The sequence below is a fragment of the Pseudomonas sp. TSO6 genome, from assembly GCF_056098905.1.
Window position 1 is genome coordinate 171,975 of record NZ_JBLZWV010000069.1, and the last position, 57,377, is coordinate 229,351.

Annotated in this window: 50 protein-coding genes and 4 pseudogenes (2 of these 54 cut by a window edge); 30 read left to right on the forward strand and 24 right to left on the reverse strand. The window is 62.7% G+C overall.

Annotated elements, in window-relative coordinates; translation table 11 throughout:
- The 12 genes and pseudogenes from ACN6NG_RS27655 to ACN6NG_RS27710 all read left to right on the forward strand — a co-directional run.
- Positions 1–501, forward strand: partial view of a YqgE/AlgH family protein gene (locus ACN6NG_RS27655; RefSeq protein WP_132845165.1) — the 3' portion only. The gene continues 69 nt to the left of window position 1, outside the view; 501 of the gene's 570 nt are visible here — the last part of the coding sequence; the start codon falls outside the window, past its left edge; the stop codon is at positions 499–501.
- The gene (ruvX, locus tag ACN6NG_RS27660) at positions 501–926 is read left to right on the forward strand and encodes a Holliday junction resolvase RuvX (protein WP_016489546.1); all 426 of its coding nucleotides are present in this window, start codon (positions 501–503) and stop codon (positions 924–926) included. Before ACN6NG_RS27655 ends, ruvX begins: the two co-directional genes overlap by 1 nt.
- Positions 927–975: 49 nt before the next feature.
- Positions 976–1,494, forward strand: coding sequence for a bifunctional pyr operon transcriptional regulator/uracil phosphoribosyltransferase PyrR (gene pyrR, locus ACN6NG_RS27665; protein ID WP_403008447.1), 519 nt, complete (start codon positions 976–978; stop codon positions 1,492–1,494).
- A 12-nt stretch (positions 1,495–1,506) separates the two neighbouring features.
- A complete protein-coding gene (locus ACN6NG_RS27670) occupies positions 1,507–2,511 on the forward strand; it encodes an aspartate carbamoyltransferase catalytic subunit (RefSeq protein WP_016395343.1) in 1,005 nt (334 codons plus the stop codon).
- A pseudogene (locus ACN6NG_RS27675) lies at positions 2,508–3,710 on the forward strand (dihydroorotase); the annotation flags it as partial. The gene ACN6NG_RS27670 and the pseudogene ACN6NG_RS27675, both read left to right, overlap by 4 nt.
- A gap of 80 nt (positions 3,711–3,790) precedes the next feature.
- Positions 3,791–4,321: an ATP-dependent protease subunit HslV gene (gene hslV / locus ACN6NG_RS27680; RefSeq protein ID WP_003249309.1), complete on the forward strand. Its 531-nt coding sequence runs from the start codon at positions 3,791–3,793 to the stop codon at positions 4,319–4,321.
- Between the two features lie 76 nt (positions 4,322–4,397).
- Positions 4,398–5,741, forward strand: coding sequence for an ATP-dependent protease ATPase subunit HslU (gene hslU, locus ACN6NG_RS27685; protein ID WP_063423347.1), 1,344 nt, complete (start codon positions 4,398–4,400; stop codon positions 5,739–5,741).
- Positions 5,742–6,009: 268 nt separating this feature from the next.
- Positions 6,010–6,387 carry a gamma-butyrobetaine hydroxylase family protein gene (locus ACN6NG_RS27690; protein ID WP_049275547.1) on the forward strand — a complete coding sequence of 126 codons (378 nt, stop codon included), beginning with the start codon at positions 6,010–6,012 and terminating at the stop codon, positions 6,385–6,387.
- A 268-nt stretch (positions 6,388–6,655) separates the two neighbouring features.
- Entirely contained in the window at positions 6,656–8,335 is a 1,680-nt protein-coding gene (gene phaC, locus ACN6NG_RS27695) for a class II poly(R)-hydroxyalkanoic acid synthase (RefSeq protein ID WP_016501981.1), read from the forward strand.
- 60 nt (positions 8,336–8,395) lie between these two features.
- Positions 8,396–9,247 (forward strand): poly(3-hydroxyalkanoate) depolymerase, encoded by an 852-nt coding sequence (gene phaZ, locus ACN6NG_RS27700; RefSeq protein ID WP_019471568.1) that lies wholly within the window; start codon positions 8,396–8,398, stop codon positions 9,245–9,247.
- A gap of 42 nt (positions 9,248–9,289) precedes the next feature.
- Positions 9,290–10,972 (forward strand): class II poly(R)-hydroxyalkanoic acid synthase, encoded by a 1,683-nt coding sequence (gene phaC / locus ACN6NG_RS27705; RefSeq protein WP_474317225.1) that lies wholly within the window; start codon positions 9,290–9,292, stop codon positions 10,970–10,972.
- 13 nt (positions 10,973–10,985) lie between these two features.
- Complete coding sequence (locus tag ACN6NG_RS27710; RefSeq protein WP_063423345.1) at positions 10,986–11,600, forward strand: TetR/AcrR family transcriptional regulator; 615 nt, start codon at positions 10,986–10,988, stop codon at positions 11,598–11,600.
- Positions 11,601–11,721: 121 nt separating this feature from the next.
- Here ACN6NG_RS27710 and ACN6NG_RS27715 read toward each other — a convergent pair whose 3' ends face one another.
- Both ACN6NG_RS27715 and ACN6NG_RS27720 read right to left on the reverse strand, forming a co-directional pair.
- Complete coding sequence (locus ACN6NG_RS27715) at positions 11,722–12,522, reverse strand: phasin family protein (protein WP_474317229.1); 801 nt, start codon at positions 12,520–12,522, stop codon at positions 11,722–11,724.
- Between the two features lie 10 nt (positions 12,523–12,532).
- Positions 12,533–12,952: a phasin family protein gene (locus tag ACN6NG_RS27720; RefSeq protein ID WP_063423343.1), complete on the reverse strand. Its 420-nt coding sequence runs from the start codon at positions 12,950–12,952 to the stop codon at positions 12,533–12,535.
- Positions 12,953–13,128: 176 nt separating this feature from the next.
- On the opposite strand from ACN6NG_RS27720, the gene ACN6NG_RS27725 reads away from it, so the two are divergent.
- Positions 13,129–17,826, forward strand: coding sequence for a dermonecrotic toxin domain-containing protein (locus tag ACN6NG_RS27725; protein WP_474317232.1), 4,698 nt, complete (start codon positions 13,129–13,131; stop codon positions 17,824–17,826).
- A gap of 12 nt (positions 17,827–17,838) precedes the next feature.
- Here the strand turns inward: ACN6NG_RS27725 and ACN6NG_RS27730 are convergent, their stop codons facing one another.
- Entirely contained in the window at positions 17,839–18,114 is a 276-nt protein-coding gene (locus ACN6NG_RS27730; protein ID WP_033701930.1) for a polyhydroxyalkanoic acid system family protein, read from the reverse strand.
- Positions 18,115–18,238: 124 nt separating this feature from the next.
- On the opposite strand from ACN6NG_RS27730, the gene ubiE reads away from it, so the two are divergent.
- The 13 genes and pseudogenes from ubiE to ACN6NG_RS27795 all read left to right on the forward strand — a co-directional run bounded on the left by ubiE (position 18,239) and on the right by ACN6NG_RS27795 (position 29,628).
- Positions 18,239–19,009, forward strand: coding sequence for a bifunctional demethylmenaquinone methyltransferase/2-methoxy-6-polyprenyl-1,4-benzoquinol methylase UbiE (gene ubiE / locus ACN6NG_RS27735; RefSeq protein ID WP_063423341.1), 771 nt, complete (start codon positions 18,239–18,241; stop codon positions 19,007–19,009).
- Positions 19,009–19,632 (forward strand): ubiquinone biosynthesis accessory factor UbiJ, encoded by a 624-nt coding sequence (locus tag ACN6NG_RS27740; RefSeq protein WP_019472590.1) that lies wholly within the window; start codon positions 19,009–19,011, stop codon positions 19,630–19,632. The genes ubiE and ACN6NG_RS27740 overlap by 1 nt, the downstream gene beginning before the upstream one ends.
- Positions 19,629–21,251, forward strand: coding sequence for a ubiquinone biosynthesis regulatory protein kinase UbiB (ubiB, locus tag ACN6NG_RS27745; protein ID WP_063423340.1), 1,623 nt, complete (start codon positions 19,629–19,631; stop codon positions 21,249–21,251). Before ACN6NG_RS27740 ends, ubiB begins: the two co-directional genes overlap by 4 nt.
- A 72-nt stretch (positions 21,252–21,323) precedes the next feature.
- Positions 21,324–21,716 carry a phosphoribosyl-AMP cyclohydrolase gene (gene hisI / locus ACN6NG_RS27750; protein ID WP_019472588.1) on the forward strand — a complete coding sequence of 131 codons (393 nt, stop codon included), beginning with the start codon at positions 21,324–21,326 and terminating at the stop codon, positions 21,714–21,716.
- 1 nt (position 21,717) lies between these two features.
- A complete protein-coding gene (locus ACN6NG_RS27755) occupies positions 21,718–22,053 on the forward strand; it encodes a phosphoribosyl-ATP diphosphatase (protein WP_016489563.1) in 336 nt (111 codons plus the stop codon).
- Positions 22,054–22,217: 164 nt separating this feature from the next.
- Entirely contained in the window at positions 22,218–22,490 is a 273-nt protein-coding gene (locus ACN6NG_RS27760) for a twin-arginine translocase TatA/TatE family subunit (protein ID WP_016489564.1), read from the forward strand.
- Positions 22,491–22,493: 3 nt separating this feature from the next.
- On the forward strand, positions 22,494–22,871 hold the full coding sequence (gene tatB, locus ACN6NG_RS27765; RefSeq protein WP_016501992.1) for a Sec-independent protein translocase protein TatB: 378 nt from the start codon (positions 22,494–22,496) through the stop codon (positions 22,869–22,871).
- Positions 22,868–23,656: a twin-arginine translocase subunit TatC gene (gene tatC / locus ACN6NG_RS27770; RefSeq protein WP_474317241.1), complete on the forward strand. Its 789-nt coding sequence runs from the start codon at positions 22,868–22,870 to the stop codon at positions 23,654–23,656. Before tatB ends, tatC begins: the two co-directional genes overlap by 4 nt.
- Positions 23,653–24,360, forward strand: a complete 708-nt coding sequence (locus ACN6NG_RS27775) for a 16S rRNA (uracil(1498)-N(3))-methyltransferase (RefSeq protein WP_063423339.1) — start codon at positions 23,653–23,655, stop codon at positions 24,358–24,360. Before tatC ends, ACN6NG_RS27775 begins: the two co-directional genes overlap by 4 nt.
- 218 nt (positions 24,361–24,578) lie before the next feature.
- Positions 24,579–25,523 (forward strand): annotated as a pseudogene (locus tag ACN6NG_RS27780) (methyl-accepting chemotaxis protein); the annotation flags it as partial.
- Between the two features lie 141 nt (positions 25,524–25,664).
- Positions 25,665–26,378, forward strand: coding sequence for a methyl-accepting chemotaxis protein (locus ACN6NG_RS27785; RefSeq protein ID WP_371321170.1), 714 nt, complete (start codon positions 25,665–25,667; stop codon positions 26,376–26,378).
- A 263-nt stretch (positions 26,379–26,641) separates the two neighbouring features.
- Positions 26,642–28,585: a methyl-accepting chemotaxis protein gene (locus ACN6NG_RS27790; protein WP_353456424.1), complete on the forward strand. Its 1,944-nt coding sequence runs from the start codon at positions 26,642–26,644 to the stop codon at positions 28,583–28,585.
- 74 nt (positions 28,586–28,659) lie between these two features.
- A complete protein-coding gene (locus ACN6NG_RS27795) occupies positions 28,660–29,628 on the forward strand; it encodes an RHS repeat-associated core domain-containing protein (RefSeq protein ID WP_474317245.1) in 969 nt (322 codons plus the stop codon).
- Here the strand turns inward: ACN6NG_RS27795 and ACN6NG_RS27800 are convergent.
- Positions 29,603–30,005 (reverse strand): annotated as a pseudogene (locus tag ACN6NG_RS27800) (DDE-type integrase/transposase/recombinase); the annotation flags it as partial. The gene ACN6NG_RS27795 and the pseudogene ACN6NG_RS27800 sit on opposite strands and share 26 nt — an antisense overlap.
- 1 nt (position 30,006) lies before the next feature.
- Between ACN6NG_RS27800 and ACN6NG_RS27805 the strand changes: the two are divergent.
- Positions 30,007–30,468: pseudogene (locus tag ACN6NG_RS27805) on the forward strand (methyl-accepting chemotaxis protein); the annotation flags it as partial.
- A gap of 153 nt (positions 30,469–30,621) precedes the next feature.
- Entirely contained in the window at positions 30,622–31,572 is a 951-nt protein-coding gene (locus tag ACN6NG_RS27810; protein WP_169725168.1) for an RHS repeat-associated core domain-containing protein, read from the forward strand.
- 118 nt (positions 31,573–31,690) lie between these two features.
- Here ACN6NG_RS27810 and ACN6NG_RS27815 read toward each other — a convergent pair whose 3' ends face one another.
- The 14 genes from ACN6NG_RS27815 to hutC all read right to left on the reverse strand — a co-directional run bounded on the left by ACN6NG_RS27815 (position 31,691) and on the right by hutC (position 49,210).
- Positions 31,691–32,425 (reverse strand): amino acid ABC transporter ATP-binding protein, encoded by a 735-nt coding sequence (locus tag ACN6NG_RS27815; RefSeq protein ID WP_063423440.1) that lies wholly within the window; start codon positions 32,423–32,425, stop codon positions 31,691–31,693.
- Complete coding sequence (locus tag ACN6NG_RS27820) at positions 32,418–33,380, reverse strand: amino acid ABC transporter permease (protein WP_016501998.1); 963 nt, start codon at positions 33,378–33,380, stop codon at positions 32,418–32,420. Before ACN6NG_RS27820 ends, ACN6NG_RS27815 begins: the two co-directional genes overlap by 8 nt.
- A gap of 77 nt (positions 33,381–33,457) precedes the next feature.
- On the reverse strand, positions 33,458–34,255 hold the full coding sequence (locus tag ACN6NG_RS27825) for a transporter substrate-binding domain-containing protein (protein ID WP_024717349.1): 798 nt from the start codon (positions 34,253–34,255) through the stop codon (positions 33,458–33,460).
- A 280-nt stretch (positions 34,256–34,535) separates the two neighbouring features.
- A complete protein-coding gene (gene mdoH / locus ACN6NG_RS27830) occupies positions 34,536–37,109 on the reverse strand; it encodes a glucans biosynthesis glucosyltransferase MdoH (RefSeq protein ID WP_063423334.1) in 2,574 nt (857 codons plus the stop codon).
- Positions 37,102–38,841, reverse strand: coding sequence for a glucan biosynthesis protein G (locus ACN6NG_RS27835; RefSeq protein ID WP_205896226.1), 1,740 nt, complete (start codon positions 38,839–38,841; stop codon positions 37,102–37,104). The genes mdoH and ACN6NG_RS27835 overlap by 8 nt, the downstream gene beginning before the upstream one ends.
- Before the next feature lie 263 nt (positions 38,842–39,104).
- Positions 39,105–39,542 (reverse strand): D-aminoacyl-tRNA deacylase, encoded by a 438-nt coding sequence (gene dtd / locus ACN6NG_RS27840; protein WP_049275031.1) that lies wholly within the window; start codon positions 39,540–39,542, stop codon positions 39,105–39,107.
- Positions 39,539–40,510, reverse strand: coding sequence for a prolyl aminopeptidase (gene pip / locus ACN6NG_RS27845; protein ID WP_474317251.1), 972 nt, complete (start codon positions 40,508–40,510; stop codon positions 39,539–39,541). Before pip ends, dtd begins: the two co-directional genes overlap by 4 nt.
- 78 nt (positions 40,511–40,588) lie before the next feature.
- Positions 40,589–41,392, reverse strand: a complete 804-nt coding sequence (hutG, locus tag ACN6NG_RS27850; RefSeq protein ID WP_474317253.1) for an N-formylglutamate deformylase — start codon at positions 41,390–41,392, stop codon at positions 40,589–40,591.
- Between the two features lie 10 nt (positions 41,393–41,402).
- The gene (gene hutI, locus ACN6NG_RS27855; RefSeq protein WP_084966651.1) at positions 41,403–42,608 is read right to left on the reverse strand and encodes an imidazolonepropionase; all 1,206 of its coding nucleotides are present in this window, start codon (positions 42,606–42,608) and stop codon (positions 41,403–41,405) included.
- 15 nt (positions 42,609–42,623) lie between these two features.
- The gene (locus tag ACN6NG_RS27860; protein WP_306379750.1) at positions 42,624–44,027 is read right to left on the reverse strand and encodes an amino acid permease; all 1,404 of its coding nucleotides are present in this window, start codon (positions 44,025–44,027) and stop codon (positions 42,624–42,626) included.
- Between the two features lie 151 nt (positions 44,028–44,178).
- On the reverse strand, positions 44,179–45,711 hold the full coding sequence (gene hutH / locus ACN6NG_RS27865) for a histidine ammonia-lyase (RefSeq protein ID WP_016502005.1): 1,533 nt from the start codon (positions 45,709–45,711) through the stop codon (positions 44,179–44,181).
- A 108-nt stretch (positions 45,712–45,819) separates the two neighbouring features.
- Entirely contained in the window at positions 45,820–47,493 is a 1,674-nt protein-coding gene (gene hutU, locus ACN6NG_RS27870) for a urocanate hydratase (RefSeq protein ID WP_474317257.1), read from the reverse strand.
- A gap of 437 nt (positions 47,494–47,930) precedes the next feature.
- On the reverse strand, positions 47,931–48,503 hold the full coding sequence (locus tag ACN6NG_RS27875; protein ID WP_063423328.1) for a HutD/Ves family protein: 573 nt from the start codon (positions 48,501–48,503) through the stop codon (positions 47,931–47,933).
- Positions 48,500–49,210 carry a histidine utilization repressor gene (gene hutC / locus ACN6NG_RS27880; protein WP_169725194.1) on the reverse strand — a complete coding sequence of 237 codons (711 nt, stop codon included), beginning with the start codon at positions 49,208–49,210 and terminating at the stop codon, positions 48,500–48,502. Before hutC ends, ACN6NG_RS27875 begins: the two co-directional genes overlap by 4 nt.
- Positions 49,211–49,354: 144 nt before the next feature.
- On the opposite strand from hutC, the gene ACN6NG_RS27885 reads away from it, so the two are divergent.
- Positions 49,355–50,719 carry a formimidoylglutamate deiminase gene (locus ACN6NG_RS27885; protein WP_474317260.1) on the forward strand — a complete coding sequence of 455 codons (1,365 nt, stop codon included), beginning with the start codon at positions 49,355–49,357 and terminating at the stop codon, positions 50,717–50,719.
- A 122-nt stretch (positions 50,720–50,841) separates the two neighbouring features.
- Here ACN6NG_RS27885 and ACN6NG_RS27890 read toward each other — a convergent pair whose 3' ends face one another.
- The 5 genes from ACN6NG_RS27890 to ACN6NG_RS27910 form a co-directional block, all read right to left on the reverse strand.
- A complete protein-coding gene (locus ACN6NG_RS27890) occupies positions 50,842–51,414 on the reverse strand; it encodes a lipocalin family protein (RefSeq protein WP_016489586.1) in 573 nt (190 codons plus the stop codon).
- A complete protein-coding gene (gene bamE / locus ACN6NG_RS27895) occupies positions 51,411–51,665 on the reverse strand; it encodes an outer membrane protein assembly factor BamE domain-containing protein (protein WP_003249234.1) in 255 nt (84 codons plus the stop codon). The genes ACN6NG_RS27890 and bamE overlap by 4 nt, the downstream gene beginning before the upstream one ends.
- Before the next feature lie 227 nt (positions 51,666–51,892).
- Complete coding sequence (locus ACN6NG_RS27900; RefSeq protein ID WP_016502011.1) at positions 51,893–52,489, reverse strand: DUF924 family protein; 597 nt, start codon at positions 52,487–52,489, stop codon at positions 51,893–51,895.
- Between the two features lie 3 nt (positions 52,490–52,492).
- Positions 52,493–53,503, reverse strand: coding sequence for a class 1 fructose-bisphosphatase (locus tag ACN6NG_RS27905; protein ID WP_012274595.1), 1,011 nt, complete (start codon positions 53,501–53,503; stop codon positions 52,493–52,495).
- A 311-nt stretch (positions 53,504–53,814) separates the two neighbouring features.
- On the reverse strand, positions 53,815–56,265 hold the full coding sequence (locus ACN6NG_RS27910; RefSeq protein WP_063423326.1) for a glycogen/starch/alpha-glucan phosphorylase: 2,451 nt from the start codon (positions 56,263–56,265) through the stop codon (positions 53,815–53,817).
- A 184-nt stretch (positions 56,266–56,449) separates the two neighbouring features.
- Between ACN6NG_RS27910 and ACN6NG_RS27915 the strand changes: the two genes are divergently transcribed.
- Positions 56,450–56,854 carry a YkgJ family cysteine cluster protein gene (locus tag ACN6NG_RS27915; RefSeq protein WP_003249225.1) on the forward strand — a complete coding sequence of 135 codons (405 nt, stop codon included), beginning with the start codon at positions 56,450–56,452 and terminating at the stop codon, positions 56,852–56,854.
- A 184-nt stretch (positions 56,855–57,038) separates the two neighbouring features.
- Here ACN6NG_RS27915 and typA read toward each other — a convergent pair whose 3' ends face one another.
- Positions 57,039–57,377, reverse strand: partial view of a translational GTPase TypA gene (gene typA, locus ACN6NG_RS27920; RefSeq protein ID WP_016502013.1) — the final stretch only. The gene runs 1,485 nt beyond the window's last position; 339 of the gene's 1,824 nt are visible here — the last part of the coding sequence; its start codon lies off the right edge, out of view; its stop codon occupies positions 57,039–57,041.

Sequence of the window (57,377 nt, forward strand, 5' to 3'; positions counted from 1 at the left end):
AACTTCGCCCAGACCCTCACGTACATTGTCGAACACAATGAGCATGGCGCCATGGGCCTGGTGGTCAACCGGCCGCAGGAATTGAGCCTGGCCGACATCCTCGAGCAGTTGCGCCCGGACGAAACGCCGCCGGCCAGCACCTTGCAGGTGCCGATCTACCAGGGTGGCCCGGTGCAGACCGACCGAGGCTTCGTGCTGCACAGCAGCGAATGCAGCTTCCAGGCCACCGTGGCCCTGGAAGGGCTGTCCCTGAGCACATCGCAGGATGTGTTGCTGGCGATTGCCGCCGGGGTAGGCCCGAAACAGAGCCTGATCACACTGGGTTATGCCGGTTGGGAAGCGGGCCAACTGGAAGCGGAGCTGGCCGACAACGCCTGGCTCAACTGCCCGTTCGACCCGGAAATCATCTTTGACCGGGCCAGCGACCTGCGCCTGGAAGCAGCGGCCGCCAGCCTGGGCATCAACCTGCACCTGCTGACCAGCCAGGCGGGCCACGCCTGATGGCTGAACTACGCCTCTTGCTGGGTTTCGACTACGGCAGCAAACAGATCGGCGTGGCCGTCGGCCAGGTAATCACCGGCCAGGCCCGCGAACTGTGCACCCTGAAGGCGCAGAACGGCGTGCCGGACTGGGCTCAGGTGGAAAAGCTCATCAATGAGTGGAAACCCGATGCCATTGTCGTTGGCCTGCCGTTGAACATGGACGGCACCCCCAGCGAAATGAGCGCCCGCGCCGAAAAATTCGCCCGCCGCCTGAACGGCCGCTTCAACCTGCCCGTGCACACCCACGACGAACGCCTGACCACCTTCGAAGCCAAAGGCGAGCGCATGGCCCGTGGCGGCCAGCGTGGCAGCTACCGCGACAACCCGGTGGATGCCATCGCCGCCGCCCTGTTGCTGCAAGGCTGGCTGGAGGCCAATACCTGATCATCTTTGCCGCCGGGCCCGCCCGGCGCACCCTTCCGAGGAGCCCGCAATGAGCCTACCCAATCCCGCCGACCTGATTCGGCAGATGGCTGTCGACCTTCGTGCCCACCTGGCGCGCCGGGCAATCACCGAGCCCCGTTACATCGGTATCCGCACCGGTGGTGTCTGGGTTGCCCAGGCCCTGCAGGAAGCCATGGGCGACGCCAGCCCCATGGGTACCCTGGACGTCTCGTTCTACCGCGACGACTTCAGCCAGAACGGCCTGCACCCACAAGTGCGCCCCTCCGAGCTGCCGTTCGAGGTCGAGGGCCAGCACCTGGTGCTGGTAGATGACGTGCTGATGAGCGGTCGCACCATTCGCGCGGCGCTCAACGAACTGTTCGATTACGGCCGCCCGGCCAGCGTCACCCTGGTCTGCTTGCTGGACCTGGATGCCGGCGAATTGCCGATCCGTCCGAATGTGCTCGGTGCCACCCTGTCGCTGGCTGCCCATGAACGGGTAAAATTGACCGGACCCGCACCGCTCGCCCTCGAGCGCCAGGACCTCGCCTCCGCTTCCGCCCTTTAAGAGTCCCCCGCGATGACGCCAATCGACGCCAAGCGCCCGCTGCAGCTCAATGATCAGGGCCAGCTGCGCCACTTCCTCTCGCTCGACGGTTTGCCCCGCGAACTGCTCACCGAGATCCTCGACACCGCCGACTCCTTCCTGGAAGTCGGTGCCCGGGCCGTGAAGAAAGTCCCGTTGCTGCGCGGCAAGACCGTGTGCAACGTGTTCTTCGAGAACTCGACCCGCACCCGCACCACCTTCGAACTGGCGGCCCAGCGCCTGTCGGCCGACGTGATCAGCCTGAACGTGTCGACCTCCTCGACCAGCAAGGGCGAGACGCTGTTCGACACCCTGCGCAACCTCGAGGCCATGGCGGCCGACATGTTCGTGGTGCGCCATTCCGACTCCGGCGCCGCGCACTTCATCGCCGAGCACGTGTGCCCGGACGTCGCCGTGATCAACGGCGGTGACGGCCGCCACGCGCACCCGACCCAAGGCATGCTCGACATGCTCACCATTCGCCGCCACAAGGGCAGCTTCGAGAACCTCTCGGTGGCCATCGTCGGCGACATCCTGCACTCACGCGTGGCCCGCTCCGACATGCTGGCGCTCAAAGCGCTGGGCTGCCCGGACATCCGCGTGATCGGCCCGAAAACCCTGATCCCGATCGGCATCGAGCAGTACGGCGTGAAGGTCTACACCGACCTGGCCGAAGGCCTGAAGGATGTCGACGTAGTGATAATGCTACGCCTGCAGCGTGAGCGCATGGCCGGCGGCCTGTTGCCCAGCGAAGGCGAGTTCTACCGCCTGTTCGGCCTGACCACCGCGCGCCTGGCCGGGGCCAAGCCTGACGCCATCGTCATGCACCCGGGCCCGATCAACCGTGGTGTGGAAATCGAGTCGGCGGTGGCCGACGGTAAGCACTCGGTGATCCTCAACCAGGTCACCTACGGCATCGCCGTGCGCATGGCCGTGCTGTCCATGGCCATGAGCGGGCAAAACGCGCAACGTCAACTCGACCAGGAGAACGCCCAGTGACCATCAGTATTCTTGGCGCCCGGGTCATCGATCCCAAAACCGGCCTGGACCAGGTCACCGACCTGCACCTGGACGGTGGCCGCATTGCCGCCATCGGCGCCGCGCCAGCCGGCTTCAGCGCCAGCCGCACGATCCAGGCCGATGGCCTGGTTGCCGCACCGGGCCTGGTCGACCTGGGCGTGTCCCTGCGCGAGCCGGGTTACAGCCGCAAAGGCAACATCGCCAGTGAAACCCGCGCAGCCGTGGCCGGCGGTGTCACCAGCCTGTGCTGCCCGCCGCAGACCAAGCCGGTGCTGGACACCTCGGCGGTGGCCGAGTTGATCCTGGACCGCGCCCGCGAGGCCGCCAACAGCAAGGTGTACCCGATCGGCGCCCTGACCAAAGGCCTTGAAGGCGAGCAACTGGCCGAGCTGGTGGCCTTGCGCGACACCGGTTGCGTGGCCTTCGGCAACGGCCTGAAACAAATCCCCAACAACCGTACCCTGGCCCGCGCCCTGGAATACGCCGCCACCTTCGACCTGACCGTGGTGTTCCACTCCCAGGACCGCGACCTGGCCGAGGGCGGCCTGGCCCACGAAGGTGCCATGGCCAGTTTCCTCGGCCTGTCGGGCATCCCGGAAAGCGCCGAAACCGTGGCACTGGCGCGCAACCTGCTGCTGGTGGAACAAAGCGGCGTGCGTGCGCACTTCAGCCAGATCACCAGCGCCCGTGGCGCACAGCTGATTGCCCAGGCGCAGGAACTCGGCCTGCCGGTGACGGCCGATGTGGCGCTGTACCAGCTGATACTCACCGATGAGTCGCTGCGCGAGTTTTCCAGCCTGTACCACGTGCAGCCACCGCTGCGCACTGCCAAAGACCGGGATGGCCTGCGCGCCGCGGTCAAATCGGGCGTGATCCAGGCGATTTCCAGCCATCACCAGCCCCATGAGCGCGACGCCAAGCTGGCCCCGTTCGGCGCCACCGAGCCGGGCATCAGCAGCGTCGAGTTGCTGCTGCCACTGGCCATGACCCTGGTGCAGGACGGCCTGCTCGACCTGCCGACCTTGCTCGCCCGCCTGAGCAGCGGCCCGGCTGCCGCCCTGCGCCTGCCGGCCGGTGAGCTGAAAGTGGGTGGTGCGGCCGACCTGGTGCTGTTCGACCCGCAAGCCTCCACCGTTGCCGGCGATGAGGCCTGTGCAGGAGAGCACCAACCATTCATCCCCCCGGTTGAAATCTTTTCCCCCACCCCCATATGAGTCTGCATCAGGCACTTTCGCCCCGCTGCGTGGAGACTCTCCCCTTGACCACCATCGTTTCTGTCCGCCGTAACGGCAAAGTCGTCATGGGCGGCGACGGCCAGGTTTCCCTCGGCAACACCGTGATGAAAGGCAACGCCAAGAAAGTGCGCCGCCTGTACCACGGCCAGGTCATCGCCGGCTTCGCGGGTGCCACCGCCGATGCCTTCACCCTGTTCGAGCGCTTTGAAGGCCAGCTGGAGAAACACCAGGGCCACCTGGTTCGCGCCGCCGTCGAGCTGGCCAAGGAATGGCGTACCGACCGTTCCCTGAGCCGCCTGGAAGCCATGCTGGCCGTGGCCAACAAGGATGCCTCGCTGATCATCACCGGCAACGGTGACGTGGTCGAACCCGAAGACGGCCTGATCGCCATGGGTTCCGGTGGCGCCTACGCCCAGGCCGCAGCCCGCGCCCTGCTGAACAAGACCGACCTGTCGGCCCGTGAAATCGCTGAAACTGCCCTGAACATCGCCGGCGACATCTGCGTGTTTACCAACCACAACCTGACCATCGAGGAGCAGGACCTGGCCGACTGATTCAGTTGCTTTGGCGCCTCTTCCCGGTGAAGGGGCTTTTCCACGCTGACTCACCTGCCCAAGGACCCTATTGATCATGTCCATGACCCCCCGCGAGATCGTCCACGAACTCAACCGCCACATCATCGGCCAGGACGACGCCAAGCGCGCCGTGGCCATTGCCCTGCGCAACCGCTGGCGCCGGATGCAGCTGCCTGCCGAGCTGCGTGCCGAAGTGACCCCGAAGAACATCCTGATGATCGGCCCTACCGGCGTCGGCAAGACCGAAATCGCCCGTCGCCTGGCCAAGCTGGCCAACGCGCCGTTCCTCAAGGTCGAAGCCACCAAGTTCACCGAAGTGGGCTACGTGGGCCGCGACGTCGAGTCGATCATCCGTGACCTGGCCGACGCCGCGCTGAAGATGCTGCGCGAGCAGGAGATCATCCGCGTGCGCCACCGCGCCGAGGACGCCGCTGAAGACCGTATCCTAGATGCCCTGCTGCCGCAGGCGCGGGTCAGCAGCTTCTCGGAAGAAGCCGCGCAGACCAGCAGCGATTCCAACACCCGCCAGCTGTTCCGCAAGCGCCTGCGTGAAGGCCAGCTGGACGACAAGGAAATCGAAATCGAAGTGGCCGATGCCGTGGGCGTCGAAATTGCCGCGCCGCCTGGCATGGAAGAGATGACCAACCAGCTGCAGAGCCTGTTTGCCAACATGGGCAAAGGCAAGCGCAAGGCGCGCAAGCTGAAGGTGAAAGAAGCGCTGAAGATGGTTCGCGACGAAGAAGCGGGCCGCCTGGTCAACGAGGAAGAGCTCAAGGCCAAGGCCCTGGAAGCGGTCGAGCAGCACGGCATCGTGTTCATCGACGAAATCGACAAGGTTGCCAAGCGTGGCAACGTTGGCGGTGCCGATGTGTCCCGTGAAGGCGTGCAGCGCGACCTGCTGCCGCTGATCGAAGGCTGCACCGTCAACACCAAGCTGGGCATGGTCAAGACCGACCACATCCTGTTCATTGCCTCGGGTGCGTTCCACCTGAGCAAGCCAAGCGACCTGGTACCCGAGCTACAAGGCCGCCTGCCGATCCGTGTCGAGCTGAAGGCACTGACCCCGGAAGACTTCGAGCGCATCCTGCAAGAGCCGCACGCTTCGCTGACCGAGCAGTACCAGGCCCTGCTGAAGACCGAAGGCCTGAACATCGAGTTCATCGGCGATGGCATCAAGCGCCTGGCCGAGATTGCCTACCAGGTCAACGAAAAGACCGAGAACATCGGTGCCCGCCGCCTGCACACCCTGCTTGAGCGCTTGCTCGAAGAGGTGTCGTTCAGCGCTGGCGACCTGGCCAGTGCCCATGACGAAACGCCGATCCAGATCGACGCTGCGTATGTGAACAGCCACCTGGGTGAACTGGCGCAGAACGAAGACCTGTCGCGTTACATCCTGTAAGACCGCAGGGGGCCGCTGCGCGGCCCTTTCGCCGGCAAGCCAGCTCCCACAGGATTAACACAATCCTGAATGCTGTGGAGCACCTGTGGCAGCTGGCTTGTCGGCGATTGGGCTCACAGCAGCCCCCACAGGATTATCACGATCCTGAATGCTGTGGAGCACCTGTGGCAGCTGGCTTGCCGGCGATTGGGCTGCAAAGCAGCCCCCCTTGCGCAATCCCCAGAATGTCCCGAAGCTGTGCATCATCAGCTCCCGAGAGATTCCAGCCATGGCCCGCATGCCCACCGCCATAAACCTGCACAAAGCCTCGAAAACCCTCACCCTCACCTACGCCCCCGGCGAGGTCTACCACCTGCCCGCCGAACTCCTGCGCGTGCACTCCCCCTCCGCCGAGGTCCAGGGCCACGGCAACCCTATCCTGCAGTTCGGCAAGATCAACGTCGGCCTGGTCGGCCTGGAGCCTGCCGGCCAATATGCACTGAAACTGACCTTCGACGACGGCCATGACAGCGGCCTGTTCACCTGGGAATACCTGGAACAGCTGTGCCTGCGCCAGGAACAGCTGTGGGCCGACTACCTCGACGAGCTGCACAAGGCCGGAAAATCCCGCGACCCGGCCGAATCGGTTGTGAAACTCATGCTCTAGCGCAAGGCCTGCAGGGTTTAGAGCGCATTTTCTAAATTCATCTGTTTGAATGACTTGCAGACAGCCCAGTGAAGGGCTGTCTTGCGCATTACATGAAAGTCGGGTAACCAATGGGTGTGGCAAGTTCCCTGCATCACTTTGCAGGCAGTCAGAACCCCCGCAGCACCGCTGTTCCTTATCACTGGTCACCCGAGTAGCAGTACCGGGCTCAGGGCTGTGCGCTTGTCACAGCAACCGGTACTCGTCTCAGGACAACGGAGCGTCGTAGATGAGTAACAAGAACAACGATGAGCTGCAGCGGCAGGCCTCGGAAAACACCCTGGGGCTGAACCCGGTCATCGGCATTCGCCGCAAGGACCTGTTGAGCTCGGCACGCACCGTGCTGCGCCAGGCCGTGCGCCAACCGCTGCACAGCGCAAAGCATGTGGCCCACTTTGGCCTGGAGCTGAAAAACGTGCTGCTGGGCAAATCCAGCCTGGCCCCGGAAAGCGACGACCGCCGCTTCAACGACCCGGCCTGGAGCAACAACCCGCTGTACCGCCGCTACCTGCAAACCTACCTGGCCTGGCGCAACGAGTTGCAGGACTGGATCGGCAACAGCGACCTGCCACCCCAGGACATCAGCCGCGGCCAGTTCGTCATCAACCTGATGACTGAAGCCATGGCGCCGACCAATACCTTGTCCAACCCGGCAGCGGTCAAACGCTTCTTCGAAACCGGCGGCAAAAGCCTGCTCGACGGCCTGTCCAACCTCGCCAAGGACATGGTCAACAACGGCGGCATGCCCAGCCAGGTGAACATGGACGCCTTCGAAGTGGGCAAGAACCTGGGCACCAGCGAAGGCGCGGTGGTGTACCGCAACGATGTACTGGAGCTTATCCAGTACAGCCCCATCACCGAGCAGGTGCATGCCCGCCCGCTGCTGGTGGTGCCACCGCAGATAAACAAGTTCTACGTATTCGACCTGAGCCCGGAAAAGAGCCTGGCACGCTACTGCCTGCGCTCGCAGCAGCAAACCTTCATCATCAGCTGGCGCAACCCGACCAAGGCCCAGCGTGAATGGGGCCTGTCCACCTACATCGATGCGCTGAAAGAAGCCGTCGACGCGGTGCTGGCGATTACCGGCAGCAAAGACCTGAACATGCTTGGTGCCTGCTCCGGTGGCATTACCTGCACTGCGCTGGTGGGCCACTATGCCGCCATTGGCGAAAACAAGGTCAATGCCCTGACCCTGCTGGTCAGCGTGCTGGACACCACCATGGACAACCAGGTCGCCTTGTTCGTCGATGAGCAGACCCTGGAAAGTGCCAAGCGCCACTCCTACCAGGCTGGCGTGCTGGAAGGCAGCGAAATGGCCAAGGTGTTCGCCTGGATGCGCCCCAACGACCTGATCTGGAACTACTGGGTCAACAACTACCTGCTCGGCAACGAGCCGCCGGTGTTCGACATCCTGTTCTGGAACAACGACACCACGCGCCTGCCGGCCGCCTTCCACGGCGACCTGATCGAAATGTTCAAGAGCAACCCACTGATCCGCCCGGATGCACTGGAAGTGTGCGGCACCCCGATCAACCTGAAAAATGTGCAGTGCGACATTTTCAGCGTTGCCGGCACTGCAGACCACATCACCCCGTGGCAATCGTGCTACCGCTCGGCGCACTTGTTCGGCGGCAAGATCGAGTTCGTGCTGTCCAACAGCGGCCACATCCAGAGCATCCTCAACCCGCCAGGCAACCCCAAGGCGCGCTTCATGACCGGCGCTGACCGCCCGGGTGACCCGCTGGCCTGGCAGGAAAACGCCACCAAGCATGCCGACTCCTGGTGGCTGCACTGGCAGAGCTGGCTGAGCGAACGTGCCGGGGAGCTGAAAAAAGCGCCAACCCGCCTGGGCAACCGCGCTTATGCCGCTGGCGAAGCCGCACCAGGCACCTACGTTCACGAGCGCTGAGTTGCGTTGCCGTGGCCGCCATGAGCGCCACGGCACTTTTTTCACGACAGAGTCGAACGCATGCCGGAACCCTACATCTTCAGGACCGTCGAACTGGACGACCAGTCCATTCGCACCGCCGTGCGCCCGGGCAAGCCGCACCTGACCCCGTTGCTGATCTTCAACGGCATCGGCGCCAACCTGGAGCTGGTGTTCCCGTTCATCGAGGCGCTGGACCCGGACCTGGAGGTCATCGCCTTCGATGTGCCCGGTGTAGGGGGGTCATCCACCCCGCGTCACCCCTATCGCTTTCCTGGCCTGGCCAAGCTCACGGCGCGCATGCTCGATTACCTGGACTACGGCCAGGTCAACGTCATCGGCGTGTCCTGGGGCGGCGCCCTGGCCCAGCAGTTTGCCCACGACTACCCGGAACGCTGCAAGAAACTGGTGCTGGCCGCCACTGCCGCCGGCGCGGTAATGGTGCCGGGCAAGCCCAAGGTGTTGTGGATGATGGCCAGCCCAAGGCGCTACGTGCAGCCTTCCCATGTAATCCGCATTGCCCCGCTGATCTACGGCGGCGCCTTCCGCCGCGACCCGGACCTGGCCATGCACCATGCGTCCAAGGTGCGCTCAGGCGGCAAGCTGGGCTACTACTGGCAGCTGTTCGCCGGCCTGGGCTGGACCAGCATCCACTGGCTGCACAAGATCCACCAGCCGACGCTGGTGCTGGCCGGTGACGACGACCCGCTGATCCCGCTGGTCAACATGCGCCTGCTGGCCTGGCGGATTCCCAATGCCCAGCTACACATAATCGACGACGGCCACCTGTTCCTGATTACCCGGGCCGAGGCCGTCGCACCGATCATCATGAAGTTTCTCCAGGAAGAACGTCAGCGCGCGGTCATGCACCCGCGCCCCGCCTCTGGCGGTTGATTGTCGCTGCCCAAGCATCGGGTAAGACGAGGGAGTGTTGCCATGACAGACAAACCGGCCAAAGGAACGAAAACGCTCCCCGCCACCAGCATGAATGTGCAAAACGCCATACTCGGCCTGCGTGGGCGCGACTTGGTGTCGACCCTGCGCCGGGTTGGCCGCCACGGCTTGACCAACCCGCTGCACACTGCGCGGCACCTGTTGGCGCTCGGGGGCCAGCTGGGCCGTGTGATGCTGGGCGACACGCCCTACCAGCCCAACCCTCGCGACAGCCGCTTCAGCGACCCGACCTGGAGCCAGAACCCGTTTTATCGCCGGGGCCTGCAGGCCTATCTGGCCTGGCAGAAGCAGACGCGCGAGTGGATCGACGAAAGCCACCTGGACGACGATGACCGCGCCCGCGCACATTTTCTGTTCGGCATGATCAATGACGCCCTGGCACCGAGCAACTCGCTGCTCAACCCGCTGGCGGTGAAAGAACTGCTGAACACGGGTGGGCAAAGCCTGGTGCGGGGCGTGGCCCACTTGCTTGACGACCTGCGCCACAATGACGGCCTGCCGCGCCAGGTGGACGAACGCGCCTTCGAGGTAGGTGGCAGCCTGGCGACGACACCCGGCGCGGTGGTGTTTCGCAACGAGCTGCTGGAGTTGATCCAGTACAAGCCGATGAGTGAAAAACAGCACGCCAGGCCCGTGCTGGTGGTGCCCCCGCAAATCAACAAGTTCTATATCTTCGACATGCAGGCGCACAACAGCTTCGTGCAGTACATGCTCAAGAACGGCCTGCAGGTGTTCATGATCAGTTGGCGCAACCCCGACCCGCGCCACCGCGAATGGGGCCTGTCCTCCTACGTACAGGCCCTGGAAGAAGCGCTGAACGCCTGCCGCAGCATCAGCGGCAACCGCGACCCCAACCTGATGGGTGCCTGCGCCGGCGGCCTGACCATGGCCGCACTGCAGGGCCACCTGCAGGCCAAGCATCAGTTGCGCAAGATCCGCAGCGCCACTTACCTGGTGAGCCTGCTCGACAGCAAGTTCGACAGCCCCGCCAGCCTGTTCGCCGACGAGCAGACAGTAGAGGCCGCCAAGCGCCGTTCCTATCAACGGGGCGTGCTGGACGGCGGCGAAGTCGCCAGGATTTTCGCCTGGATGCGCCCAAACGACCTGATCTGGAACTACTGGGTCAACAACTACCTGTTGGGCAAAGCCCCACCCGCCTTCGACATCCTTTACTGGAACGCCGACAACACACGCCTGCCCGCAGCACTGCACGGGGACTTGCTGGACTTTTTCAAGCACAACCCGCTCACCCACCCGGCAGGCCTCGAAGTGTGCGGCACGCCCATCGACCTCAAGCAGGTCGACCTGGACAGCTTTACCGTGGCCGGCAGCAACGACCACATCACGCCATGGGACGCCGTGTACCGCTCGGCCTTGCTGCTCGGTGGCGACCGGCGTTTCGTGCTGGCCAACAGCGGGCACATCCAGAGCATCATCAACCCGCCGGACAACCCCAAGGCCTACTACCTGGAAAACCCCAAGCTGTCCGGCGACCCGCGCGCCTGGTTCTACGAGGCCAAGCGCAGCGACGGCAGTTGGTGGCCCTTGTGGCTGGAATGGATCACACCGCGCTCCGGCCCGCTCAAGGCTCCCCGTACCGAGCTGGGCAACAGTACCTATCCACCGCTCGGCCCGGCGCCAGGCACCTATGTCCTGACCCGATGAGCCCTACGACTGGATGAAGACCCGCGACCGTATCCTCGAATGCGCCCTGCAACTGTTCAACCAGCAGGGCGAACCGAATGTATCCACCCTGGAGATTGCCAACGAACTGGGTATCAGCCCGGGCAACCTGTACTACCACTTCCATGGCAAGGAGCCCTTGGTGCTGGGCCTTTTCGAGCGCTTTGAAGAAGCGCTGATGCCCCTGCTCGACCCGCCCCTGGACGTGCGCCTGGACGCCGAGGACTACTGGCTGTTCCTGCACCTTATCGTCGAGCACATGGCCCAGTACCGCTTTCTGTTCCAGGACCTGTCCAACCTCACCGGCCGCCTGCCCAAGCTGGCGCGCGGCATGCGCAGCCTGATCAATGCACTCAAGCGTACGCTGGCGGCGTTGCTCGCCAGCCTCAAGGGCCAGGGGTTGGTAGAGAGTGAGACCCAGGCGCTGGGGCAACTGGTGGAGCAGATCACAATGACGCTGCTGTTCTCGCTGGATTACCAGCGTGTGCTGGGGCGCGAGGGGGATGTGGGGATTGTGGTGTACCAGGTGATGATGCTGGTGGCGCCGCATCTGCAGCCACAGGCGCGGGCGGCGGCGGAGCAGTTGGCGGTGCGCTATCTGGAGGGGTAGGCCCGCGCTGTCGGCGCCGGGGCCTTCGCGGGCATGCCCGCTCCCACAGGGCCTGCGCTGACCTGCTGATCGGCGCTGTACCTGTGGGAGCGGGCAAGCCCGCGAAGAAGGCGACGCGGTATCAGATCAGGGTACCGGTGCCGTTTGGTGCCGACGGTGCGCTGCTGGCCGGGGCGGCTACAGGTGCCGGTGCTGCGGTAGCGGCCGGGGCGGCACTGGCCGCTGGCGCTGCAGGTTTGGCGGCTGCCGGTTTGGCCGGTGCTTTCTTCACCGCAGGTTTCTTCGCTGCTGCTGGCTTGGGCGCTGCCGGTTTTGCTGCCGGTTTTGCCGCCGGCTTGGCAGCTGCAGGTTTGGCCGCAGGCTTTGCTGCAGGTTTGGCCGCTGCCGTTTTAGCTGCAGGTTTGGCCGCCGCCGTTTTAGCAGCAGGCTTGGCCGCTGCTGCCTTGGCCAGTGGCTTGGCCGCTGCCTTGCTCGCAGCCGGCTTGGCCGCCGCAGCGCGCGACGAAATCGGCGTAACCGAAGCACCGGTCAGCTTCTCGATCTGCTTGGTCAGGCTGTCCACCTGCTGGTGCAGGGCCTTGATCTCGTTGCGGCTCGGCACGCCCAGGCGCGAGATGGCGCTGTTCAGGCGCTTGTCGAAGGCCTCTTCGAGCTCGCTCCACTTGCCCATCGCAAGGTCCTTCACGCCAGACACGCGCGAAGTGGTCGACGACTTGGCGGTTTCGGCTACATCTTCAGCCGTCTTCTTCGCCTGCTTCTCGGCCTTCTCGCCATCCTTCACCAGCGAGTCGAACAGCTTGGGGCCGTCCTGGTCGACTTTCGAATAGATACCCAGCCCCGCCAGCCAGATCTTGCGGGAGTACTTCTCGATCCCGCCGACCCAGGAGCTGCTTTCTTTATCGGAATTCTTCTTGCCAGCCATCCTGCTCTCCTTATGGTTTGTGCGCGACGCGCTCAAGCAGCTCGTGCAGCTGTTCAAGCTTCACCGACAACGCCTCAACGTCATGTTTAGACGGAATGCCGAGGCGATTCAAGGCGCGCCCTACCCGTGCGTCGAAAGCTTTTTCGATCTTGTCGAGTTGAATTTCTACCTTGCCGCGTACGCGGCTGACTTCTTCAGCGGCTTCGTCGATCTGGTGGTTGGCTGCATCGAGCTCTTTGTCGATGCGTTTCTTGCCACGCTTCTCGACGCCTTCGCCGGCCTTGACCAGCTCCTGGAAGTAGTCGGAGCCTTCCTGGCCGACCCGCGCATAAGCGCCGATGCCAGCCAGCCAGATCTTGCGTGCATACCCGCGAACTTCACCCAAGGTGCTCTGGGCGTCATCCTTTTTCTTCACATTCACTTTGGCCATGCTCTGTACCTCATGCTCATGAGTGGAGGAGGAACCGCCCATGGAGGTTGGGCTTGAGCATAAGGTAGGAGCAGGAATTAGAATCTTCACCCTAAGATCGCCACACTGAAGTATCTACCGCAGCTGCTGCATGCTGGCGTTGCAGAATTCGGCTCCCTTTTCCCGGAGCCTTTGCCATGCCCCAGTCACAGACCTCGCCAGCGACATCGTTCAGGCAACGGGTAGCGATGCAGTTCGCCAACCGCCCCAGCTTGCGCGAGGTCATTGCCGCCGCTGGCTTCGACGCACTTGTCGCACGCTACCCGTGGACCCGCAAGAACCATCCGCAGCTGCAATCCCTGGAGGGCTTCAGCATCCTGCCTGGCCCGGATGAGGAACAACCGGCACAACCAGGCAACCTGGTCGACACATTGCTTGAGCATTTCCTCAACGGCCAGCCCATGGCCCTCAAGCCCACGGACCAGTTCAGCCTGAACCCGCCAGCCATCTTTCGCCCCCAGGATGATGCCCCGACCATCGACATTCGCATGGCCGACCTGAACACGGACTACGACGATGTCCTTGCGACCCTCTGCGAGAGGTTTCAGCAGGCACAGGTCAGTTTCTGGAACAGCCGCGAGGGGGACTCGGATGTGACCCGTCTGCAATGGATGCAGCAGGTGCTCAAGGCCGCACTGCTCGGCACGCTCGAGCGCCAAGGCCTGGACAGTGATCAGAAGGCCTTGCTGTACGCCATGCTCGCTCAAACCAATACGTCGACCAACGTGCAGGGTTTGCAGGTGACACTCGGCAATCAGGGCAACATGGTTGAACTGGTAGTGCCGGACCTGCTCATCACTGGCAAAAAAGAGGCGCGCGAGCTGATCTTGTGGTGCAAACCCTCTGGCACCGTACGCGGCTTCACCGGGCTCCCGGCCTTTGCGGTCGCCCTGCGCGACGAGCTCTCCGAGCGCCATGTGTTCGACACGATGTACTGGGCCAGCACGGCCCTGGTCGAAGACCCGTTCGGCTATCAGGCCCGGCAAATGCTCAATGCACTGCTGCAACAGATTGACCGCATGCAACTGGATGCAATCGAACAGACAAGCGATCTGGAGGACGCTTTCAGCCTGCTGAGCGATCCTTCATCGACATTCCCTGCGTGCTTCAAGCTCGAGCAATCGACACCCGCGATTACGTTGCCTGACTGGCTGGAAAACGCCACGGTGACGGATCGATTCCAGTACCACATGGCGTTGCTGGACCTGGCGGCAGAGCAAATGCTGGCGCAGGGTAAGTCATCCCTGGACGGGATCGAAGACTTGCAGCAGTACACGGTTCGCCGCCTGCGTGATCGAATGCGCGATGACCACCCGGCCGAGCAGATTTACAACCCCGATGAGGTACAGATCACGATTTCACAGGTGGTGCAGGTGTCCTCCGCGGGGCCAGCCAAGCTTGAGCCCCTGAAAACCATCAGCCTGACCGAACTGGCCATCACACGCCTTCCTCTGGGCAGCGGCCAAGTCGCCTCGGCCATTGAATTGGCCGATCAACAGACGCTGGGCAGCTGGATGGACCTCGACTACGTCAACGCACTGATCAGTGCCGTGGATGTCGGTGGCCAGTATCCGCAATATGTCCACGATCGGTTGCAAGCTGGCAATGGCACCGACAAACACCACCAGCGGTTCGCCGAAGAATGGCGCGCAGCCCTGCTGCTGAGCGCGCTACAAGCCAAGATCGCTGGCCAGCTGGACGAACGAACCTGGCAGGTGGTCGCAGACTTCTGCCGCCGTAAAGCTCACGCCAGCGCATCGCTGAACCTGGCTCCGCTGGCATTCAACAGTGTCCCGGGTGGCCCGAAGGCCAACCCGGTGCATGGCATGTTCGTCATCCACGTACCCGTCACAGGGGCATGGATACTCTACCGGCCGATGCACACGGTGCAGCCTGTCAGGCAGTTCGAAAGCCAAGATCTCCTGATGGCAGCAATACGGACCGAACCGCGGCTGGAGCAGGACATCCTCGCCTGGCTGGATGACGAAGCCCACCCCATTTATGCCAATGACGGCTTTACCCATCCGCATCTGCATAACGGCCTCACCGAACTGGCGCACCTGCTGGGGCCGGGGTCCGAGCTGGCCGCTGAAGCGCTCGAGCGGCTGAGGGCACCTGTCACCTTGGCTTTCACTCCACAGTCCGGCGACCTGGACAGGTCGATGTTTCAGGCCAGGGCCGACGTGCTTCTGTTGTTGGCGTCACGGCAGAGCGTGTCGAATGCTCAGCAACGCTGGGCGATGGTCGTGCAATTCGCGTGGCTGGCGTTCAACACGGTCACGCCGCTGCTGCGTGGGCCTGCAGGCCTGCTGGCCTGGCTCGTGACAGCCCTGCTCAGCATCAAGGATGACCTGACAGCCTTGACCCAAGGGAGCAGCGGAGAAAAGGTACTCGCCACTGCCGACCTCCTGCTGAACCTGGCCATGCTGCTGGCCCACGGGCCCAATACCACCCCCATCGAGCCAGAGGTGGCACTCAAGCCCAGGCCACAGCGTGGCTCCGACGCAACCGCAAAGCAGCCACCCGAGCAGACAACCTGGCAAGCCCCCACGGAGCAGCCCGGGCCTGCAGCGCTCAACGTCAGCCAATGGGGCCACGACCAGCGGCTCGGCAACCTGCCCCGCGAAGCCCGTGCCACCCTCCACACGCTACGCGCCAAGCTCAGCCTGCACGGGCGCAGTGCGCTGAGCAGTGGCCGCATGCGCGGCCTGTACAAGGTGGACGGCCGCTACTACGTGAATTTGCAGGATGTCGCCTATGAAGTGGAAGAGAACTGGCGCGGCATGCGCATCATTGGCCCCGAGGTCAGCCAGACTGAATGGTCGCAAACCTGGGGGGCAGAGCCTGACGGCTACTACCTTGTCGGCCGCGAACGCAGGCATGGCCCTTGGCTGACGCGCTGGAACGGCGAATGGATGCTTGACCTGCATCTGCCCGGCGGCATGCCGAAAACGGCCAGGGCGCTGATCGATGAAAAAAAGGAAGCTTTCAGCAACATGCAGGAAAGCCGAAAGGCAAATGACAAGAAACTCACCAGCACGGAAGACTTCATCGATGGCTACCTGGAACGCTTGAAACCCTATGACCAGGCGCATCAGGCATTCGAAAAGTCCCTGGAGGATTACCCCGGCGTCACCCTCGACAATCTGCCAGCAGAGCTGCAAGCGACGCGCCAGGCGCTACGGCCCCTGCGCAACGATGCACGGGCAAACCTGGATGTACTGGCACGCGCCTACGAAAAACAGGCCGGGCTGGTAAAGGACCAGGTGCAGCTGTATGCCAGCATGAGCGACCCGAAGTACGCCAGGTTCGACCCCAAGGCCGGTGCCACCTTCGCCCGTGGGCAGTGGTGGGAACAGTTGCTTACCACCGACCTGCAGCAGTTCCGCCGCCTGCTGGACATGAATGACTATGAAACGCTCAAGGACCTGTCACGCCAGCTTGCGCAGCTACCTTTCGGGCAGGAGCATGCACAGTTGTACCTGGAGCACAGCAAGAACGTCGAGGCAGCACTGGCTACCCATAGGCGCCTCTTCAGCGTCAGCCAACGCCTCGACCAGAACCTCGGTGAGGCACTGGCAGACGGCCAGATCCGGTTCCCAGGCAAGCGCAAGAAACTCGATGCCGTCATCAATAACCGGCGATACTCGACACTGATGGTGCGAGCCCAGATCCTGAGCGACTTGTTCCAGTTGGTGGTTAAGAGAGACCAGCTGACCGCGGAGACCTTCGAAAGCACCCTGCTCTGGCAAAAGTCCCTGCGCAGCAAAAGCCTCCATGAAGCGATGCTGAGCCACGACAGCCTGGCTGCAGCCCGCCTGGAGCCCGAAGCGCAGAAGGAGCCGCTGGAGAGCGCGCTGTGCGAATACAAACTGTCCCGGGGCATCGCCGACTATTTGCTGTCACTCGATCTTCCGGCTGTAGACAGTAGCAGGCTCAATGAATACATCGCTGAGCTCGATGCACTGATAACGCTGGCCGAGCATGACCTTGCCTATGTTTCTGCTGCCGCGGACGCGCAGGGCGCAGTGATCGAACGGCCTGTGGTACATAAAGTGCGCCCCGTGAGACGCAAGGTGATCCGCACCACCCGTGGCAGATCACTGGTGGTCGAGCAGGCGGAGGAAGGCAGCGAAGCGGTGCAGATCGACCCGCTGACCGAACAGACCATTGCGCGCTATCAGCCCCAAGGCGATCGCTGGGAAGTTGTGCCGCAAAGCGTGCCAGCACCCAACTACGCTCACCTGCACCGCTTCGGCAACGACCTGTTGAGGCAGAAGGATGCCAGAATCGCCCACGCCGCCCGCCATCTGGACGGTCCCAATAGCCTGTCGGACCAGCTCGACTTTTACATCCAGGACATGGCCGATATCGCCGGCCCTTTACGTGCGGGACCAGATCAAGGGCATTCACTCGCCACCAGGCTGGATCAGGCGATTGCCGAGGTACAGGCAGAAAAGAAGCGTCTATTGACCATCGCCTACCTCGGCACCCTGCACCCGGACAGCAAAGCGTTGCGCTTTTTGGTGGATGCTGACGAAGTCGAAATCAAGGCAAGCAGGCGCCGCAAGAAGCTCAAGGCCAATGACTTTCTGGATGTGTACGACGTGTATCGCCTGCAACCCCGGCAGAAGCTCTGGGAAGCGCATTTTCACTACACCAGCGTCGATGCCAATGCCCGGCGCTTCGCCAAGGGCCATCTGAAATTCCCGGACGCCATGGGCCGCGACGAGCGTTTGCAACGCGCACTGGCCCCGGCAGAGCGATATGACATCTATCGCGGTGATCTACGCCTGGAACAGATCGAGGACCTTATCCCGTTCCCCGACAATTGACAGCAGCGGGCGTCAGGCCAGCGCCTTGTCCAGCGCCCGCTCGATCTCGCCCTTGATGGTGCCGCTCATCATCGACAGCATCATGCCGAGCTTCAGCTCCACACGGATGCTGTCGTCGCCAATGTGCACGCTGCCATTGGCGCCGCTGCGCGCCACATCCACGCGGTCGCCGTTCCAGGTGGCCTTGAGGTCGTACTCACGGCTGAGCTTGTCGACCAGCGCTTCGGCCTTGGCGCGGGCGGCCTCGCGGCCTAGGGAGTGTTTGCGTTCGACGCTGATCTGGGTCATGCGGGTGTTCCTGAAGATGAAGACATAATCGGCATTATGCCCGCCCCTGCCCACTGGCACACCCCGCCAAGACAAATCCGCCCGTTCGCCCTAGAATGGCGGTAATTTTTTCCGGTGAAGCGATATGAACGACCAGCGCAAAGGCGAACACGCCGAACCCACCACCCACTTTGGCTACCAGGACGTACCTGAAAGCCAGAAGGCGAAAAAAGTCGCCGAAGTGTTCCACTCGGTGGCAGCCAAGTACGACCTGATGAACGATGTGCTTTCCGGCGGCATGCACCGCCTGTGGAAGCGCTTTACCATCGAGCTGTCGGGCGTGCGCAGCGGCAACCGGGTGCTGGACATCGCCGGCGGCACCGGTGACCTGGCCGCCAAGTTCTCGCGCCTGGTCGGCCCGACGGGTCAGGTGGTACTGGCCGACATCAACGAGTCGATGCTCAAGGTTGGCCGTGACCGCCTGCTGGACCGCGGTGTGGCCGGCAACATCGAGTTCGTCCAGGCCGACGCCGAAAAACTGCCGTTCCCGGACAACCACTTCGACTGCGTGACCATCGCTTTCGGCCTGCGCAACGTCACCCACAAGGACGAAGCCATCCGTTCGATGCTGCGCGTGCTCAAGCCCGGTGGCCGCCTGCTGATCCTGGAATTCTCCAAACCGACCAGCAAGCTGATGTCCAAGGCCTACGACGCCTACTCGTTCGCCTTCATGCCGCTGGCCGGCAAGCTGATCACCAACGACTCCGAAAGCTACCGGTATCTCGCCGAATCGATCCGCATGCACCCGGACCAGGAAACCCTGAAGAGCATGATGGTCGAGGCCGGTTTCGACCGCGTCACCTACCACAACATGACCAGCGGCATCGTTGCCGTGCACCGGGGGATCAAACCCTGATGCTGCTGGCCGGGCTGCTCGCCAGCGTCGAACATGGCCTGAACCGCGTCCTGCGCATGGACAGCACGGCCCTGCCGCGGCTGGCCGCGCTGGAAGGCAAGGTCATCGAGATCGACTGCCGCCAACCGGCCCTGCAGGTCTTCATCCTGCCCGATGAAGACGGCCTGATGCTTGCCGCCCACTGGGAAGGCGAAGTCGACTGCAGCCTGCGCGCACCGGCCGGCAGCCTGGCGCAACTGGCCTTGGCCAGGGACAAGACCGCCGTACTGCACAGCCCGCAGGTCGAACTGCATGGCGACAGCGCCGTGCTGCTCGACCTGTTTGGCGTGCTGCAGGACTTGGAGCTGGACTGGGAACACGAACTGCAACGCTGGCTCGGCCCGGTCGCCACGGCGCTGCTGGCAGGCCACATCCGCCTGCGTGCACGCTGGACCCGTCAGGGCCTGGCGCGCTTCAGCCAGAACCTTTCCGAGTACCTGGCCGAAGAGTCCCGCACCCTGGTAGGCAAGCGCGAAGCCGAAGCCGCCTTCAGTGAACTCGATGCCCTGAAGCTCGATACAGAACGCCTCGAGGCGCGCATCAAGCGCCTCTCCCGATCCCTTGATACCAGCGAAAACGCATGAAGCTGCTCGCCGTCCGCCGTCTTTTTCGCATCCAGCGCGTGGTGATTCGCTACCGTCTCGATGACCTGCTGTTCGAACAGCCCTTGCTGCCCTGGTGGCTGGCCAGCCTGCGCCTGCTGATGCCGTGGCGCTGGCTGCCACGCAAGCCCACCGAACTCAGCCGTGGCGCACGCCTGCGCCTGGCGCTGCAGGACCTGGGGCCGATCTTCATCAAGTTCGGGCAGTTGCTGTCCACCCGCCGCGACCTGCTGCCCACCGACATCGCCGACGAGCTGATGCTGTTGCAGGACCGCGTGCCGCCGTTCGACCCGAAACAGGCCGTGGCACTGATTGAAGCGCAGCTGGGTGCGAAGGTTGGCGAGGTGTTCAGCCGTTTCGACGTCGAACCGCTGGCCTCGGCCTCGGTGGCCCAGGTACACGCCGCACGCCTCAAGACGGGCGAAGAGGTGGTGGTCAAGGTGGTGCGCCCGGGCCTGAAGCCTGTAATCGCCCAAGACCTGGCCTGGTTGTTCCTGATTGCCAAGGCCGCCGAACGCGCCTCGGCCGATGCCCGCCGCCTGCACCCGGTGGAAATCGTCGGCGACTACGAAAAAACCATCTACGACGAGCTCGACCTGCTGCGCGAGGCTGCCAACGCCAGCCAGCTGCGGCGCAACTTTGAAGGCTCCGAACTGATGTACGTGCCCCAGGTGTACTGGGACCTGTGCCGCCCTAAAGTGCTGGTGATGGAACGCATCTACGGCGTACCGGTGACCGACATGGCCACCCTGGCCGACCAGCGTACCGACATGAAGCTGCTGGCTGAGCGCGGCGTGGAGGTATTCTTCACCCAGGTATTCCGCGACAGCTTCTTCCATGCCGACATGCACCCGGGCAATATCTTTGTCAGCACGGTCAAGCCGTGGAGCCCGCAGTACATCGCTATCGACTGCGGCATCGTCGGCAGCCTGACCGCCGAGGACCAGGACTACCTGGCGCGTAACCTGTTTGCCTTCTTCAAGCGTGACTATCGCCGCGTCGCCGAGTTGCACATCGACTCGGGCTGGGTGCCGGCGCATACCAAGGTCAACGAATTCGAAGCGGCGATCCGCACCGTGTGCGAGCCGATCTTCGAAAAACCGTTAAAGGATATTTCCTTCGGCCAGGTGCTGATGCGCCTGTTCCAGACCGCGCGGCGCTTCAACATGGAAGTGCAGCCGCAGCTGGTGCTGCTGCAGAAGACCCTCCTCAACATCGAAGGCCTGGGCCGCCAGCTGTACCCCGACCTGGACCTGTGGAGCACCGCCAAACCCTACCTCGAACGCTGGATGCGCGACCGCTACAGCCCCAAGGCCGTGCTCGGCAACATTCATGGGCAGGTCGAGCAGTTGCCGCACTTGACCAACATGGCCCGCGACCTGCTCGAACGCCTGTCGCAACCGCACCTGAACGATCCGCAACTGCCGGAACGCCGCCGCCAGGGTGACCGCTGGGCCCTGCGCCTGCTGGGCGCCGGCCTGCTCGGTGGTGGCGCGGTGCTGGCCGCAGGCGCCGTTGAGGCCGCCAGCCTGGCCGCCCCTGCTGCCTGGCCGGCCTGGCTGATGCTGGCCGCAGGCCTTTACCTGATCGTGCGCCAATAGCCAGCCGCGCCTGTGGCTGGCACACTAGCGCAAAGGGCCCGATACAGGAGCGGGCCCGCTTTGGAGTCGACGATGAAAGACTGGCTGGACGAGATCAAGTGGAACAGCGACGGCCTGGTACCGGCAATCGCCCAGGACCACAAGACCGGACGCGTGCTGATGATGGCCTGGATGAACCGCGAATCGCTGGCGCTGACCGCCACCGAACAGCGCGCCATCTACTGGTCGCGTTCGCGTGGCAAGCTGTGGCGTAAAGGCGAAGAATCCGGGCACGTGCAAAAACTGCATGAGCTGCGTCTGGACTGCGACGCCGACGTGATCATCCTGATGGTCGAGCAACTGGGCCATATCGCCTGTCATACCGGCCGTGAAAGCTGCTTCTACCGCGTCTTTGAAGACGGCCAGTGGAAAATCGTCGACCCGGTCCTGAAGGACCCGGATGCCATCTACAGCGCAGGACACTGACATGAGCGACACCCTCAACCGCCTGGCCGAAGTGCTTGAAGAACGCAAGCAAGCGGCGCCTGACAGCTCCTACGTAGCCAGCCTGTACCACAAGGGCCTGAACAAGATCCTCGAAAAGCTCGGCGAAGAGTCGGTCGAAACGATCATTGCCGCCAAGGACGCTGCCGTCAGCAAGGATTACAGCGATGTCATCTACGAAACCGCCGACCTGTGGTTTCATAGCCTGGTGATGCTCAGCGCGCTGGGCCAGCATCCACAAGCCGTGCTCGACGAACTGGATCGCCGTTTCGGCTTGTCCGGGCATGATGAGAAGGCCGCACGCCAGCCATCTGCCTGATGTATTTTTGGGGCGTTGCACGCCCCTGTGGGAGCGGGTTCACCCGCGAAGCATGCAACGCGGTATATGGCACCGGCTGCGCCGGTGTTCGCGGGTAAACCCGCTCCCACAAGGGCCGCGCTGCCAGACAGATTTGCTGTACCTGTAAATTTCGGGAGTACGAAATGGGTATTTTTGACTGGAAACACTGGATCGTCCTGCTGGTCGTCGTCGTCCTGGTGTTCGGCACCAAGAAGCTGAAAAACTTCGGCAGTGACCTGGGCGAGTCGATCAAGGGCTTCCGCAAGGCGATGAACGAAGAAGAGACCAAGCCGGCCGAGCAGACTCCGCCGCCTGCCCAGCCTGTGCCGCCGGTGCAAAACACTGCCCAGCCGCAACAAGGCCACACCATCGAAGGCCAGGCCCAACCGGTCCAAGAGCCGCAGCGGAAAGACTGACCCATGTTCGGCATCAGTTTCAGCGAGCTGCTACTCGTAGGTCTGGTCGCCCTGCTGGTGCTCGGCCCCGAGCGCCTGCCCGGTGCCGCGCGCACCGCAGGCCTGTGGATCGGCCGGCTCAAACGCAGCTTCAACAGCATCAAGATGGAAGTCGAGCGCGAAATCGGCGCCGACGACATCCGTCGCCAGCTGCATAACGAGCACATCCTGCAGATGGAAGAGGAAGCCAAGCGCATCCTCAACCCGATGACACCCCCTGCCCAGCCGCCGGTAACCACGGCCAGCGTGCAGCCACCTGCCGGGCTTGAGGCCAGGCCGGTCGAAGCACCTGCAACCCCGGTCGCATCCTCTGAACCGCCTCAACCGCCGCGAGCCCCATGAGCGAGAATCCGGAACACGACCAGCCGATGCCGCTGGTCTCGCACCTGACCGAACTGCGCACCCGCCTGCTGCGCTGTGTTGCCGTCATTTTCCTGATCTTTACCGGGCTGTTTTCCTTCGCCCAGCAGATCTACACCCTGGTCTCGGCGCCGCTGCGCGACCATTTACCGGCCAACGCGACGATGATCGCCACCGACGTGGCCTCGCCCTTCCTGACGCCGTTCAAGCTGACCATGATCGTCTCGCTGTTCCTGGCGATCCCGTTCATCCTGCAGCAGATCTGGGGTTTTATCGCACCGGGTCTGTACCGCCATGAAAGGCGCATCGCCATTCCGCTGCTGGTGTCGAGCATTCTGCTGTTCTACGCCGGTATGGCCTTTGCCTATTTCCTGGTGTTCCCGCTGATGTTCAGTTTCTTTGCCGCCGCCACCCCGGCAGGCGTGGCAATGATGACCGATATCGCCAACTACCTCGACTTTGTGATGACGCTGTTCTTCGCCTTTGGCGTCGCCTTCGAAATCCCGGTGGCAGTGGTGCTGCTGGTATGGATTGGCGTGGTCGACGTGAAGTACCTGAAGAAGGTCCGCCCTTACGTGATCATCGGCTGCTTCGTGGTCGGCATGATCCTCACCCCGCCGGACATCTTCTCCCAGACCCTGCTGGCAGTGCCCATGTGGCTGCTGTTCGAGGTCGGCGTGCTGTGCGGTAGCCTGATCCGCAAGCGCAGTGCCCACGACGAAGAAGCCAACGACCACAACGACCAGCCACCAGCGACCCAGCCGTGAATCTGTTGCTCCTTGAAGAGGCCGATTTCGTCTCGGCCGACCGCGTCGTTCTTGCTGATCGGCGCTTTACCCACATGCAGGAAATCCACCGCGTAGCGGTGGGCGACAACCTGCGCGTGGGCCGAATCAACGGCCTGATGGGCAAAGCCACGGTGCTGCGCCTGGAACAGCACGAGGCCGAACTTGAAGTGGTCTTCGACCAGCAGCCACCGGCGAAGCTGCCGTTGACCCTGGTGCTGGCGGTGCCGCGGCCGAAAATGCTGCGGCGGCTGTTCCAGACCGTGGCCACCCTCGGCGTATCACGGCTGATCCTGGTGAACAGTTACAAGGTCGAGAAAAGCTTCTGGCAAACGCCTTTCTTGCAGCCCGAGAGCATCCGCGACAACCTGATCCTCGGCCTGGAACAGGCGCGTGACACGGTGCTGCCCGAGGTGATCATCGAGAAACGCTTCAAGCCTTTCGTCGAAGACCGCCTACCCGCCATCGCCGCTGGCACCCTGGGCCTTGTGGGCCACCCCGGCCCTTACCCCGCCTGCCCGCGTGCCGTGGAACAAGCCGTAACCCTGGCCATCGGCCCCGAAGGCGGCTGGATCCCCTACGAAATTGACCTGTTGGGCAAGGCTGGCCTGGCACCGGTGCAGCTGGGTGATCGCATCCTGCGGGTAGAGACTGCCGTCACTGCGCTGCTTTCGCGTATTTTCTGACGTAAACGCCACTTTTTCGCCCATCAAGTTTCCCCCTCCCGGGCCGATGGCCTTGGCAACACAACAATTATTTGTGCTGCCAAGCCGCCGGGGAGTCGTACATGTACCAATGGTTAGCCCAATCGCTGGGCAATGTGAGCGTGAATCGCAAACTGGGGCTGGGTTTCGGCCTGGTGCTGCTGTTGACCCTGGCTATTACCCTGGCCGGCTGGCACGGCATGGACAGCATCATCGACCGTGGCGACAAGCTGGGTAACATCTCGGTCATCCAGCAGTACACCCAGGAACTGCGCATTGCCCGCCAGCATTACGAGCGCCGCAGTGATGACGCGTCGGTGGCCGAGCTGGAAAAAGCCCTGGCCAACCTCGACCGCCAGGTGCAGCTGATGCTCGGGCAGATCGAAAACACCGCCGACCGCCAGCGCCTGGAGCAGCAGCGCGAGGCCGTGCGCATTTACCAGCAGGCATTCAACGAGCTGAAGCAGGCCGGCCAGCGCCGCGAGGCCAGCCGTAGCGTGCTCGGCGACAGCGCTGACAAGGCTGCAGAGCTGATCGGCCGCGTGCAGCGGGGCCTGCTGCAAGGCGGCGATATCAACCAGTACCAGCACGCGGTAGACGTCAGCGCCCTGCTGCAACAAGCGCGTTTCCAGGTGCGTGGCTACACCTACAGCGGCAATGCCGAGTTCCAGCAAACGGGGCTGAAAGCCATCGACCAGGCCCTCGCCGAGCTGCGCGCATTGCCGGCCCAAGTGCCGGCCGAACATGCCGCCGGTCTCGACGATGCCGCCACCGCCATGGGCGGCTACCGCGATGCGGTCACCCAGTTCGGCAATGCCCAGGCCGCCAGCGAGCAGGCCCTGCAGCACATGGCCGAGCAAGGTACGCTGCTGCTACAGACCAGCCAGGCGATGACCACTTCGCAAACCGCCGTGCGTGACGCCGGCGCGACCCAGGCCAAGACCCTGCTCGCCGTGGCCACCGGGCTGGCCCTGGCCCTCGGCCTGCTGGCGGCATGGGCCATTACCCGGCAGATCATCATCCCCCTGCGCCAGACCCTGCGCGCCGCAGAGCGGGTCGCCAGTGGCGACCTGACCCAGAACCTGCAGGTAAACCGCCGTGACGAACTGGGCCAGCTGCAAGCGAGCATGCAGCGCATGACCCAAGGCCTGCGCGAACTGATCGGCGGCATCGGTGACGGTGTCACTCAGATTGCCAGTGCCGCAGAGGAGCTGTCGGCGGTAACCGAGCAGACCAGCGCTGGGGTCAACAACCAGAAGGTCGAAACCGACCAGGTAGCGACCGCCATGAACCAGATGACGGCCACCGTGCACGAGGTAGCCCGTAACGCCGAGCAGGCCTCGGAAGCCGCCCTGATGGCCGACCAGCAAGCCCGCGAAGGCGACCGGGTGGTGGGTGAGGCTGTGGCGCAGATCGAGCGGCTGGCGGGTGAAGTGATCAACTCCAGCGAAGCGATGAACCAGCTCAAGGCCGAGAGCGACAAGATCGGCAGCGTGCTCGACGTGATCAAATCGGTGGCTCAGCAGACCAACCTGCTGGCGCTGAACGCGGCTATCGAAGCTGCCCGCGCCGGCGAGGCCGGGCGTGGCTTTGCCGTGGTGGCCGATGAAGTACGCAGCCTGGCCCAGCGCACCCAGCAGTCGACTGAAGAGATCGAAGAGCTGATTGCCGGCCTGCAAAGCGGCACCCAACGGGTGGCCAGCGTGATGGACAACAGCCGCCAGCTGACCGACAGCAGCGTCGAGCTGACCCGCCGCGCCGGCAGCTCGCTGGAGACCATTACCCGCACCGTGTCGTCGATTCAGGCGATGAACCAGCAGATTGCCACGGCAGCCGAGGAACAGACAGCCGTGGCCGAGGAGATCAACCGTAGCGTGATGAATGTGCGGGATATATCCGACCAGACCTCGGCGGCAAGTGAAGAGACGGCCAGTTCGAGTGTGGAGCTGGCTCGCCTGGGGACCCACCTGCAGGGGTTGGTGGGGCGGTTCAAACTTTGATCTGAGGGATGGATCACCTGCACTGGCCTCTTCGCGGGTAAACCCGCTCCCACAGGTATCGCGCAGGCTTCAAGGGCTGAGCAGTACCTGTAGGAGCGGGTTTACCCGCGAAGAGGCCAGTGCGGGCATAACCTTCCTACACTTCGCAGCGAAATTTCCTACCCGGTTTTCAGGTCAAGTCCTACAGCTCCGCTGCCGATTGGCAGAGGTGAGATGCCAGCAATGCGCTTGCATCCCCTTTCTTGAATGGACGGAGACTCAACATGCTCGGATACCTCAACCGCAAGCTCGGCAACATCAGTGTCGCTGCCAAGCTGGCCCTCGGCTTTGCGGTGGTCCTGCTGCTTACCCTGGCCACCACCCTCAGCGGCTGGCGTGCACTGGATGGTGCCATCGTGCGCTCGCAGCAACTCAGCGAAATAGGCCTGATCAACGACCTGACCAAAGACCTGCGTGCAGAGCGCATCACCTACCGCGTGCTTACCGATGACGCCAGCAAAGCGCGCATCGGCAGTATCCTCGAGCAACTCGACAGCATGCTGAGCACCTTGCAACAACGCAGCAGCGTCGATGAATCCCGGCAGTTGCTGTCCGAAAAACTGGCGCTGCTGCAGCGCTTGCGCGACGACTTCAACGAGCTGCAACGCGGCGTCACCAACCGCATCGCCCTGCGCGAGGCCATGCAGACACAAGAGCAGAAACTCAACGAGGCGATCGACGAACTGCAGACCCAGGCCTTGCTGCAGATGCCTGCCGACAGCCAGCAAAGTGGTGTACTGGGCCTGATGGACACCTTCAACAGGCACGTCGACGCTGCCAACCAGCAGAGCCTGGTGCCCGCCTACACCTTCTCCCCGGTCGAGGACTTTGCCAAAGTCGGCGACAGCGCCCTGAACGCCGCCGACAGTAGCCTTGGGCAACTGCTGCAAAGCCTTGCACCGCTGGGCTTGCCACGCGCGGTCACGGAGCAGCCAGGCGTCGAGCTGGCCAAGTACCGCACCAGCCTGGACCAGTACCGGCGCGCTGCCGTGCGCGTCGAACAGTTGCAGAACAACATGGAAAACATGGGCAATGAGTTGCGAGCGGTGAGCCTGGAACTTGGCAAGCGCAAGGTTGAGCAACGCGACCACGAAGCACTGGCCGCACGTTCATTGCTGACCAGTGTGGCGCTGCTGGCGCTGGCGGTGGGGGTGCTGGCCGCTTGGCTGATCACTTTGCAGATCACCCAGCCGTTGCGCCAGACCCTGGCGGTGGCCGCACGTATTGCCAAGGGGGATCTGAGCCAGGTGGACACAGTGCAACGCCGCGACGAGATGGGCCAGTTGCAAACCAGCATGCGCGAGATGACCTTGAGCCTGCGTGAACTGATCGGCGGCATCGACCAAGGGGTCGGCCAACTGTCACAGGCCGCTTCGCAGCTGGCAGCCAGCAGCGAAGACACCAAGCTGCGCATCAACCAGCAGCGCGAGGAAACCGACCAGGTGGCCACCGCCATGAACCAGATGAGCGCCACGGTGCAGGAAGTTGCACAGAATGCCGAGCAGGCGTCGATGGCGGCGACCAATGCCGACCAGCAGGCGCAGCTGGGCGATCAAGTGGTCTCCGAGGCCATCAACCGTATCGAGCAACTGGCTGGGCAAATGGACCATTGCCTGGCGGCCATGCAGCACCTGGCAGGTGAAAGTCAGCGCATCGGCAGCATTCTCGATGTGATCAAGTCGGTGTCCGAACAAACCAACCTACTGGCACTGAACGCCGCCATCGAGGCCGCCCGAGCCGGCGAAGCCGGGCGTGGTTTTGCTGTGGTCGCCGATGAAGTCAGAGGGTTAGCGCAGCGCACACAGCAGTCCACCGAAGAGATCGAACAGCTGATCGAAAGCCTGCACAGCGGCACCGACCAGGTCACCAGCCTGCTCGACAACAGCAAGCGCCTGACCGAGCAGAGCGTCGAACTGAGCCGCAAGGCGGGGGATGCCCTGAGCCAGATCACCGATACGGTGTCGAGTATCCAGGGCATGAACCAGCAAATCGCCACGGCCAGCGAGGAGCAGAGCGTGGTGGCCGAGCAAATCAACCGCAGTGTGATCAGTGTGCGCGATGCGTCAGACCAGACCAGTGCAGCCAGTGAGCAGACGGCAGCTTCGAGTGGGGAGCTGGAGCAGCTGGGGCAGCAGCTACGGGGGATGGTGGGGCGGTTCAGCCTTTGAAATTGCCGGGGCCGCGTGGCGGCCCCTTGCGCGCTGCAGGGCTTGCTCAAGTGATAAAGAGCATATTTACGCTCATGGCTAAACTGTTAATTCTGCCAGTTGTGCTGGCGCAGGCGGGGCCTATGATCAATTGCACCCTATTAAAGCGAGCGCCGAAGCCAATGTCCCCAAAAAAATTGTACTTCCGCAATGGGAATACGCTTGCGAACATCAGCGCAGCCGATAGCCAAACCCGCCTACTTAGGGCGATGGGAGTTCCACTGGGTCAATTAAGCTCAGCGCCTGAGAGGGCCCGCCTTCTTGCAACTGATGAAGCACACTCCATTCTAAGTGCGCAGCACACACAAGGTATTCAAGCGTCCCAATACAGTCCCTATGGCCACCGTGCCGTCGAAAACCAAGCGACTGCATTGGGCTATAATGGCGAGCTGTTGGAACCCTTCGATTACTATTTGCTGGGTCATGGCAACCGAGCGTACAGCACTCGCCTGAGGCGCTTTCTATCCCCCGACCGAGCGGGAATTTTTTTAAAAAATAACTTCAATTGTTATGCCTATGCTGCCGGTGACCCGGTTAATTACACAGACCCTTCGGGCAATTCACCAGTATCTATCAAGGGCGCACTTAGGCAGCTCGGCCTCATGAAAGCAAGCAGCCCTCAAAAAACTACTACTTCAACTGGTTTTACAATTACTTTTTCAGATACTTTTGCAGAGTCCGCACGCCAATTTTACGGATTACTCGGACATTTCGACGAGTTACCCAATAATCGAACCAGAACTCTTGCACATAGAGTTAAACAACGTGAAGCTCTGCCCCCACTGGAGAACCAGAAGAAAAATTTATTGAGAAGTAGCAAGGAGCTGCCCGCAGCACATGTCGGTACATCGAGAAGTAGCCAGGACCTGTCCGCAGCACATGTCGGTACACCGCCAAGCGTCGAACCGACAGAAAAATTTGCAAGCGAGAGAGTATTGACTAGCTTTGATGTTGTACAAATTCGGACCTATGACTCGGTCACCTCATACGTGACAAAGCTTTGAGTTTTTCTTCCGCTTTCGCTGGGGCCAATCCATTGTTGAATGGGTGGGGCCGTATCCAGTGGTAATGGCTCATCAGGTACTGGCTGATGCCTCGGTAAGCTTGCTGCCCAGTCAGGTACGCCGTGGTCGGTATCCACTCTGAGTTCAAGCTACGAAATACTCGCTCCATCGGCGCGTTATCCCAGCAGCTGCCTCGGCGGCTCATGCTCTGGCGCATGCGGTAGCGCCACAGTCTCTGGCGGAACTGACGGCTGCCATATTGCGACCCCTGGTCGGAGTGGAACAGTAGCCCTAGAGGCTTAGCGTTGTTCGTAAGCCACGTCCAGCGCTTTGACCACGAGGTCGGCGTCCGGCTTTTCTGATAAGGCCCAGCCCACTGCGCTGTACGCCGCCATCGAGGCCGCCCGAGCCGGCGAAGCCGGGCGTGGTTTTGCTGTGGTCGCCGATGAAGTCAGAGGGTTGGCGCAGCGCACACAGCAGTCCACCGAAGAGATCGAACAGCTGATCGAAAGCCTGCACAGCGGCACCGAGCAGGTCACCAGCCTGCTCGACAACAGCAAGCGCCTGACCGAGCAGAGCGTCGAACTAAGCCGCAAGGCCGGGGATGCCTTGAGCCAGATCACCGATACGGTGTCGAGTATCCAGGGCATGAACCAGCAAATCGCCACGGCCAGCGAGGAACAAAGCGTGGTGGCCGAGCAGATCAACCGAAGCGTGATCAATGTGCGGGATCTGTCGGATCAGACCAGTGCGGCCAGCGAACAGACGGCGGCCTCGAGCGGGGAGCTAGAGCAGTTGGGGCAGCAATTGCGGGGGATGGTTGGGCGGTTCAGCATTTGAGATTACCGGGGCTGCTTTGCAGCCCCTCGACCATTCAATCTAAGCTTGGGCATAAAGAATTACCAGAGCGCACAAACCTGGCATTTTTGCCAGTTGTCGGGGCTACCTGGCTGCCCGCATCCTTGAGGCCATGACTCAATAGGGATGCTTCTCATGAGTGATCGTCAGTTACGATTTTATCAGCATGATCGGCTCGCATCTATTGGAGTGCCCGGTAGCTCAGTAAGAGTGATGAACGCGGCCAGCACTCCGGTCTGTCAGCTAGGGGGGCCACCCTTTACCGAGAACAAGCTGCTTGCTGTCGACAGAGCAACGTCCGTATTGGCTTCGATCCAGAGTTCTGCCATCAACAGCGTGGCTTACTGTGCTTACGGAAATAACGGCACTGGGCCTTTACCTGTATCACTGGGCTTCAACGGAGAGCATCGGGAAGCTTTCGGTGTGTACTTGTTAGGCCGCGGAGAACGTGGATACAGCCCCAGTCTTAAGCGATTCATTTCTGCCGATCGTACCAGCATATTCTTGGCCGGCAACCTTAATGCATATGCTTACACAGCGGGCGACCCGATTAACTATAATGATCCTTCAGGGAATATCCGTGGACCTATAGCGCGCTACAGGGATTGGAAAGCTGGAAAAGAGCTAGTCAAAGCCTCAGAAAATTTAAAACATCAGATAGACAGCACTTCCTATTTGAAGTTTAACGTCGTCCAAGAAGGTAAAAATAATGCTCATAGGAAGAGAGAGATCCTTGCGATCGATACCGAGCTTAAAGAAATTGATGCTAAAATTTTAGCGCTCATCGACGACATGCGCACAATGGACGGCACAGTCACATACGAAAAAAGCAAAGACGGCCTCAAGGCAAGTTACTTATACAAAAATTACGCCGACAAAGCGTCCGAATCGAAGAAACTTGAAGCCAATCGTATCCAATTGGTCACAGAGCGCCAAAAACTAGAAAAAATACAGTCGCAAGTTGAGGCGGCAGAGTGGCGACTTAAACAAAACGAAATAGCAATTCAGGCAGCGCGCGACCGTCTAGAGTATCTAAAAAAGAAATATCCTCATGTAGCTATGAAAGCAATTAGAACAACCCTTTAACTCCCCTACCGCGCAATTATTCATTTTCAAGTTGCTTTCCAAAACAACGAATGGGTGATGTAGCCAACCCGCAGGAAGCGAGCATGGGGGTTGGCTACGCCCTACCGCCCACTAGGTTTCACAATACCTGGCGCAGAAACGCCTGCGCACGCGGGTCCTTCGGCGCATCGAAGAATGCCTCTGGGGCGGCATCCTCCAGCAGCTTGCCGTGATCGAAGAACAGCACCCGGTCCGCCACTTCGCGGGCAAAGCCCATTTCATGGGTGACGCAGACCATGGTCATGCCTTCCTGGGCCAGGGTCTTCATCACGTCCAGCACTTCGCCGACCATTTCCGGGTCCAGCGCCGAGGTCGGCTCGTCGAACAGCATCACTTTCGGGTCCATCGCCAGGGCACGGGCAATCGCCACGCGCTGTTGCTGGCCGCCCGACAAGCGCGACGGGTATTCGTTGGCCTTCTGCGAAATACCCACCTTCTCCAGCAACGCCCGGGCCTTGGCTTCACGCTCGGCCTTGTTGCGCTTGCGCACCACCTTCTGCGCCAAGCACAGGTTTTCCAGCACGGTCATGTGCGGGAACAGGTTGAAGTGCTGGAACACCATGCCGACTTCGCGGCGGTAGGCGTTGATGTCGGTCTTCGGGTCGGCCAGTTGCAGGCCGTCGATGGCCACATGGCCTTGGTCGAAATGCTCCAGGCCGTTGAGGCAGCGCAGGAAGGTGGACTTGCCCGAACCCGATGGGCCGAGCACTACCACCACTTCGCCTTTGGCGACCTGGGTGGTGACGTTGTCCACAGCCCGTACCACTTGGCCACGGGTGTCGAAGACTTTCAGCAGGTCACGGACTTCAATCACTTTGCGCAAGCCTCCGCTCGAGCCGGCTGGCCAGGTGCGACAGCGGCAGGTTGATCAGCAGGTACAGACCTGCCACGCAGAACCAGATCTCGAAGGTCGAGAACGAGGTGGTGATGGCCTCGCGGCCGCTCTTGGTCAGTTCGGTGATGGCGATCACCGAAACCAGCGAGGTGTCCTTGACCAGGCTGATGAACTGGCCAGCCAACGGCGGCAGCACGCGCTTGAAAGCCTGCGGCAGGATCACGTGGCGCATCGACTGGCCGGCGTTCAGGCCCAGCGAGCGCGCGGCTTCGTTCTGGCCCTTGGTGATGGACTGCACGCCAGCACGGACGATTTCTGCCACGTAGGCGCCCGTGAACAGTGCCAGCGCCGCCACCCCGGCGAACTCGCGGGACAGGTTGAGCACGGTGCCGATGAAGAAGTAGAAAATGAAGATCTGCACCAGCAGTGGCGTGCCGCGCACCAGTTCGACATAAACGGTCGAGAGGTCACGCAGGGTCGGGTTGCTGGACAACCGGCACAAGCCCGCGAACAAGCCGATGACCAGGCCCAGCGCGCCGGACACCACCGACAGCCACAACGTTGTCCACAGGCCCCAGGCCAGCGGGCCGGCTGCCCAATGGCGGGTGACGCCAATCTGGTCGCCTTCGGCCACATCGTCGCCGCGGCTCAGTTGCAGGCTGTCCTTGGCCACTTCAAGCACCTGCTCGTCACCTTGCTCGTCCTTCAGCGTGACGCGGGCGTTATCGCCGGCAATGACGATCTCCTGCACGGTGCCATAACCGGCAGCGCGCTGAACGTCTTCGGCCTTGTAGGCAAAGTACTGCGGTACGCGGTTCCAGCGCCACTCGTAGGACATCATCGAGGTGGCCATGTACAGGCTGATCGCCAGGCCGACCAGCACCAGGGCGGTCAGCCCGTGCCAGGGCCACTGGGCTTTCTTGTGTTTGATCACGTGGGGTACTTCCGTAAATGCGAACGCGCAGGGTTTGCCTGCGCGTCGGGGTCAAAGCCGGGCTTGTGGCCTGGGCCTTATTCCATGTCCTTCAGCCAGTCCTTGTTCTTGAACCACTTGTCGTGAATACGATCATAGGTCCCGTCATGCTTGATCTGGTGCAGGAAGTTGTTGATGAAGTTGATGCTGTCGTAGTCGCCTTTCTTCAAGCCGAAAGCCAGCGGCTCGTAGGTGAAGGGCTCTTCGAGGAACAGCAGCTTGCCGGCACCGGCTTTCTCCACGGCTACCACGTTGTATGGGGCGTCGTAGACGAAGGCATCAGCCTTGCCGTTGACCACGTCCATCACCGCTTCCTGTTCGTTGTCGTAGCCGTGGTACTTGGCTTTGCCGATCAACTTCTTGGAGACCATTTCACCGGTGGTGCCCAGCTTGGAGGTCAGGCGGTACTTCTCGTTGTTCAGGTCTTTGTACGACTTGATCTCGCCCGCCAGTTCCTTGCGGATCAGCAGGGTCTGGCCAACGACGATGAAGGGTTCGCTGAAGTTCAGGCGCAGGTTGCGTTCCTGGGTCAGGGTCATGCCGCTGCCGATCATGTCGAACTTGTCGGTCAGCAGGGCCGGGATGATGCCGTCATAAGCCGTGGAGACCGCTTCGAACTTGACGCCCATGGACTTGGCCATGGCCTTGAGAATGTCGACTTCAAAGCCGATGATCTCGCCACGCTTGTTGGTCATCTGGAACGGCATGTAGGTCGGGTCCATGCCCACCTTGAGGGTGCCGCGCTTGACCGCGTCATCGATGGCGCCTGCCTGGGCCGCAGTTACAGCGACCAGGGCGGTTACACCGACCAGCAGTCGCGAAAGGTATTGCTTGATCATCACCAAGTCCCCTAGCAAGAAAAGTAGCGAATCTTATTGTGTTGGCACGGCCGTACCGGCCGAGGCGTCGTATCGGAATGGGATGCTAACGCATGGCGGCTCGGGGACCTAGCGCCGGGGGGGACTTTGTTGGCCAAAATCCGATTAGGCAGGAATATTGGGGAGCCTTCATCGCCGGCAAGCCAGCTCCCACAGGATTCACACAGGCCAGAGGCTTGCGCAATACCTGTGGGAGCTGGCTTGCCGGCGAATGGGCCGCAAAGCGGCCCCAGGCCGATCAGGCGCCGACGAGTGCCGGTTGACCTTCATTTTCCGGGTGCAGCGGCAACAGCGGCGAGTGCGGGTCGTTCTTGATAGAAGCGCGCCACACGTCGATCCACGCCGCGTTGTGCTCTGCCCACACCTGCTCGTGCAGGCGGGCCAGCGCCACCGGGTCGCTGAGCAGGGCCAGGCGGGTGTTGAGGTCCAGCCCTTGGGGCCCGACTTCCATGGCCTTGGCCACGCGCTCGGCACGCAGCGCTTCAATCGGCGCCGCCTGGCCATGACGGGCAGTGGCCATGGCGCAGGCCAGGGCGTTCTGCCGTGGGTCGACCACGGCCCGCACGAAGCCGTCATGCAGCGCATGCCAGCGGTTTTCGTGGGTGTACTGGTCGGTAGCCAGCAGCTCTTGCGGAGTGGCGTATTCCTCAGGGATGAGGAACAGCTTCTCGTCCTTGGCGGCCAGGCCCAGGCGGGTGCGGCTGGAGATCACCGAAACCGGGATCGACAGCATCAGCGAGCCAACGATTGGCGCCAGCCACCATAGGAAGGCCGGGTTCAGCCAGGCCACCAACCCAGCCCAGGCAATGCCCAGCAAGGTTTGCGGGCCATGGCGACGCATAGCCTCGCCCCACGGCGTGGAGTCGTCGTCACGCTGCGGCGAGTTCCAGGTCGCAGCCCAGCCGAGGAACGCGGCCAGCACGAAGCGGGTGTGGAAGATCATGCGCACCGGTGCCAGCAGCATGGAGAACAGCATCTCCATCAGCATCGACAGGGTGACCTTGACCCGTCCGCCAAACTCGACAGCGCCCTTGGCCCAGATCAGGATGATGCTCAGCAGCTTGGGCAGGAACAGCAACACGATGGTGGTGGAGAACAGCGCCACGGCCTTCTCCGGGTGCCACTGCGGCCATAGCGGGTAGAGCTGGTACGGTTCGATGAAGTACTGCGGCTCCATCAGGGTGTTGGTCGCCAGCAACGCGGTCGACAGCACCAGGAACAGGAACCACAGCGGCGCCGACAGGTACGACATCACCCCGGTAAGGAACACCGCACGGTGTACCGGGTGCATGCCCTTGACCAGGAACAGGCGGAAGTTCATCAGGTTGCCGTGGCACCAGCGGCGGTCGCGCTTGAGCTCGTCGAGCAGGTTGGGCGGCAGCTCTTCGTAGCTGCCCGGCAAGTCGTAGGCGATCCACACGCCCCAGCCGGCACGGCGCATAAGCGCGGCTTCGACGAAGTCGTGGGAAAGGATTGCACCGGCGAACGCGCCCTTGCCCGGCAACGGCGCCAAGGCGCAGTGCTCGATGAACGGCTTCATGCGGATGATCGCGTTGTGGCCCCAATAGTGCGACTCGCCCAGCTGCCAGAAGTGCAGGCCAGCGGTGAACAGTGGGCCGTACACGCGGGTGGCAAACTGCTGCATGCGTGCATAGAGGGTGTCCATGCCCGAAGCTTTCGGCCCGGTCTGGATGATGCCGGCGTCCGGGTTGGCCTCCATCAGGCGCACCAGGCTGCTCAGGCACTCGCCGCTCATGACGCTGTCGGCGTCGAGCACGACCATGTACTTGTACTCGCCACCCCAGCGACGGCAGAAATCGTCGAGGTTGCCGCTCTTGCGCTTCACCCGGCGCCGACGGCGGCGGTAGAAGATGCGCCCGAAGCCTTTGGTTTCACGGCACACGTCCAGCCAGGCTTGTTGTTCGGCCACGGCAATGTCGGTGTCGTTGGTGTCGCTGAGCACGAAGAAGTCGAAACGGTCGAGGTTGCCGCTGGCGGCCACCGACTCGAACGTTGCGCGCAGGCCGGCAAACACGCGCGGCACGTCTTCGTTGCAGATCGGCATCACCAGCGCGGTACGCGCCTCGGGTGCAATTGGCTCGTTGCCGGCGCTGCTGCCCGAAATCTTGTATTTGTCGCGACCGGTGAGCAGCTCGAGGAAGCCCATCAGTGCGGTCCAGAAGCCCGCCGACACCCAGCAGAACAGGATGCCGAAGAGGACCAGGATGGAGGTTTGCAAGGCATACGGCCACACCTGCACCACGGTATCCCACAGCGGCTGGCTGAGGACTTCGTCAAGGTCGACGAACGACCAGCCCTGGTACGGCAGGATGCCTTTCATATACCAACCGGCGACGATGGTCTGGCCGATCATCAGGGTCAGCAGGATATAACGGCGGATCGAGCCAACCGTGCGCCAGCGTGCCGGCGGCAGCTCGCGCTTGGGTGGCTGCGGCGCGTTGGGGCGGCCGGTCATGCGCCTCCACATGCGGATCAGCACGTTGGTGCGCCAAGGCTCAGGCACAACTTTGGTGCGCTTGATCGGTGGGGCGATCTTCAGGCAAAGGCGGCCGCTGCCGTCGACGCCGAGCATTTCGGCGTCTTCCAGTTCGGCAGCGCTGCCCACGGTGAGGCGCGGGCCAACCGAGGCCTGCACGGCCTCGGTGGGGCTGGCGGCCGGGTCGGCCGCCAGGCGTTGGTGCAGCTCACTGAACGACGTGCAACTGGCGAGTTCCGCCCGTTGCTCGTCACTCAGTGGCAGGTGAGCCAGGTACTCGCCAAGCGATACTGGCCTTGCGTTTGAGTTACTCATCGGCAGGCAACTGATAGCTCCAGGTCTCGGTCAGCACCTTCTCGGTGGTGGCCGGGGTCCCGTTGGTGGGCGCCGCATCGGCGGCAGGTTGTTCAGCCTTGGCAGGTTGCTCGGCCTTGACGGCTTTCTCGGCCTTGGCATGCTTGGCTGCGGCCTTGTCCTGCTTGGCGTCCTGGGCAGGTTTGGCGGGCTCGACCGGCACATCACGCACCAGCGCGGCACGCATTCCGGTGGATTTGTTGGCTTCCTTGACCTTCAGGCGCAGGGTCAGGCGCCAGCCCTTGGTCTCAGGGTTATAGCGCAGATTGTTCTCGACCACCTCGGCGTTGTCGTCAACGCTGATCTGGCTGCGCACTGCGGCGTCTTCCGGCAATGCGGCCAGGGCCGGGCCGGCGAAGTCGACCAGGAAGGCCACACTGCCGTCTGGCTGGCGGATCAGGTTGGACTGCTTGACGTCACCGGTGGAGCGCAGGGTCTGCTTGACCGAGCCCAGCTCAGGCGCCTGGAACTTCGCCTCGTCGATGGTCCAGTGCAGGCGGTAGGCGTACTCGATCGGCTTGCCTGCCTCCGGCAGTTTCTCCGGGCTCCAGAAGGCCACGATGTTGTCGTTGGTCTCGTCCGCAGTCGGGATTTCGACCAGGTCGACGGTGCCCTTGCCCCAGTCACCCTTCGGCTCGATCCAGGCGCTTGGGCGCTTCTGGTAGTTGTCGTCGAGGTCTTCATAATCGCTGAAGGCACGCTGGCGCTGCATCAGGCCGAAACCACGCGGGTTCTCGACGCTGAAGTTGCTCACGGCCAGGTGTTTCGGGTTGTTCAGCGGGCGCCACAGCCACTCGCCATTGCCGGCGTGGATCGACAGGCCTTCGGAGTCGTGCAGGGCCGGACGGTAGTTGAGGACCTTGGACGGCTGGTTGGGGCCGAAGAGGAACATGCTGGTCAGCGGGGCAATGCCCAGGCGGCTGACCTGGTCACGCAGGAACACGCGTGACTGCACGTCGACCACGGTGTCGTTGCCCGGGCGCAGGGTCAGCTTGTAGGCGCCGGTGGAGCGCGGCGAATCCAGCAGGGCGTAGATCACCAGGTGCTTGTCGGCCGGCTTGGGCTTCTCGACCCAGAACTCGGTGAAGCGCGGGAATTCCTCGCCCGACGGCAGCGCAGTGTCAATGGCCAGGCCACGGGCCGACAGGCCATACACATGGCCCTTGCCGACCACGCGGAAGTAGCTGGCGCCCAGCAAGGTCATGATCTCGTCTTGCTTGTCAGCCTTGTTGATCGGGTACAGCACGCGGAAACCGGCATAACCCAGGTTCTTGGTGGTTTCCGGGTCGTGTGGCACGTCACCGAACTCGAAGCGGCTCGGGTCGTACTTGATTTCCTCGACCTTGGAAGCGGTGACCTCGTTGATTTTCACCGGGGTGTCGAAGTGCATGCCCTGGTGGTAGAACGACAGCTTGAACGGGGTCTTGTCCTTGGCCCACTCGGCCTTTTCCTGCAGGAAATGAATTTTCTGATAGTCCGCGAACTTCATGTCGCGGAATACTGCCGGCAGGTTGCTTTTTGGTGCGTCGTACTTCTGGCCGGCCAGATCCTTTGCCTTGGCTGCAACATCGTCAAGATTGAATGCCCACAGCTGGCCCGCGCTCATCAGGCCGACCACTGCCACACTGGCCATCAGGGCCTTGCGTAGCCGGATGCCGGGGATTCTTGATGCTTTTTGGGGACTAACAATCACGAGCAACCCTCGCCGAAAACAGATCATGAAACCAACGGCCAGCGACTAATGCCGGGTTGGCGAGCACTGTTCGGACCCCGTGAGGGCGTAATGATTCCCCAAACGGATCCAGACAATGCTCGAGTCAGAGTGAAACGAACCTGCGAACGCAGGTCCATGCAGCGCGCGATTATCCAGCAGGTCGCGTGACAACGCATCAGGCTGGAACAACTATTTATCGTACAAAACCCCTTGTTTTCCTGTAAACAAAGGGTTTTTTGACCTCATATTTGTAACATAAATGTTACGGGGCCATCATTGACCAGATGCACCTGCATGTCTGCCCCGAATTGCCCGCTCGCCACGTCGGCATGCTGGCGCTTCGCTTGCTGCAAAAGATAGTCGAACAATTCAGCCCCGAGGGCCGGCGGCGCTGCCGTCGAGAAGCTCGGGCGCATGCCGTTGCGGGTGTCCGCCGCCAAGGTGAACTGCGACACCAGCAACAAACCACCCCCGACATCCTTGAGCGACAGGTTCATCTTGCCTTGCTCATCGCTGAATACACGGTAGTTCAGCAGCTTGTGCAACAGTTTATCGGCCTGCTCGCGGGAATCTTCAGGCTCGACGGCCACCAGCACCAGCAAACCCTGGTCGATGGCGCCAACCACCTGCCCCGCCACTTCAACCCGCGCACCGCGCACGCGCTGCAGCAAACCCCTCATGCTTCTTCCAGGGGCAGGTCGAGCAGGCGCCGGGCCATCTGCTCGGCTGCCCGCACCAGGGCATCGGTGATGCCCGGCTCGGACGCGGCGTGGCCGGCGTCGCGGATCACCTTCAGTTCGCTGTTCGGCCAGGCCTGGTGCAGGGCCCAGGCGTTGTCCAGCGGACAGATCACGTCATAGCGACCGTGCACGATCACCGCTGGCAGGTGGGCGATCTTCGGCAGGTCGCGGATCAGCTGGCCCGGTTCGAGGAAGGCGTTGTTCATGAAATAGTGGCATTCGATACGGGCGATCGACAGCGCACGCTGCGGCTCGGAGAAGCGGTCGACCACCAGCGGGTTCGGGCGCAAGGTGGCAGTACGGCCCTCCCAGGTAGACCACGCCTTGGCGGCGTGCATCTGGGCAATCTGATCGTTACCGGTGAGGCGCTTGTGGAAGGCCTTGACCAGGTCGCCGCGTTCTTCCGGCGGAATCGGCGCGATGTAGTCCTGCCAGTAGTCGGGGAACAGGCGGCTGGCGCCCTCCTGGTAGAACCACTCGATCTCCTGCGGCCGGCACAGGAAGATGCCGCGCAGGATCAGCCCATGCACACGCTCGGGGTGGGTCTGGGCGTAGGCCAGGGCCAGGGTCGAGCCCCACGAGCCGCCGAACAGCACCCATTTGTCGATGCCCAGGTGCTCGCGGATACGCTCCAGGTCCTCGACCAGGTGCCAGGTTGTGTTGTTCTCCAGGCTCGCATGGGGCGTGGAGCGGCCACAGCCGCGCTGGTCGAAGGTGATGATGCGGTACAGGTTGGGGTCAAAGTAGCAACGGCTCTGGGCATCGCAGCCAGCACCCGGGCCACCGTGGATGAATACCACGGGCAGACCTTCCGGCGAGCCGCTTTCATCGACATACAGCACATGCGGCGCTTCCACGGCCAGATCGTGCCGGGCGTAGGGTTTGATCTGCGGGTAGAGGGTCTGCATTGCGCACTCCGTGTGAGGATATTGACTGCCGTTGGGCATCATAAACCTGAATTGCGCTTTGAGCACCGCCTCTTCCACTCAACGCTGGTATCGTTCTGCCCCCCAAGCCAGCAGCGCTTGCAAAAGCTGCTTCAGAACCACCTGCGTCGGTTGCGCCAGGTCTTCCCGGTAGGTAAACGGCTCGGTTTCCTCCATGTACGTGCTTTGCGCCAACTCCAGCTGCACCGCATGGATATGCTTCGCGGGGTCACCATAGTGCCGGGTGATGTGTCCGCCTTTGAACCGACCATTCAATACATGACTGTAACCTGTCGCTTCGGCGCACACGCCCTGCAACCGCTCGGCCAGCACCGGATCGCAGCTGGCGCCATTGAAGGTACCCAGGTTGAAGTCCGGCAACTTGCCATCGAACAGGTGCGGGATGTGCGAGCGGATCGAGTGGGCATCCCACAACAGGGCATAGCCAAACTGCTCACGCAACCGGTCCAGTTCGCGACGAAGGGTACCGTGATACGGGCGCCAGATCTGTTCCAGGTAGCGTTTGCGTTCTTCGCCAGACGGCGCCAACCCCTGCTTGAACAGCGGCTCGCCCTCGAACAACGTGGCCGGGTACAGGCCAGTGGTGGCGCCTGCGTACAACGGCTTGTCGTCATCCGGGCGGTTCAGGTCGATGACGAAGCGCGAGTACTCTGCGGCTACCACGCTGGCGCCCAGGTCGCGGGCGAAGTCGTACAACTGCGGGATGTGCCAGTCGGTGTCCGGCAAGCTGCGCGCCTCCTCGACCAGGCCATCACGCACGGCGTCGCTCAGGCGCAGGCCGGCGTGCGGCATGCTGATCAGCAGCGGCAGGCGGCCTTGGTGAAAACTCAGAACCTTGTCCATCGTGCCTCGCTCAGTTGGAGATTTCGTGGCCCTTGCGCACCACGCGCTTGGGCAGGTCGCCACCCAGCCAGTAGGCCAGGTCGGCGGGGCGTTCGATTTGCCAGGCGACGAAGTCGGCTACCTTGCCCACTTCCAGCGAGCCGTGGCTGTCGCCCAGGCCCAACGCCGTGGCGGCATGCACGGTGACGCCGGCCAAGGCTTCTTCCGGCGTCATGCGGAAACACGTGCAGCCCATGTTCAACATCAGCCGCAGCGACAGCCCTGGCGAGGTGCCGGGGTTGAGGTCGCTGGCCAGGGCAATCTTCACCCCGTGGCGGCGCAATGCATCCATCGGTGGCAGCTGGGTTTCACGCAAGAAATAGAAGGCGCCCGGCAGCAGCACGGCGACCGTGCCGGCTGCGGCCATGGCAATGGCGTCTTCCTCGGTCATGAACTCAAGGTGGTCGGCCGACAGCGCCTGGTAGCGGGCCGCCAGGCTCGAGCCATGCAGCGACGACAGCTGTTCGGCGTGCAGCTTGACCGGCAGGCCCAGCTCACGCGCCTTGATGAACAGCCGCTCGACCTGGGCCGGGGAGAACGCCAGGTGTTCACAGAACGCATCGACCGCATCCACCAGGCCTTCGGCGGCCAGGGCCGGCAGCATCTCGTCACAGATGTGCGCGATGTAGTCGTCGGCCCGGCCGGCGTACTCCGGCGGCAGGGCGTGCGCGGCCAGGCAGGTGGCGCGCACCGCCAGCGGCAGCTCGTCGGCAAGGCGCCGGGCCACGCGCAGCATCTTGCGCTCGTTGGCCAGGTCCAGGCCGTAACCGGACTTGATCTCGAGGGTGGTCACACCATCGCGCATCAGCGCCTGCACCCGCTGGCGGGCACTGGCGAACAGCTCGTCCTCGCTGGCCGCGCGGGTGGCCCGCACGGTGCTGGCGATACCGCCGCCCTGGGCGGCGATTTCGGCGTAGCTGACGCCTTGCAGGCGCTGCTCGAACTCGCCACTGCGGTTGCCACCGAACACGGCGTGGGTGTGGCAATCGATCAGCCCGGGGGTGACCCAGGCGCCGCCCAGGTCCACCGTGCGGTCAGCGTCGACCGGCGCCAGCTCGGCGCGTGGGCCGATCCATTCGATCAGCCCGGCGCTGGTGACGATGGCCGCGTCTTCGATGGCCGAGTAACGGCCCTCGGCCATGGTTGCCACATGGCAATGCTGCCAGACGGTTCTCATGCACAATCTCCTTTGCTAGCGGTGCAGCTCGACAGGCTCTGCTACGGGCTGGCCCTGCCCTGCGCGCGGCTTGCACCACAGCAGGTAGGACGCCACCAGGAACACCACCCATATCACGCCGACGATCAATGCCGCCTGGGTATCCGGGAAGTAACCGAGCACGCCAAAGATGAAGACCATGAACGCAATGGCCATAGCCGGGCCGTATGGCCAGAACGGTACCGGGAACTTGAGCTGGGCCACTTCTTCACGGCTCATGCTGCGGCGCATGGCCACTTGGGTGAGCAGGATCATCAACCACACCCACACGGTGGCGAAGGTGGCGATCGAAGCGATCAGCAGGAACACGTTCTCAGGGATCAGGTAGTTGAGCAGCACGCCAATCAGCAGCGCGGCGCCCATCACCACCACGGTCATCCATGGCACACCGTGTTTCGACAGATTGCCGAAACTGCGTGGCGCATGGCCTTGATGGGCCAGGCCATACATCATGCGGCCAGCACCGAAGATGTCACTGTTGATGGCCGAGATCGCAGCGGAAATCACCACCACGTTCAGCACTGCGGCGGCAGAGCCAATCCCCAGGTTGCTGAAAATCTGCACGAACGGGCTACCTTCGCTGCCGATCTGCGGCCACGGGTACAGGCACATCAGCACGAACAGGGTGAGCACATAGAACAGCAGGATGCGCAGGGGCACGGCGTTGATTGCCTTGGGGATGACCCGCTGCGGGTCCTTGGCTTCACCGGCAGTCACGCCAATGATCTCGATACCGCCGAAGGCGAACATCACCACGGCAAAGGAGGCGATCAGCCCGCCCACGCCATTGGGCATGAAGCCGCCATGGTCGAACAGGTTGCTCAGCCCTACGGCATGCCCGGTACCCACCTGGCTGAAGCCGAAGGCCATGATGCCGAGGCCGGCCAGGATCATCGCGACAATGGCGCCAACCTTGAGCAGCGACAGCCAGAACTCCATCTCGCCGAACACCTTGACGTTGCACAGGTTGAGGCCGCCGATCAGGAAGACGATGCCCAGCACCCAGATCCAGCGGGCCACTTCCGGGAACCAGAAGCCCATGTAGATACCGAAGGCGGTGACGTCGGCGATAGCGACAATGACCATCTCGAAGGCGTAGGTCCAGCCGAGGATGAAGCCGGCCATGGGGCCGAGGTAGGTACTGGCGTAGTGGCCGAAGGAGCCGGCCACCGGGTTGTGCACGGCCATTTCGCCGAGTGCGCGCATGACCATGAACACAGCGGCGCCGCCGATCAGGTAAGCCAGCAGCACGGCCGGGCCTGCCATCTGGATGGCTGAGGCGGAGCCGTAGAACAGCCCGGTTCCGATGGCGGAACCGAGGGCCATGAAACGGATGTGGCGGGCATTTAGCCCGCGCTTGAGACCTTGAGCTTGTTGCATGTCACGTCCTTAAATTGTTTTTGTGGTCGTGAGATCAGGGGGCTGGCATGCAGCCCTTTCGCAGCACAAGGCTGCTCCTACAAGGGAGCGCGTCGCTTTTGCAGGAGCAGCCTTGTGCTGCGAATGGGCCGCACAGCGGCCCCAGGGGGCATTACAGGCTTGGCAGCACACCTGCCGGCAGCAAACCGGTCAAACTACCCTTGGCCAACAGTTCCACAGCCTTTTCGATGTCCGGCGCGAAGAAACGGTCACGGTCGTAGTGCGCCACTTCGCTGCGCAGCGCCTGGCGTGCTTTCTCCAGCTTGGCCGAAGTCTTCAGGCCTTTGCGCAGGTCCAGGCCCTGGCATGCGCCCAGCCATTCGATGGCCAGCACGCCACGGGTGTTTTCGGCCATTTCCCACAGGCGCTTGCCGGCAGCCGGGGCCATCGATACGTGGTCTTCCTGGTTGGCCGAGGTCGGCAGGCTGTCGACGCTGTGCGGGTGCGACAGGGCCTTGTTCTCGCTGGCCAGGGCGGCAGCGGTGACCTGGGCGATCATGAAGCCGGAGTTGACCCCACCGTTTTCCACCAGGAACGGCGGCAGCTGGGACATGTGCTTGTCCATCATCAGCGAGATGCGGCGCTCGCTGAGCGAACCGATTTCGGCGATGGCCAGGGCCAGGTTGTCGGCGGCCATGGCCACCGGTTCTGCGTGGAAGTTGCCACCGGAAATCACGTCACCCTCGGCAGCGAACACCAGCGGGTTGTCCGACACGGCGTTGGCTTCGATGCCCAGCACCTCGGCAGCCTGACGCAGCTGGGTCAGGCACGCGCCCATGACCTGCGGCTGGCAGCGCAGCGAGTACGGGTCCTGGACCTTGTCGCAGTTCTTGTGCGACAGCGACACTTCGCTGGAATCGCCCAGCAGGTCGCGGAAACACGCGGCAGTGTCGATCTGGCCGCGCTGGCCACGCGCTTCGTGAATACGCGCATCGAACGGCGAACGCGAGCCCAGTACGGCTTCGACGCTCAGGCCGCCGCAGGCGATAGCCGCAGCGTACAAGTCTTCGGCATAGAACAGTCCACGCAGGGCATAGGCGGTGGACGCCTGGGTGCCGTTGAGCAGGGCCAGGCCCTCTTTGGCAGCCAGGGTCAGCGGTTCGAGGCCGGCAACCGCCAGGGCTTCGGTGGCCGACAGCCACTGGCCCTTGTAGCGGGCTTTGCCTTCGCCCAGCAGCACCAGCGACATGTGCGCCAGCGGCGCCAGGTCGCCGGAAGCACCCACCGAGCCTTTCAGCGGGATGTGCGGGTAGACTTCGGCGTTGACCAGGGCGATCAGCGCGTCGATGACTTTGCGGCGAATGCCGGAGAAGCCGCGGCTGAGGCTGTTGATTTTCAGCACCATGATCAACCGCACCAGGTCGTCATCCAGCGGCGCGCCAATGCCAGCGGCGTGGGACAGCACCAGCGAGCGCTGCAGGTTTTCCAGGTCGTGGCTGGCGATGCGGGTCGAAGCCAGCAGCCCGAAACCGGTGTTGATGCCGTAGGCAGTGCGGTCTTCGGCAATGATCTGCTCGACACAGGCGACGCTGGCGTCGATGGCCGGCGCGGCGCTGGCATCCAGTTGCAGGCGCACGGGCGCGGCATGGATCGCGCGCAGCTGGGCCAGGGTCAGGGTGCCGGGCTTGAGGGTGAGTTCGGTCACGTTACTACTCCAAATCGCGTGGAGCCGCAGGCCCGTTCGTGGGTGCCTGCGCGCTCCTTCTTGTTGTTCAGTATCACCCCTGGCGGGGTGCGATCCAAAGCGTGGCAATCAGCCAGTGATCATCGGCAGGTCCAGGCCCTGCTCCTTGGCGCAGTCGATGGCGATGTCATAACCGGCATCGGCGTGGCGCATGACGCCAGTCCCTGGGTCGTTGGTCAGTACACGGGCGATGCGCTCGGCGGCTTCATCGGTGCCGTCGCAGACGATGACCATGCCCGAGTGCTGAGAGAAGCCCATGCCCACGCCACCACCATGGTGCAGCGACACCCAGGTAGCGCCGCCTGCGGTGTTCAGCAGGGCGTTGAGCAGCGGCCAGTCGGACACAGCGTCCGAGCCATCACGCATGGCTTCGGTTTCGCGGTTGGGGCTGGAGACCGAACCCGAGTCCAGGTGGTCACGGCCGATCACCACCGGTGCCGACAGCTCGCCGCTGCGGACCATTTCGTTGAAGGCCAGGCCCAGCTTGGCGCGCAGGCCCAGGCCAACCCAGCAGATACGTGCCGGCAGGCCCTGGAAGCTGATGCGCTCGCGGGCCATGTCCAGCCAGCGGTGCAGGTGGGCGTCGTCGGGGATCAGTTCCTTGACCTTGGCGTCGGTCTTGTAGATGTCCTCGGCCTCGCCAGACAGCGCCGCCCAGCGGAACGGGCCTACGCCGCGGCAGAACAGCGGACGGATATAGGCAGGGACGAAGCCCGGGAAGTCGAAGGCACTGGCCACGCCCTCTTCCTTGGCCATCTGGCGGATGTTGTTGCCATAGTCGAAGGTCGGGACGCCCTGCTTCTGGAAGTCCAGCATGGCCTGCACGTGCACGGCCATCGACTGCTTGGCGGCCTTGACCACTGCAGCCGGTTCGGTCTGCGCGCGGTCGCGGTACTGCTCCCAGGTCCAGCCGGCAGGCAGGTAGCCGTTGAGCGGGTCGTGGGCGCTGGTCTGGTCGGTGACCATGTCCGGGCGCACGCCACGCTTGACCAGCTCTGGCAGGATTTCGGCAGCGTTGCCGTGCAGGGCGATGGAGATGGCCTTGCCTTCGGCGGTGTATTTGGCGATGCGCACCAGGGCGTCGTCGAGGTCGGTGGCCTGCTCGTCGACGTAGCGGGTTTCCAGACGGAAGTCGATGCGGCTCTGCTGGCATTCGATGTTCAGCGAGCAGGCGCCAGCCAGGGTAGCAGCCAGTGGCTGGGCGCCGCCCATGCCGCCGAGGCCTGCGGTGAGTACCCACTTGCCTTTCAGGCTGCCGCCGTAGTGCTGGCGACCGGCTTCGACGAAGGTTTCATAAGTGCCCTGGACGATGCCCTGGCTGCCGATGTAGATCCAGCTGCCGGCGGTCATCTGGCCGTACATGGCCAGGCCCTTGGCGTCCAGTTCGTTGAAGTGTTCCCAGTTGGCCCAGTGCGGCACCAGGTTGGAGTTGGCAATCAGCACGCGCGGGGCGTTGCTGTGGGTCTTGAACACGCCGACCGGCTTGCCCGACTGCACCAGCAGGGTTTCGTCGTCTTCCAGGCGGGTCAGGGTTTCGACGATCTTGTCGTAGCATTCCCAGTTGCGGGCGGCGCGGCCGATACCGCCGTACACCACCAGTTCTTTCGGGTTTTCCGCAACCTGTGGGTCGAGGTTGTTCATCAGCATGCGCAGTGGCGCTTCGGTCAGCCAGCTTTTGGCGGTCAGCTTGTTGCCACGTGGGGCACGGATTTCAACGTCACGGTATTTGTTGTTGTCGGTCACGGGAAAGGTCCTCTGCGGTCGTCCGCGGGCGGGTATGTCGTGGTCAATATACAAACACACCTTTACTTGTATGTACAAGCATGGACAACCAAAATAGTTGGACCTGTTGTTCCTGCTTTGATTTTTTTTTGGGGGGGGGGGTGAAGCGGGCTTCGGTCCGGCTCGAGTTTTGCGGCGGCGCGTAAATCGAGCGCCGCCCGCGCGGCGCATCGCGACGCAAGGCCGCTCCCACATTTGTTTCGGGCCAATTACTCCTGTGGGATTCGCGCGCGAGCCCTTGGCGCATGGCTCAATATCGCGTCGTACAAACAAGGCGGTCGCGCGCGCATGGCACAGGAGGGACTGGCCCGAAACAAATGTGGGAGCGGCCTTGCGTCGCGATGCGCCGCGCGGGCGGCGCTCGATCTCACAGGCGCATAAAATCTACACCCGAACCCTCAGCGCTCAACCAGCTCAATCAGGCAGCACCTTCCCTGCACGTCCAACCCCAGCAACTCATCGTTGCCCTCCAGCCGCAGGCAGTCATACAACCCCAACCGCTGCACCTCACGCCCCGCCATGGTCACTTCCACATGGCTGCTTGCAGCAAACAACAGCACCGTCGACGCCGAGCTGTACAAACGGCTCGTGCCATCGAACCACTGCAACCGGGCCCGGTACCGTTGCGGTGCATAGATCAGGTTGAAATCGCGGATCGCCCCACCCAGCAGCTTGCAGCTGACCTGGCTTTCGCCGCTGAAGGCAAAGGCATCGAATGGCAGCAACGGCCGGCTGGGCTGGCCATCGACCAACAGGCGCATGCCATCGCCCTGCAGCACGGTGATGATCCGCTGGTAACCGGCGAAGGTGGAAAAGCCGCCAGACTCTTCGATATCGGCAATCGACAGGCGCCAGCCAAAGCCGTCCAGGCCCTCTCCACTGTCGCGGGTGATCTCTTCGGTGAAACCGCCACCGTTCTTCCACGGCATGCGCGGGTAATCCTGTGCGCGCAACAACTGCAGCTGGCTCATTTGCTGAAACGTCCTTCCAGGCGATGACGGGAACCGGGGTGGATCAGCCGCGCCGCGGTTACCGGCTGGCGGCCGGACCAGGTACGACGGCGGATCAGCAGGCAAGGTTCGCCCCGCTCTATCTGCAGCAGGCGGCATTCTTCCGGCTCGGCCAGGATGGCTTCGACCACGTGTTCACCCTCGGTCAGCGGCGCTACCTGGGACAGGTAGGCATATGGCGTCTGCCGGGTGAAATCCTGCTTGAGGTAGTCGGGTGCGATAGCGGCGTTGACGTAGCGGTCCTCGATCTGCACCGGCACACCGTTCTCGAAATGCACGATCAGCGAGTGGAACACCCGCTGGCCTTCACGCATGTCCAGGGCCAGGGCCCGTTCGGAACCGGCTGCTTCCTCGGTGAGCGTGATTACCTGGCAGCTATGCTGATGGCCGCGTGCGGCAATTTCATCGGCAATGTTGTTGACTTCGAACAACGCCGAACGGCCCTTTGGCTCGGCTACGAACGTGCCGACCCCCTGCATGCGCACCAGCAGGCCGTCGGCCGTGAGTTCGCGCAGGGCACGGTTGATGGTCATGCGGCTGAAGCCCAGCTCGTTGACCAATTCACTCTCCGAGGGGACCCGGTGATGCGGCGGCCAGCTGCCGTTGTCGATCTGCTGGATGATCATCTGTTTGACCCGGGCATACAGCGGCGCCGGGCCCTCGCCCATCTGGGCAACCAGCGCGGAGACAGGAGGTGTCGGCACGGCGTTGGATCCTTGTGCATAGGGAATGAGCGGTAGCTTGCCGCAGTTTACCCGGCAGGCAAACGCCTGTATATGTATATACAAGTTAACAATAACAGGATTTGACCGATGTCCGCCTACTTCGCCGAACGCGCTCTGTTGCCTACGGGCTGGGCCAGCCATGTCCGTATCGAGGTCGCCAGCGATGGCCATGTGACCCGCATCGAGCCGGGCGCTTCGGCCGAAGGCGCCGAGCGCCTGGCCGGCCCGTTGCTACCCGGCATGCCCAACCTGCACTCGCATGCCTTCCAGCGCGCCATGGCGGGTTTGGCGGAAGTCGCCGGCAACCCCAACGACAGCTTCTGGACCTGGCGCGACCTGATGTACCGCCTGGTCGGGCAGATCACCCCGGAGCAGCTGCAGGTCATCGCCCGCCAGCTGTATATCGAAATGCTCAAGGCCGGCTACACCTCGGTGGCCGAATTCCATTACGTGCATCACGACCAGGCAGGCAAGGCCTACGCCGACCCGGCCGAGCTGTCCCGCCGCATCAGCGCGGCCGCTGCCGACAGTGGCATTGGCCTGACCTTGTTGCCGGTGTTGTACAGCTACGCCGGGTTTGGCGGGCAGGCACCGAACGACGGGCAGCGGCGCTTCATCAACTCCACCGAACAGTACCTGCAACTGCAAACGCAACTGGCCCCGCTACTGGCCGCGCAACCCGCTCAGCATCTGGGCCTGTGCTTCCACTCGCTGCGTGCGGTGACGCCGGGGCAGATTGCCGAAGTGCTGGCGGCCAGCGACAAGCAATGCCCGGTGCATATCCATATCGCCGAGCAGCAGAAGGAAGTGGACGACTGCCTGGGGTGGAGCGGCCTGCGCCCGCTGCAATGGTTGTACGAGCATGTGGAGGTGGACCGTCGCTGGTGCCTGGTGCATGCCACCCATGCCGAGCCGGATGAAGTCACCGCCATGGCCCGCAGTGGCGCGGTGGCCGGGTTGTGCCTGACCACCGAGGCCAACCTGGGCGACGGGATTTTCCCGGCGGTGGACTTCCTGGCCCAGGGCGGGCGTATGGGTATTGGCTCGGACAGCCATGTGTCGCTGAGCGTGGTGGAAGAACTGCGCTGGCTGGAATATGGCCAGCGGCTGCGTGACCAGCGACGCAACCGCTTGTACCGCGGCGATCAGCCGATGGTCGGGCGCACGCTGTACGACGCTGCGCTCGCGGGCGGTGCACAGGCACTGGGGCAAGCGGTCGGGGAACTGGCTGTGGGCAAGCGCGCCGACTGGCTGGTACTGGATGGACAAGACCCCTACATCGCCCTGGCGGATGGCGATGCCATTCTCAACCGCTGGCTGTTTGCTGGCGGGGATCGCCAAGTGCGCGATGTGATGGTGAACGGGCAATGGGTGGTGCGCCAGGGGCGGCATGCGCAGGAAGAGGAAAGCGCGCAGGCTTTTGCCGGGGTGTTGCGGCAGCTCTTGGGCTGACTGCTTGCCTGCTCCGGCCCTATCGCTGGCAAGCCAGCTCCCACAGGGCCAGCACAGTTATCGAGAACCGCGCCGCACCTGTGGGAGCTGGCTTGCCGGCGATGAGGCCAGCAAAGCCAACCTCAGTGCATCTTGACGATCTGCTGGTCCGAAGCCCGCCAGATCAGCCGGCTGGTGTCATACCCCTGCTGGCGTGCCTTGGCCAGCAGGTGCTCGCGCTCCCAGGCCGGCAGCGTCGGCGTGCGTGACAGTATCCACAGGTACTTGCGGTCCGGGCTGCCGACCACTGCCGTGCGGTAGCGATCGTCCACGTACAGAATCCAGTATTCGCCCCGAGCCACGCCAGGCACCAGCTTGGTGAACCAGTTATCGAACTCTACCCACAGTTTATCGGTGTGCCCGGGCTCTTGGATGCTTGCGTGCCCCTCGGCACGCAGCCACTCATCACCCATAGTGCGGCAGCGGTTGAGCACACCAAACGTGCCATCAGGCTTGAGGTTGTAGTGCGCCTCGGACTGCTCGCAGCCGGTCTGGTAGCGCATGGGCAGGCGCGCCAGTTCGAACCATTTGCCCTGGTAGCGCTTAAGGTCGACGTTGCCAGCGGTCTTCGGCGCCAGCGGGTCGTGTACGGAGCCCGCGCAACCACCCAGCAGCAACGCCAGGCATACCCCCATCAGCAGGTACAGACGCCTCATTTGAGGCCCTGCCCTGAATACATCAGCACCTTGTCAGCCGCGTACTGCACGCTGATGAAGCTCTTCTCGTCCCCCCAGGTGCAGCTGCTCATGCCCAGCGCGCCAGAGCACTCGGTCGGCGTACCGAGCAACTGCTCGACCTCGGCCTTGTTCATACCGGCCTTGATCTTGGAATAGTTTTCCTGATTGATCTTGCTGCAGGCAGTCAGGACGACGCACAGCGACAACAGGGCGAGGGAACGCAACGACATGAAGGACACTCCTGAAGAGGGGAAACAGGCGAGTGGCCTGCAGTGACCTTCGACGGGAAAATCCCTCCCAGGTTCCCTGCCCTACCCCCTTTGCACCTACACCATTGGTCGGATGGCCATTACTGTGCGATTAATCACAAAGCATTAATCACGCGCCAATAAAAAGGCCGCACCCTTTCAGGTGCGGCCTCGTGTCGCGACGGGCTGCGCAGCAGGCCCCGTGGGCTTCAGAATCTGGACCCGGGCTCCAGCAAAAAGTCCATCTCTTCGCTGGTGCTCGGCCGCTCCAGCACCAGGTTGCGGTGCGGGAAGCGCCCAAACCGGGCAATCACCCGCTGGTGCTGCTCGGCATAGTCAAGGAAGCCTTCGAAGAGCCGCCGGCTGGCTTCGGGCTGCTCGTCCAGCAACAACTGATAACGCTCGACACAGAGGTTCTGCCAGTCCAGCACCTCGGCATGCTCCAGCACCAGCAGCACGAACACACGCTGGATCGGCAGCAGCTGGTAGTCCCAGCCCTTCTGCAGGCCCTGCATGGCGACCACCTGGGCACGCCGGTCGCCTTCGAAGGCGCGCGGTGTGTCGCGATAGAGCATGCGCGGCAGCTGGTCCAGCAAGATCAGCAGGCCCAGCCAGCCCTGCGGGCTTTGCTGCCACTCTTCGAGCCCACCCGCCAGGGCGTGCTCGACCAGGTCGCCAAACAGCGCATGGGCATCGGCATCGTGATGCTTGCCGAACCACAGCGTGCTCTTCTCGTCAGCCACGGCCTGGGCACTGGTGCCCCAACCGAACCACCATTCCAGCAACGGCTGCCAAGGTGCGAGCATGACTTACTCCTTGTGGTAGGCGGTGACGCGCTCTACCTCTTCCTTCGAGCCAAGGATCACCGACACGCGCTGGTGCAGGCTTTCTGGCTTGATGTCGAGGATGCGATCGTAACCGTTGGTAGAGGCGCCGCCTGCCTGTTCGATGATGAACGACATCGGGTTGGCTTCGTACATCAGGCGCAGCTTGCCTGGCTTGCTTGGCTCGCGGGCGTCACGTGGGTACATGAACAGGCCGCCACGGGTCAGGATGCGGTGCACGTCGGCCACCATCGAGGCGATCCAGCGCATGTTGTAGTTCTTTTTCAGCGGACCGGTTTCGCCGGCCAGCAGTTCGCCCACGTAGCGTTGTACCGGGGCTTCCCAGTGACGCTGGTTGGACATGTTGATGGCGAACTCGGCGGTGGTAGCCGGTACCTGGATGTTTTCGTGGGTCAGGACGAAGCTGCCCAGTTCACGGTCCAGGGTGAAGCCCTTGACGCCGTTGCCCAGGGTCAGGATCAGCATGGTCTGCGGGCCGTAGATGGCGTAACCGGCGGCGACCTGCTCGGTGCCTGGCTGCAGGAAGGCTTCTTCGTTCAGGCTTTCGTTCTGGCTCAGGTACTGGTTAGGGCAACGCAGCACCGAGAAGATGGTGCCGACCGAGACGTTGACGTCGATGTTCGACGAACCGTCCAGTGGGTCGAAGACCAACAGGTACGCGCCTTTCGGGTACTTGCCCGGGATCTGGTAGGCGTTGTCCATTTCTTCGGAAGCCATGCCGGCCAGGTGGCCGCCCCATTCGTTGGCTTCCAGCAGGATATCGTTGGAAATCACGTCCAGCTTCTTCTGGACTTCGCCCTGCACGTTTTCAGTGCCCATGCTGCCCAGCACGCCGCCGAGGGCGCCCTTGGACACGTGATGGCTGATTTCCTTGCACGCACGCGCCACCACTTCGATCAGGAAGCGCAGATCGGCAGGGGTATTGTTGCTGCGGGTCTGCTCAATCAGATAGCGACTCAGGGTAACGCGGGACATGTATGGCTCCGAAAGGATTGGGGGAGTAAAAACCCCCGCAGTTTACAGGGAGAGTGGCGGGCTAGCGAGCAATGAGACTCGCCACGGCTCTCAGACGGCACAATAGGTCGCTAGTTCAGCCTTCGCCAGGCCGGTGGTCGGTTCGAGCCATACCAGACCAGGCAGCCTGTACGCGCTTTGTGGGAGCGGCCTTGTGTCGCGATTGGGCCGCCAAGCGGCCCCAGGATTTCAGCCGCATAGCCGAGAATCTGGGGCTGCCATGCAGCCCTATCGCGACACAAGGCCGCTCCCACAAAGACCGCGCTCGCCTCTCAGTCGAGTGCCTTCCAGATCTCGGTGGCATATTCGCGAATGGTGCGGTCCGACGAGAACCAGCCCATCCGTGCCGTGTTCAACACGGCCATGCGCCACCACTCCTGCGGCGTGTGCCACAGTTCCTCGACCCGCCGCTGGGCATCCCAGTAGGCATCGAAGTCGGCACACACCAGGAAGCGGTCGTAGGCCACCAGCCCGTCGATCAACCCGGCGTAGCGTGAAGGGTCGTCTGGCGAGAACACACCGCTGCGAATGGCCTGCAGCACGTCGCTCAAGCGGTTGGAAGCGGCAATAGCGGCATTGGCACCAAAGTCACCGGCACGCTTGCGCGCCTCGACCTGCTGCGCGGACAGGCCGAAGATGAACATGTTGTCGGCGCCTACCTGTTCGCACATTTCCACGTTGGCACCGTCCAGGGTGCCGATGGTCAGCGCACCGTTCAGGCCGAACTTCATGTTGCTGGTACCGGAGGCTTCATAACCGGCCGTGGAAATCTGCTCGGAAAGGTCTGCCGCCGGGATGATGCTTTCAGCCAGGCTGACGTTGTAGTTGGGCAGGAACACCACCTTGAGCAGGCCGCGCACGGTCGGGTCGTTGTTCACCACCCGGGCGATGTCGTTGGCCAGCTTGATGATCAGCTTGGCCTGGTGGTAGCTGGCCGCAGCCTTGCCGGCAAAGATCTTCACCCGCGGCACCCAGTTGGTGCCAGGGTCGTTGCGTATGGCCTGGTACAGCGCCACGGTGTGCAGCAGGTTGAGCAACTGGCGCTTGTACTCGTGGATCCGCTTGACCTGCACATCGAACATCGCTTCCGGGTTCACCGTGACACCAATGCGGTCCTGGATGATGCTGGCCAGGGCGCGCTTGCTGTGCAGGCGCTGAGCGGCGAACTGCTTGCGGAAGCCCGCCTTGTCAGCAAATGGCACAAGGCCAGCCAGAAGCCCTTCAGGGTCGTCCTTGAGCCCCGGCCCGAGCGCTTCGACCAGCATCTCGGTCAGCAGTGGGTTGGACTGGTACAGCCAGCGGCGGAAGGTAATGCCGTTGGTCTTGTTGTTGATTCGTTGCGGGTAGAGCTTGTGCAACTCGGAGAACACAGTGCTCTTCATCAGCTTGCTGTGCAGCGCCGACACGCCGTTGACGCTGTGCGAGCCGAGGAACGCCAGGTTACCCATGCGCACCCGGCGGCCGTTGTCTTCCTCGATCAGCGACACCGCGCGCAGCACGTCGAAATCGTGCATGCCTTTGGCCCGCAATGCGTCGATATGGTAGGCGTTGATCAGGTAGATGATCTGCATGTGCCGCGGCAGCATGCGCTCCATCAGGGCTACCGGCCAGGTTTCCAGGGCTTCGGGCAGCAGGGTGTGGTTGGTGTAGGCGAGCGTGCCAACGGTCAGCTCCCAGGCCTTGTCCCACGGCACCTCGTGCTGGTCCACCAGCAGCCGCATCAGCTCTGCCACGGCAATCGACGGGTGCGTGTCGTTGAGCTGGATGGCGGCTGCGTCGGGCAGGTTGAGCAAGTCCTTGTGCATGTTCAGGTGCCGGCGCAGCAAATCCTGCAACGAAGCCGACACAAAGAAGTACTCCTGGCGCAGGCGCAGTTCCTGCCCGGCCTCGGTGCTGTCGGCCGGGTACAGCACGCGGGAAATACTCTCGGCCCGCGCCACTTCGGCCACCGCCCCCAGGTGGTCACCGGCATTGAAGCGCTCCAGGTGCAGCTCTTCCAGCGCCCGCGCACGCCACAGGCGCAAGGTATTGACGCTGGACCCACGCCAGCCCACCACGGGCGTGTCGTAGGCCACCGCCCGCACCGTTTCGCCAGGCGACCAGACCTGGCGCTGGGTACCACTGGCGTCGTTCACGGTTTCGACACTACCGCCGAAGCTGATCGGGTAGATCACCTCGGCACGCTCGAACTCCCAAGGGTTACCGAAGTCCAGCCAGTTTTCGGTCTGTTCCTGCTGCCAGCCATCGACCACGGCCTGCCGGAACAACCCATGCTCGTAGCGGATGCCGTAACCATGGGCAGCGATGCCCAGGGTGGACATGCTTTCCATGAAGCACGCCGCCAGCCGTCCGAGGCCACCATTACCCAGCGCGGCGTCGGGCTCGAGCAGGCGGATACGCTCCAGGTCCACATCCAGCCCTTGCAGCGCATCACGGGCGATGTCCAGCAGCCCAAGGTTGCTCAGGCTGTCGTACAGCAAACGCCCGATGAGGAACTCGAGGGAAAGGTAATAGACCCGCTTCTGGCTACGGCGGTAGGCCAGACGGGTATGGTCCATCCAGTGGTCGACCATGTGATCGCGAGCGGCCAGGGCAATGGCTTCGAACCAGTCGTGGTCGAACGCATGCTCCGGGTCCTTGCCGACCGCGTAGGTCAGCTTGTTCAGTACAGCGGCGCGGAATTCGGCCACCTCGGCGTCACGTGCTTCGGGTTCCTGGGACATGCGGCATCCTCTGGCAAGTTGACGAAAGCGGAGGGAGATTGATGAGACTAGCCCCTTCGACAGGGAGTGACAGTTACTGTTCGCAGTTTTCATGCCCACTTTGCCAATCCGGCAAAAGGTTGTTCATAAATTGAACAATTCCGGTATGATCGCGCGCCCCAAGACCGTGATCCACCCTATAAAGATGAAAACGACCCTGATCGCCGCGGCCGAAGTCGACCGCCTGGAGACCTGGCAGCGCTATACCAGCAACATGTGCCATGGCTGCCATTCGACCTGCTGCACCCTGCCGGTGGAGGTGAAGATCAAGGATCTGATCCGCATCGGCGTGGTAGACGAGTTCGAGAAAGACGAGCCGCCGAAGAACGTGGCCAAGCGCCTGCAAAAAGAAGGCATCATCGAGCGCTTCAACCAGAAGTCGGGAATCTTCACCCTGACCCGGATGAGCAACGATGACTGCATGTACCTGGATCGTAAGAGCCGGCTGTGCACCATTTATGACAAGCGCCCGGATACCTGCCGCAACCACCCCAAGGTCGGGCCGCGGCCAGGGTATTGCGCCTATAAGCCCAAGGTAGTCGGGCGCTGATCGTCAGCCTTCAAGGGCCTCTTCGCGGGCTTGCCCGCGCCCACAGGTTCTTCACAACATTCAGAACCTGTGCAGCACCTGTGGGAGCGGGCAAGCCCGCGAAGGGGCCAACGCAAATCCTGAAGGCATAAAAAAACGCCCCCGGCCTTTCGACCGGGGGCGTTTTCATTCAGCCAAAGCTAACTTAGCTGTTTTTGGCTTTCTTGGCAGCGCGGGTACGCTCGCTTTCGTCCAGGATCTTCTTGCGAAGACGGATGGACTTCGGCGTTACTTCGCACAGCTCGTCTTCCTGGATGTATTCCAGAGCCTGTTCCAGAGTGAAGCGAACTGGCGGAACCAGAGCGATGACTTCGTCTTTACCCGAAGCACGCATGTTGTCGAGCTTCTTGCCCTTGGTAGGGTTGACGCCCAGGTCGTTGTCGCGGCTGTTCTGGCCGATGATCTGACCGTTGTAGATCTCCTGACCGTGCTCGACAAACAGCTTGCCACGCGCCTGCAGGGTTTCCAGCGAGTAGGTCAGCGC

Bases quoted from the DNA above. Each gene is read 5' to 3' on its own strand.
- ACN6NG_RS27875 (WP_063423328.1), bottom strand. From the start codon at position 48,503: ATGAGCCAGCTGCAGTTGTTGCGCGCACAGGATTACCCGCGCATGCCG.
- hutG (WP_474317253.1), bottom strand. From the start codon at position 41,392: ATGGACAAGGTTCTGAGTTTTCACCAAGGCCGCCTGCCGCTGCTGATC.
- ACN6NG_RS27790 (WP_353456424.1), top strand. From the start codon at position 26,642: ATGCTCGGATACCTCAACCGCAAGCTCGGCAACATCAGTGTCGCTGCC.
- ubiE (WP_063423341.1), top strand. From the start codon at position 18,239: ATGAACGACCAGCGCAAAGGCGAACACGCCGAACCCACCACCCACTTT.
- ACN6NG_RS27810 (WP_169725168.1), top strand. From the start codon at position 30,622: ATGAGTGATCGTCAGTTACGATTTTATCAGCATGATCGGCTCGCATCT.
- ACN6NG_RS27690 (WP_049275547.1), top strand. From the start codon at position 6,010: ATGGCCCGCATGCCCACCGCCATAAACCTGCACAAAGCCTCGAAAACC.
- ACN6NG_RS27760 (WP_016489564.1), top strand. From the start codon at position 22,218: ATGGGTATTTTTGACTGGAAACACTGGATCGTCCTGCTGGTCGTCGTC.
- ACN6NG_RS27755 (WP_016489563.1), top strand. From the start codon at position 21,718: ATGAGCGACACCCTCAACCGCCTGGCCGAAGTGCTTGAAGAACGCAAG.
- ACN6NG_RS27795 (WP_474317245.1), top strand. From the start codon at position 28,660: ATGGCTAAACTGTTAATTCTGCCAGTTGTGCTGGCGCAGGCGGGGCCT.
- ACN6NG_RS27715 (WP_474317229.1), bottom strand. From the start codon at position 12,522: ATGGCTGGCAAGAAGAATTCCGATAAAGAAAGCAGCTCCTGGGTCGGC.
- ACN6NG_RS27670 (WP_016395343.1), top strand. From the start codon at position 1,507: ATGACGCCAATCGACGCCAAGCGCCCGCTGCAGCTCAATGATCAGGGC.
- ACN6NG_RS27710 (WP_063423345.1), top strand. From the start codon at position 10,986: ATGAAGACCCGCGACCGTATCCTCGAATGCGCCCTGCAACTGTTCAAC.
- pip (WP_474317251.1), bottom strand. From the start codon at position 40,510: ATGCAGACCCTCTACCCGCAGATCAAACCCTACGCCCGGCACGATCTG.
- mdoH (WP_063423334.1), bottom strand. From the start codon at position 37,109: ATGAGTAACTCAAACGCAAGGCCAGTATCGCTTGGCGAGTACCTGGCT.
- ACN6NG_RS27860 (WP_306379750.1), bottom strand. From the start codon at position 44,027: ATGCAACAAGCTCAAGGTCTCAAGCGCGGGCTAAATGCCCGCCACATC.
- ACN6NG_RS27910 (WP_063423326.1), bottom strand. From the start codon at position 56,265: ATGTCCCAGGAACCCGAAGCACGTGACGCCGAGGTGGCCGAATTCCGC.
- phaC (WP_474317225.1), top strand. From the start codon at position 9,290: ATGACAGACAAACCGGCCAAAGGAACGAAAACGCTCCCCGCCACCAGC.
- ACN6NG_RS27785 (WP_371321170.1), top strand. From the start codon at position 25,665: ATGAACCAGATGACGGCCACCGTGCACGAGGTAGCCCGTAACGCCGAG.
- phaC (WP_016501981.1), top strand. From the start codon at position 6,656: ATGAGTAACAAGAACAACGATGAGCTGCAGCGGCAGGCCTCGGAAAAC.
- ACN6NG_RS27905 (WP_012274595.1), bottom strand. From the start codon at position 53,503: ATGTCCCGCGTTACCCTGAGTCGCTATCTGATTGAGCAGACCCGCAGC.
- ACN6NG_RS27915 (WP_003249225.1), top strand. From the start codon at position 56,450: ATGAAAACGACCCTGATCGCCGCGGCCGAAGTCGACCGCCTGGAGACC.
- ACN6NG_RS27740 (WP_019472590.1), top strand. From the start codon at position 19,009: ATGCTGCTGGCCGGGCTGCTCGCCAGCGTCGAACATGGCCTGAACCGC.
- ACN6NG_RS27730 (WP_033701930.1), bottom strand. From the start codon at position 18,114: ATGACCCAGATCAGCGTCGAACGCAAACACTCCCTAGGCCGCGAGGCC.
- ACN6NG_RS27725 (WP_474317232.1), top strand. From the start codon at position 13,129: ATGCCCCAGTCACAGACCTCGCCAGCGACATCGTTCAGGCAACGGGTA.
- hutC (WP_169725194.1), bottom strand. From the start codon at position 49,210: ATGGGCGAGGGCCCGGCGCCGCTGTATGCCCGGGTCAAACAGATGATC.
- ACN6NG_RS27890 (WP_016489586.1), bottom strand. From the start codon at position 51,414: ATGAGGCGTCTGTACCTGCTGATGGGGGTATGCCTGGCGTTGCTGCTG.
- hslU (WP_063423347.1), top strand. From the start codon at position 4,398: ATGTCCATGACCCCCCGCGAGATCGTCCACGAACTCAACCGCCACATC.
- ACN6NG_RS27885 (WP_474317260.1), top strand. From the start codon at position 49,355: ATGTCCGCCTACTTCGCCGAACGCGCTCTGTTGCCTACGGGCTGGGCC.
- tatB (WP_016501992.1), top strand. From the start codon at position 22,494: ATGTTCGGCATCAGTTTCAGCGAGCTGCTACTCGTAGGTCTGGTCGCC.
- hisI (WP_019472588.1), top strand. From the start codon at position 21,324: ATGAAAGACTGGCTGGACGAGATCAAGTGGAACAGCGACGGCCTGGTA.
- dtd (WP_049275031.1), bottom strand. From the start codon at position 39,542: ATGAGGGGTTTGCTGCAGCGCGTGCGCGGTGCGCGGGTTGAAGTGGCG.
- hutI (WP_084966651.1), bottom strand. From the start codon at position 42,608: ATGAGAACCGTCTGGCAGCATTGCCATGTGGCAACCATGGCCGAGGGC.
- ruvX (WP_016489546.1), top strand. From the start codon at position 501: ATGGCTGAACTACGCCTCTTGCTGGGTTTCGACTACGGCAGCAAACAG.
- ACN6NG_RS27900 (WP_016502011.1), bottom strand. From the start codon at position 52,489: ATGCTCGCACCTTGGCAGCCGTTGCTGGAATGGTGGTTCGGTTGGGGC.
- ubiB (WP_063423340.1), top strand. From the start codon at position 19,629: ATGAAGCTGCTCGCCGTCCGCCGTCTTTTTCGCATCCAGCGCGTGGTG.
- pyrR (WP_403008447.1), top strand. From the start codon at position 976: ATGAGCCTACCCAATCCCGCCGACCTGATTCGGCAGATGGCTGTCGAC.
- phaZ (WP_019471568.1), top strand. From the start codon at position 8,396: ATGCCGGAACCCTACATCTTCAGGACCGTCGAACTGGACGACCAGTCC.
- tatC (WP_474317241.1), top strand. From the start codon at position 22,868: ATGAGCGAGAATCCGGAACACGACCAGCCGATGCCGCTGGTCTCGCAC.
- ACN6NG_RS27720 (WP_063423343.1), bottom strand. From the start codon at position 12,952: ATGGCCAAAGTGAATGTGAAGAAAAAGGATGACGCCCAGAGCACCTTG.
- bamE (WP_003249234.1), bottom strand. From the start codon at position 51,665: ATGTCGTTGCGTTCCCTCGCCCTGTTGTCGCTGTGCGTCGTCCTGACT.